This is a genomic window from Methanolobus psychrotolerans, from assembly GCF_002243045.1.
Classification (GTDB): domain Archaea; phylum Halobacteriota; class Methanosarcinia; order Methanosarcinales; family Methanosarcinaceae; genus Methanolobus; species Methanolobus psychrotolerans.
Genome location: NZ_MBKP01000010.1, coordinates 57,672 through 115,342, shown reverse-complemented (window position 1 = coordinate 115,342; position 57,671 = coordinate 57,672). Strand labels below are relative to the sequence as shown.

Genomic DNA, 57,671 nt, shown 5'->3' with positions numbered 1-57,671 from the left:
AGAATACAAAATGTTAAAAAATATAGGCTATCGTGGGATGGATATCGGTGCCACTGGTTCTAAGGACCCGCTGATGACAAAGCCTTATGAGAATATAATAAAGAATTTCATCCCCGAAACCGAGGCAGATCTCACTGCACAGGAAGAAAGACCTAAAGAAAAGGCTACCGATAAACCCACCCATGCACTGGATAATAACTGGAGAGTGCTTGGAAGTTACAAATATGATGAGTGGGACACCTTCATAAATGACTACAGGTCTGACTGGAGCACAGTCAATGAAATAGAACCTGTAGGAGGCTCCACATCCTACTATAATAAGGCGATGGAACGCTACGGCAATGAAATATCGCTCCTGAAACACACTTTCAGCCTTATGAAACCTGAAGCCTTCCGCCGAATGAAAGAACAGAACGATGGAACGGAAATTGACATCGATGCTTTCATAGACTCACTTATCGCTAAAAGATGCGGCATCAACCCCGATGAAGGACTGTATCTCAGATGGGATAAACACGATAGAGATGTTGCAACGCTTTTCCTCATGGATGTCAGTGCCTCCACACGCAAGATACTTGGAACTGATGGCAGAAGCATACTGGATGTAGAAAAAGATGCACTGATCATAATGAGCCAGGCGCTTGAGAGCATCGGGGACAAGTACGCCATATACGCATTTTCAGGAAAGAGCCGCGAAGACGTGGAGTATTTTGTAATAAAAGAATTCGATGAAAAACTCTCAGATAATGTGGCACGCAGGATAAGTATTCTTGAGCCTGCATCAAATACTCGCCTGGGACCTGCTATCCGTCATTCCATAAAGAAGCTGGAGCAAGCAGGTGCAAGGACAAAGCTATTGGTGCTGCTCTCCGATGGAGAGCCTTATGACAGGTCTAAAGGAGAAGATTCCTATCAGGGTGACCTCGCACAGGAAGATACAAAAGTGGCCATCGGCGAGGGAAAAAAACGTGGGATGCATTTCTTCTGTATAACTGTTGACAGGAATCCGGGAGAGTACCTTGAGAATATATTTTCCGACGTTGGATACACGATAATAGATGATGCGCTTATGCTACCTGAGACATTGCCATTGTTGTATAAAAGACTGACAACATGAGAAAGGATTGATGAGTGCAGTTGCCAAGCAGATAAAAAAGAAAGGAAATAGGGGATGTGAGGCGCATATCCTAATAGGTAACACGTATATTAGCGGCCAATGTTGTATCTTTGGATTCACTCCATGTTGCATCCAGGGAAAGGTTCACTGAAAAACCTGTCTTGTATATGATATCGATCCTCTGTCCTTTCTTTACGCCAGTCTGGCTCAAGATAGTGTTGTTGCCATCCTTTACGATAACATTCCATGTTCCTTCATCAGGAGATGTTATTTCAAAATAACCTGATATGCTGATCCATGCGGTCGTCTGCGAAGCGGAAGCGTGGCCCTTTCCATTTTTAACAGCCATTTTGAAAGTAATATCTTTGCTTGCACCAAGAAGGACCTCTTCCTGAGACAACTTCACTAATTTCCCAAACTGGGCTTCATTTATCCCCATATGCCCCATAAATCCATTATGCACAGAGTTCATCATTTGTTCCAGATCGTTCTTTTCTACTTGTCCTGTCATTGTATCTCTCCCAGTTCTATCCGGCAACAATACTGTACCGGAAATACCACACAACATTATTATTAAAATTAAAAATTCAATCTAAAAACAACGTATATGAAGTCACACTTTATGAATATGTAGATAAGAATATAAAAAGATAGAGATATATACAGATACGTACAAAATGAACAGCAAATACGTGCAGTAACACAAATATACTAATTGGTAGCATACGAACTCATAACTCTTATATAAAGAGACTGCAATAAAGTATTACTAAGTAGCACAAGTAGAAACTTAGCAATATAGATAAGAGTGTGAGACATATGGAACTACTGGCAGATACTGTCAATTTGACCTCAAATATGAACCTAATATTTATTCTATCGGCATTCTTTCTGGGAGCACTACACGCCCTGGAACCCGGACATGGAAAATCGGTGATGGCAGTTTTTGTAATGGGAACAGATGCGAATCTCAAGGATGCACTGACACTCGGACTTACAGTGGTGTTTTCCCACATTATTGTCGTAATAAGCCTTGGAATTGCATCCATATATCTCATCGATGCACTGGACGTTGACCTTACGCATGATATTATGAGTGTTGTTGGTGGGTTGATACTGATAACCGTAGGGCTGTGGATCCTCCGGAGATTCTACCATCCACACCGCCATGAACACAAAATAGATTCTACAAAAGGAGTCATAGCCATAGGACTTTCTACAGGACTTATTCCCTGCCCTGCTGCCCTTGCAGTACTGCTGGTAAGTATCTCAAACAACCAGGTTTACAACGGCATTTGGTATATACTTGTATTCAGCGTTGGTCTTGCAGTATCCATTGTTTGCCTGTCAATCCTTATGGTAAAGGGAAGGGGCTTCATCCAGAGCTACATGGGAAACAAAAGAGTAAACAGCCTACCTCTTGTAAGCGGTACTCTAATCATAATTATAGGGATATTCACTCTCCTCCACCCATTGCTCGAACATTTGGGAGCAATGCACTGAACGAGGATATTCTAACAAAAAAGGAAATGTCAGGACCGGCTCAGAAGACAATGGTCCAACCGGACCTGACTTCCCTGCCAGTATATTTTACCTCGTGCATCAATGCACCCTTGTTATCATACAGGGTGATCTGTCCTCCACTATTGGAAAGTATTACACCTTTTCCGGAAAGTAATATTCGTGTGCCTGAACCTGTGCTGATCTCGCCTTTCAGTAAGGATTTTCTTCCCTGACCATCTTTAATGAACCAGCCATCTAGACCGATATCATTAGAAGAGGTGTTGAACAGAGTTATGGCCTCTTTGCCCATATCGACACCAATTGGATCTACAAGTGCTGCAATGATCCTGACAGAGCCCGCAGGAACTGGGCCCTGGGACTTTACATTCGTTTCATCACATGGCTCAGAAGTGATCTTCTTCCCGTCAGGCAGGCAATGGCCTGTTGAATTATCCGTATTGAAACACTGGGACTGGAATGCCAGGAAAATAGCCACCCACCTATTATCTTCCGTCAAATGGATCAGCAAGCCTCCGTCCTGATTAGGAGCATCGTCGCCTTGCCACTTTACGGAATTGCCCTGATTCATGTGGACATCATGGATACCGCTGCCAGGCCTGAAGCCAAAAAAACTGTCAGGCAGGAATGATTCCGGACCCCACCTCTCACCGAAGGCATATATCATACTGCCACTCATGCTGAGAGCTTGCTTTACGTATTTCTGTATGAGTTCATTGAGATCATTAGAAGGACCTGGAATATCGTACTTCAAAGGTACCATCTTTGACACATCAAAAAGTCCTCCACGAACATAATCGAGGCGTATATCCCATGAAGTGTTGTCAAGCCTTTTATACCCCATTTCGAGGTTTTGAAGTTTATCAGTTATTGGGTGACTGAAATTATCATCTACAAAATACAGCAACTCAGAAGGAGGAATCTGGGAATTAACATTTACAGCAACACGATGCTCATTTTTACCATCATGTACAAGTATATGATAATGGGCATTTTTGCCTTTTCCACCCTTATAATCCTTTGGTTTGCCTTTCAAGACTCCGTAGTTTTCAAGAGACATGATGAAACTTACTCCAAACCAGAATTAAAAGTTTTCTATTATGAACTGGGATGTGAGGCGAAATATGTAATATTACAAGTAATGTTCAATTAATATTCATTATAGATTTGAATGGACACAATGATTTCTAATAGTACTATTGCAACTACTGTAGTTATCCAATTTTTTAGTGTTGTTATAACTCTTCTAATGTTCCCTCATTAATTCAGTAAGTGCCGATTGGATGGAGTCTGATTTCACAGATGCTTTATCACAAACACTATCAATATCATCTTATCCTTCAACCGAAAGAACTTTGTCCTTTCTAATCATCGACTATCCATTATCGACGTTTAGACAATATAAAAAAGTATCAGTGTCATCATATCTTTTTCTTACTTTTTTGGAGATCGAGAGTAGATGTTTATTTCGGTGATTGGAAAATGTGAATTACGAAGTTTGTAACGGTTATGTTTTCCCATAAAAGAGCTTATAAAAAAATACAAACTCGAACATTATAATTATTAATAAAGTTCCCAAAAACACAATCTGCAATGTAGTGTATTCCCCAATAAAATCAGTAAGAAGTAAGAATACCATTAATAATAAGATTAGAAATCCAAACACTAATAAGGATCTGTTTACTTGTTCTAATGTCTATTCCATACCATTGTTATGTGCAGAAGGACTAGGAGCAGATTTGTAATAACCAATGTTATATGATTTATGCGAAATGTATCTAATTAAAGTTAACACAAATAGAATAAAACCTGCTATAGATGCTAAATAACTTAGTATATAACTTTCAATTGACATAAATAAAACAATACAACCAAACTATATACATTTTTTAAGTTAACCTGTAATACGTCTTTTCTAATGTATTAACAACGCCACCAGTCAGAATCTATCCTTACCTGAGAATAACAGTAGCTTCTATGTGTCATCAGTTAGGAAATGATCTGATACAATTACCCTATTCACAAATGCTCATTACCCTTAACATGAAACAATCCTACAAAGAAAGCATTAAATCGTTTCCTGCCGAATCTCTATTGATAAATATGTCAGAAGAAACAAATGATGCATTAGAAGTGAAAGGATTCCAGCCAAGATCTGTGGTTTATGCGAAGAAACTGGACGAAGGCTTCTCAGATGCTTTGGCAGGATTCTACACTGCTGTGTGGGCTGAAAGGGAGAACGGGCTTTCCAAGAAAGACAAGCATTTACTCGTTTTTACCATCGCCTGCTCTAATCTGAAGATCGAAAGCGCGGTAAAGATACTCCAGAGATTGAAGAAGTTTGGCGCAACTGCCCAGGAAGTCAAGGATGCTATGATGATTGCAGCATGGACCGGCGGGATACAGAACTTCACAGATTTTACACCAAAAGTACTTCAGGAAATGGAAAGGCTGGAGTTCTGAACTCCACCTCATATCAAAGCGTAAACAGGAAGCAGAAAACGAATACATATGTAGATCTGGACCAGAAGGATCAAAGGCATCCCTATCTGAAAACTGGGATGTCTGGTCTTGTGACGGAAAAAATACATCCCTGTTATCGAACCGACACTTCCGCCGGCAATTGCCCACATGAAAAGATTCTTTTCAGGAATCCTGTATTCATTTTTTCTGGCTTTTCTCTTATCTATCCCCATTAGTGAAAATGCCACTGCATTTACCAGCAACAAATACATAAAAAATATAAAGGATGTATCCATAGCCTTTATTTCACCATATGCCGTATAAATTTTTCCCGGAAAACACATAACGATCTAAATACAATGTTTTTCCGGAAAAAGAAGCATTTATAAGCTAAAGTAAAATTGGGTGGTATATATGACAAAGAAATGGCTGATATTAATAACAATCTTAATGATGGCATGCTTGCTGGTTAGCGGATGTGCTGACAAAGTAGAAGATACAGGCACAGAAGAACAAATAGAAGAAGCACCATCTGCCGAAGATGTTGAAGAATATCCTGAAACAATCATCGGCGATGGGAAAGATTTTGCCGTGAGGATGGAATATTTCGGCATGATGAAACCTTCTAAACTGGAGTTAAACAGAGGGGACAGCATAGCCTGGAGAAACTACAAGCCACAGGGCACCTATGTACTTGTTAGTGATGACGGGCTCTTTGAAGACCAGGAAATGGATTCCAACGACGCATATTCCTACATGTTCACTAAGAGCGGAACCTACACTTTCAGCGTAAAAGACGTTCCTGACATGACACTTACGGTCACAGTCAGATAAATTTGAGGCCCCTCAGCCTCATATCAATTTTTGATCATTCTGCTTTTTTAAATTCCAGTGATATGGAATTCATACAGAACCGTTCTCCTGTAGGAGCCGGTCCGTCATTGAAAACATGACCCAGATGACTTCCACACCTGCTGCAGAGAACCTCGGTTCGCTCCATTAAGTGACTGTTGTCCTCTTTGCGTGTGACCTTCTCTTCAGAGATGGGTTTGAAAAAACTTGGCCATCCTGTCCCGGAGTCGAATTTGGTGTCCGAACTGAATAACTCCTGCCTGCATGCTGCACATAAGTAAACACCTTTTTCCTTGTTCGCATGATATTTGCCGGTGAACGGTGCTTCCGTGCCCTTTTGACGCAGTACGATGAACTGGTCATTAGTAAGTAGCTTTTTCCATTCCCCTTCGGATTTCTTTAAAGTATCTTTCATTTTAGACTCCCCATGAAAAAGTGGCCATATTCACATAAATAGATAACGTGACCTGAAAAAGATTTTTGCATCATGCCACATATAATAAAATAAATAACTAAATATAAATATTAGTACAGGACAACTTATATTGTTTAACTGACAAACCTATACATGAGATTTATTTGATTTTCGGGCAATATCAAGGGGTAATAGAATGTCGGATTGGATCACATACTATGAAGACAACAAGCATAATGCATTGAATCGGATTAAGAACATGGCCCTTTCTGCAAGATACAGCCGGGAACTGATTTGCTGGGTTAATACATACCTTGACCCTTTTTCAGTTGCAAGGACCATATCACTAGAAAGACATGAAAATCCGGACCCATTTTCAAGAATACGTATGGAAGCCGAAAAAGACCTCGAGTTCACTTTGCTTACAGCAACAGAAAAAGACAGGAATAACAGTGATATCATATTTTTTGAGAGCAACCTCTTGCTTCTGTTCAACCTGATGCTCAGGCACATCAGGACAGCGTAATATAAAGAAAGCTGTGCCAGCATTTAAAGAATATAAAGATCCAGAGTTCAACAGTCGTTCCAAATGCAGATTCAATCACTTGTTTATAACAGTTGAACAGGAACCATAACCCAGGCTTGACAGTTTCACTTTTTGATTTTGTTTCTCATCGCTAAGTAAACTACCATCTTTAAACGTAATCACCCTGTCAACATAATCAGTATGCCACGGTTCATGTGTTACCATCACAATTGTCTGGCCGTATTTTTCATTCAGTTCTTTGAATACATCCAGAACTTGTGTTGAATTAATAGTGTCCAGATTGGCACATGGCTCATCGGCAAACAAAATGTCCGGTTTTTTTGCAATGGCCCTTGCAATTGCAACCCTTTGCTTCTCTCCACCTGACAATTCATCAGGGACTCTGTCATGTTTTCCTTTCAGGCCAACCTTATCCAGTGCTTCAAGAGCAGTGGCATAAGATTCCTTCTTTGATCTCCCCTCCATCATGGAAAGCATATACACATTTTCTGCGGCACTCATCTCATTAATAAGTGCATAATCCTGGAAGATATAACCGACCTGCGTTAACCTGTAATAACTTCTTTCGGATTCAGGCAAGCTTGAGACCTTTAATCCCCGAATGGTATATTCACCATCGGTTGCATCGTCCAATAGTGCCAGTATCCTTAACAAAGTTGTTTTTCCACTTCCGGATGCACCCATAATGGCTACAAATTCTCCCTTGTTTATTTCAAAAGAAACACCCTTAAGAGCTTTCACAGCCGTGCTTCCTGTGCCATAACACCTTTTCAGGTCCTTTACTATGATCATTTTTATCGACCCCATATGGCTTTGAGTATGCTCTCTTTTGATACACTCCATGCAGGGAGAATTCCCGCTATCACTGACAGTGTAAGCATAGTAGCTATGCTTTGGATAAGCAGTACGGGATCAATAGTAGGACTTATTTTCATGGTTTCATAGAAGACCACTGGATTCGCCTGGAAGTAGAACATAAGTGTAAAGTATAGTATCAATCCTGCGGATATGCCCAGGCAAACATAGAACGTGCTAAGGAATGCATAGGATAACACAATGGATCTTGGAGTAATACCCACTGCTTTTAGGATTCCGATCTCTTTTTTCCTATTTAGCACATTGATATAGATTATAATGAGAACCAGTGCTGCACCTACGATCAAACTCACGATCTTGGACATGGTATCTATAGCGCCCATGCTTTGCAATGCTTGTCTTATGAGAGATTCAGATTTGTCAGCCCATGTAAATATCTGCTCATTCACTCCTGCTTCCCTTATCTTATCCTTCATAAATGTTTCAGTTCCCTGCTCACTCACTCTTACAACTACACTGGTAGCTTCTTTTCCTTCCAGACCATATACATCTTCGATCTCTTTGTAATGGACCAGAGCATTAAGATCAACAACCTCAAACGTACCTTCCATAATGCCTTTGACCTTATAGGTTCTCTTTACACCATTGCTATACGTTACGTCAACAAGTGCTCCTGGCCTTACTTCACCCAGATTATCATATATTTCAGATCCAAAACCTGTTCCTGCGATCATAGCACCGATGATTATCTCGTCCCGGGAAAGATCACCTAAAAAATCTCCTTCGCTTATAATGTATGGATATCGTGAAATATCATACTCTTCAATGGGAAGCATTCCGGTTATCGTTACACCTACAACCTTCTGCTTATGGTTAATAGATGCTCCCACATCCACTCTTTTTGTTGCTGCTCTCACACCTTCAACAGCACGAACTTTCTTTAAAACGTTGTCAGCATTGTTAATGTATGTGTTGTCGCCCGTTGGTTCAATGACAATATCTCCGTATGGGTAGTCCTGCATGAATCCGGTAAATAGACCTGAAAGACCTCCTATCATTGATGGAAGAAATACTAAGTTCAAGAAAATGAGGGAGAGGACAAAAACGATGAATATTAGTGTTTTTTTGTTTCCTCTCTTTACACTGCAGTATGCAATGAGAGACCCCACACGGATATCATCGATCATATTGAACCCTCATTGTTCCTTGTTTTTCGCAGAGTTTTCGCTGCCTTCCATTAATTGCCTGATCACTGCATCTTTGGATTTTGTTGTCCTATAATTATAATAGATAAGGCCGCCAATAACTGCCAGGATAAGCAATACAATTATAGCTGTTCCTGCTCCACTACTCTTTTCCATGACAATCAGATTGATGTTCGTTTTGATCTGTTCTTCACCAAAATCATCACTATATGTTATGGTTACAGGCAGTTCGTATTCTCCTGCCTGATCAACTACAAAAGTAATCACTGCAGGTCCGTCTTCATCTGGGTCAAGCGTTCCTATGAAAGATTCTTTTAATCCTTTGAATGGGTGATCATAATAGACTCTTATTGAATTAATTGCTCTGCCACCGGAGTTTTCGATTCTCATTGTCAATTCTACAGTGTCTCCTTCGTAAGGAAGAACAGGATTGATCTTTACAGATGCAACATTCAAACGGCCTTTTCTGTCAAGAACGGTTATCTGGATGTTATATTCATCCTTTTGCTTGCCATAATCGTCTTCATAACGTATAATAACAGGAATAGCAAATGATCCGGACTCGTCTGCCTTGAACTTGAATAATGCGGTTTGTTTACCATCTGAGGCAAGGGAACCAATTGTAGAATTGGTTATTCCTTTAAAATCATGATCTAAGTTAACAACTATGGATTTTGCTATTGCTTCACCAAAATTCTCGATCTCCAGCTTTAAGTCAACCGTATCTCCCTCATATATATATTCGGGATCGGTTTTGACAGAAGAGATCCTTGGCTCTGCATGTTCACCTGTCACTATTATTTCAACTTCATAATATTTTGTTATTTTTATATCCTCATTTCCATATGTCAACTTCATTTTTATGATATGAGGACCGGGTTTTGCATCAGGGGTTGTTCTCATATGGTATTTCAGATGCCTTTCGCTGTACTGGTAAACAAATGTAGGAAAAGAGGCAACCAGATCTTCTGTAACTATGATATCCGGAGGGATGCTTATTATTTCAAAAGTTATCTGTTCAGGAACTCTGGTACCACAGTTCTCAAGACTTATCCCTACGGTGAATTCTTCATTGATACCTACTGAACTGGGGCTTATGTCCTCTACAACTGCCCTTAAGCACTCATCACCAGAAGCTCCTGCTTTAGCTGTAGATATTCCTGTTAAAACAATTATAAAGATTAATAGGAATAAACTTATTCGTTTAGTATTAGGATTCATTCTTTATTCCTCTTCTCTTGGATTTGGTCTGTCAATTCAACAACATTCGTTAATATGAGATCTAATGCGATCATTTCCCGATAATACTGTTCGATTATCCTGAGCGTTTTTTCCGATTCTTCTGATTTGCTCTTTTTGCATCTTTCAATTATTCCCGGAAGTTTTTTGATGGCGGGTGCAACCATTAACTCATTCGTATATTTTACTTGGTCAAGAGTCAGTTTCAACATGTCTTTTTGAATTGAAAAATATAACTTTTTAGAACCTGCTTTCTTTGTTTTTTCAACAAGGTGTAAATCTGCAAGCTTTTTCATTGCTGCACTAACAGCAGAAAAACTGTATCCTGTTTTTTCAGAAAGTTCTTCCAAGGTAAGCAAATCCGGATGAGAATAAAGTGTTGCAAACAGCTTTGAAGATAATTCGTCAAGCCCATGGGATTTAATTCCACGATATACCAGAGCTTCAAATTCTTTTCTGATCGTTCTCATATCATAGTCACATTTACATTATTTCTTGTTATTACAGTAATTTGTAGAAATTTGCATATATACGTTTTGATTTATGCCTAGTGAACTGATTATAATGGAATATTTATTTTAACGAGCTTTTAGTTCTTATTTACTCTCGTAATGGTACTCGTGGAGTTCAAGTCATTGACAATAAAGAGTAAGAAGAACATCACATACCCCCATTCTGAACTGTACAATACAACGCATTTAAAAACCATCAGGACAATTCTGAATCCATGTCATATGAAAAAGGACCGCTTTTGCTGATGATACTGGATGGTTGGGGATATACTCCTGAAGAGCAGGGGAATGCGATTATGGCTTCAAGGACCCCAGTACTTGACTCTTTGTTAGAAAAATATCCTTCCTGTTTACTTGTGGTTTCCGGTGAAGGAGTCGGACTTCCCGAAGGACAGATGGGAAATTCGGAAGTTGGTCACCTGAACATTGGCGCGGGCAGGATAGTTTATCAGGACCTGACACGTATTAACAGAGACATAAAAGATGGTTCTTTTTTTAAAAACCAGGTGCTTCTTGAAGCCATGGACCATGTAACGAGGAATGATTCTTCACTGCACCTTATGGGACTCTTCTCATATGGCGGAGTGCACAGCCACATGGACCACATGAGAGCCCTTGTCGAAATGGCAAAAAGTAAAGGGGTTGGAAAAGTCTACATCCACGCATTTCTTGATGGGAGGGACGTGCCGCCCCAAGCTGCTCTTGAGGACATGAAAAAACACGAGGAATTTTGCAGAAGTACAGCCATAGCAAAGACTGCAACGGTCTGTGGCAGATATTATGCAATGGACCGTGACAAACGATGGGAACGCACGGAACTGGCATACAATGCACTCACAAACGGAGAAGGGATCTTTGCAAAGGATGCAGTATCAGCAGTCACCCAGGCCTATGAAAGGGGGGATAATGATGAGTTTATTAAACCAACGGTCATTGTGGGCAAAGACGGTAAGCCTGTTGCAACAATAAAAGACAGAGATACTGTTATTTTCTTCAATTTCCGGCCTGACAGGGCAAGGCAGATGACATACGCCTTTGTTGACAGGGATTTCGATGCTTTTGAGAGGAAGGTAAGACCGGAAGTACATTACGTATGCATGGCAGAGTATGATAAAAAACTCGATGTACCTATAGCATTCCCTCCTGAGAGCTTTGAAAATACACTGGGAGAGGTCCTTAGCAGACATAATAAGAAACAACTTCGCATAGCTGAGACTGAAAAATATGCTCATGTGACTTTTTTCTTCAACGGTGGTGTGGAAGAGAAGAACGAAGGGGAGGACAGGTGCCTCATACCATCTCCCAATGTTGCCACTTACGACCTTAAACCTGAAATGAGTGCATATGAGGTCACCGATGAACTCGTGAAGAGAATAGTTTCAGGTAATTACGATGTGATAATACTCAATTTTGCCAACATGGATATGATTGGACATACCGGCATCATCAAAGCAGCCATCAAAGCCATTGAAACTGTGGATGAATGTGTTGGAAAGATAGTCACTGTAATTCTGGAAAAATGCGGAAATGCCATCATAACTGCAGACCACGGCAACGCCGAGAAAATGATAGATTACAACACAGGAAAGCCACATACCGCACATACATCCAACCCTGTGAGGTGCATTCTGGTAAGTGGTGAGAATGGACTTGAGCTACGGGATGGGAAACTTTCAGATATAGCTCCTACAATGCTTGATATCCTTGGAATCGAGAAACCTGAGCAGATGACAGGTAAATCACTTATTGTAAAGAACTAGAACCACTTGTCAAGAGTGCTCTGGCCACCGCCTGATGAAGCTTCAAGGCGTTCCAGAGCCTTTGTGACCCGGTCTTCTGAAAAATCATGCTCATTGCAGAGGAAAGAGATAACCTGTGCAGTATCAGGTTTTTTCCATTTTAAAAGATAATCATCGGTCACAGGAGGGGATTTGAAGAATTCCTTGATATCTTCCATGTCGGGAATCTCCAGTCCCTTTGATGCCAGCATATTTTCTATGTTCCCGTGTTCCTTGATAAGTTTGAGAGCAGTTTTCGGACCGATCCCCTCAAGACCCTCATTAAAATCAGTACCTATACAAAGAGCAATATCGATAAGTTGAGAATGACTTATTCCAAGCTCATTAAGATTATCCTTAAGGCTGATTATTTCGGGTTTCACGTCCACGTAGATGTTCTTTTTTTGCAGTTTTCTCTTACCTGAAACCGTGAGGTTCCTTACAACCAGAGGTGAGCCGAAAAGCAGGGAATCATAATCCTGTGATGCAATCTTGTCCGCATCACCTTTTTTTACCATATAGGCAGCCTGTGCCTCGCCTTCCGAAGGAGCATCCACAAACGGAATGCCCATTGCAGTGAGCAGTTTTTTGGAATCTTCAACAATTGAGGCATCAACCTTTGAAGATGCCTGTGCATACTTATATGCCTCTTCTGCAAGTCCCTGTTCCTTTGCTTCTTCCCATTTAGCCTTTGCATTCTCGCGGGCTTCTGTGCGTTTATGGATGGTGACTGATTTCCACTCCGGAGGTTTGCCATCAAATACAAAAACAGGCTTCACTCCTGCTTCGACAAGGTTAGCCATCCTGTAAAGGATTCCGGACAGATGCGACGTGATATTGCCCTGCGAATCCTTGAGCGGAGTGCCATCCCTCTGCCGGATAATACTTAAGAATTGATAAAGTGTGTTAAAAGCGTCTATAGCTACAACGTTTAAAGAAAGATCAGATACCTCAATTGTGCTCCTCTTAAGGAGATCCCCTATATCAACACCCATATAAAATCATGTTTGAGTCAGTGCAAGCCCCTATTCAGACTTCACCTGTTATAAGTCCATTGCATTCAAGTCTTACATCAATGACAGAGTCGTCGTTTGCATCTATCTTTCCTACTCTGAGGATATTGCCCACCCGGTCTATGAGATGCGTTTTAGTAACCCTCACCTGGTGGAGGTCATTTAGATCTTTATTTTTATGAATTATCACGAGACTGTGCTGATCATTATCATTCTTGCTTAACTTTGACATCATGTTCTTTACAAGCTGCTCAAAGTCAGAGTAGATGAGAATTTCAGAACATTTCCCGGCTTTCTTTATGATACCAATCGGTTCTAAATTAATGCGCATATACGCACCTCTTATAGATAAAAATACTACCCTACCTCCTACTACTACCTAGTTAATATGGTTTTCGGGATTTAGAACGGTATAACTAGCGTAATTATCACCTATATCTGGTTCTGTCCATTGAAGTTATTATGTCATCCATCCTCAAAAGAACCTCATTGATCCTGCCATCCAAGTTGTTTTCAACACTCTGCACATTTATCCTTAAAGAGCGTTCTTTTGCTTCTAGCATGTTGTCTATCTTGCGAAGACGCATGTCAACTGATAGGATCATAGCAGCCAGTGCACCCACCATAACCATAGCAGACAGTACGATCAAGGCATTTGCCGGACTGTATGCGAACCTTCCAAGCCATTCATATGTTAATACAAATGAAGATACAACCATTACAACTGAGAATATTATGTCCCGGGTTTCCATTCTGTTCCCTCATAAAACTGATATGGCTTTTTTGCTATTTATATTATTTAACTCTATTTTTTAAAAGAGAATATCTTAAATAGTCAATCAACACTTAATATAGATATATAATATTTACTTATTTATATATTAGGAGTTGCATTAGTGAGTTCAGAAAAGACGGGAATTAAGGATTATATACCGATGCTTGTGATGGCAGGTATCATATTGGTAGTACAGATTACAGCATTGCTTCTGGCAACACCCATGAATGCAAATGATATGAAAGCCTTCGAGGATCCGGATTCAACTGCAAACAGCATCTACTACATAGTAATAATATTCATATTCACATTCCTGTTGTTGATGGCCATAAAAAGACAAATGCAGTGGATAATACAGCTCACCATATTGCTTGCTGTGGGATCTACAATGTACTATGTATTCTATGCTTTGCTGTCACTTGCTGATATATCGGTAATGGCAAATAATGTCATATCCATCCTTGTAGCAGCGCTCCTCACAATACTGCTTTACAAGTTCCCTGAATGGTATGTGATAAACACTATCGGACTCATAATAGGAGCAGGTGCTAGTGCCATCTTTGGCATTTCACTATCCATTCTTCCTGTGCTGGTGCTTCTTGCATTACTTGCAATATACGACGCAATATCCGTTTACAAGACAAAACATATGATAGACCTTGCGGAAGGAGTAATGGACCTTCGTCTACCAATACTATTCGTGATTCCAAAACACATGAAGTACTCATTCATCAAGGACTCATTCAAAAAGGAAGACGGAAAAGAAAGAGAAGCTTTCTTCATGGGACTTGGGGATGCTATTATGCCAACAATATTGGTTGTGTCTGCAAATGTATTCTTGGTACAGAAGGATGCAACACTGAACTTTATAGGATTCATATCCTACCCTGCCATTGGAGCAATGATAGGAACAATTGTAGGATTTATGGCATTGAGTGTGCTGGTAATGAAAGGAAAGCCACAGGCAGGATTACCATTCCTGAACAGTGGTGTAATACTTGGATATATTGCAGGAGTTCTTGCTTCCGGGGCAGGAACGCCCTTTTACTAATTTCTTTTTTCACTCTCCATCGGGAAGTTCGGTATTTATATTACATATAGCACAGTTAGAATTAGCGACTTCTGCATTGGATCCACTGAACTCTGCATCCACAGAACGAGTACCTTCTGCAAGGACAGCAGCTGTTGAAATGGTACCTGCTATCAGAATCGAATCGAATATTTCTTCCCTGGATATCCCGAGTCTTTTAGCAACCCTGACATGGGTCTTAAGACAATGTTCGCATCTCAGGGCTGAAGCCACAGCTATGCAGATAAGCTCCACAGTAGTAGGATCCATGCGTTTGAACTCGCGCATGACACTGTTCTCATAGATCATGCGTGATATGAAAAGTTCCGGCATATCTTTCATGAAGTTAATTATGTAAGGAATCTCACCATAGCGCTTCTCAACATCTGCCAGAATGTCGTCAACAGCCTCTTCAGGCTCTTTGTCAAGAATCTCTTTTATTTTATCCAGATCCATAGTAACCTCATGAATCAATTATTATATCCACATCAGGCGGTAAATCCAACCTCAGATTCACGTTTGATCTTGACCAATATATAATTTTTCATTTTAGAAGGAGTGATGACCGCCATATCAGACAGCTTTAATCCCTCATCGAACTCAAGATTCTCAACCTTTTTATGGAACTCTCCGTATGGGAGCTTTACACGCAATCCATCAAGCTGAAGTGTGACGGGAGCAGGCGAAAGCACATTGAAGATATCCGGTATCTGCTCGTGGATCTCTTTCATGACCCTTGCAGGCAGTACAGCAAGGGGATCCTTTGCAATATCTTCACGCATCTTCTCAACTACCTCCACGACCTTCTCCAACAGGACATCAAGTGCACCGAGTTCATCACTTTTCCTCAGACGATGGGCAACCCTTCCAATATTACCAACATACAGGTCAGCATTTGCAACATCCTCGGTTTTAAGGTTGCAAGGTCCACCTGTCACGATCTTAGGAATAGTTATGCCCTCAAGCAGTTTTGGCTTCTTGTTCTTGATGCAATCACTGAAGGTACCAAAGGAAAATAATGCGAAATCATGTTCATTGATAAGCTTCCTTTCGTAGTTGTCAGAAAGGGAAACTCTTCTGCCCATACCTCTTGCAAGGCCTATCATATTTGTATTCGCACCCCCCCTGCGCATAAATTCTGCGATATCGCAGGCAGAATGCGGAAGATGGTGAGAAGCAAGTGTGGGAGAAACAACGGCAATCTCGGTACCAGTAAGCGGAGCACGGGTGAGTTTACCAAGGAGTTTTTTTCCCAGCTCTTCGATAAGATGAACATCATCCCGGGGGATCAGCATGACAAGTGTGACTTCTGTTGCAGCAGGTACTTTCTGTATAAGGTATCCACCAAGGTCCTCCAGGAGTTCTGTAATAAGAGAATGTTTGTGAATACCACCCTCGTAGATGTATGGCTCCAATATCGCTGCCATTATTTCTCCTCCATGAGTTCTGTAACCATCTGGTGTGCTTCCTGTATCCATTCCGGTTTAAGAGGATCCTCACTTGCTACGAAGACGAACTTATGGCTATCCATTGAATGGTAGCGCACCCTGAACCCTTCGGGTGTGGCCCTTATAGCCATTTCCACCAGTCTTGACTGAAGGGTTCTGCGAGGGTCTGCAACCACCATATCCTTAAGGAACTTGATATCACTATCTGTATCTTCAGCATTGATGATCAGTGTATTTCTCTCAGGCTGGAAGACCTTTGTGCGCCCATATCTTGCCCAGAGCAGTTCAAGAAGCTCTGAAAGATATTTTTCCTCCGTTATCGAGATCTTTACTTCTTTTTTAACTATATTGCCGGTCTCAACACTGCCAATATCGGACAGTTTCACCATTGGCTGGCTGCCTCTTAGAATAATTGCCATCTGGAAAAGGGAATCTTCCGGCCTTACTACAACTTTTATCCGTCCGATAGCACCACCAAGTATCAGCTCGGTAATGATGTCAGAGACTATGCTTCTGTATGCCTCACCTTCCTCCTGAACAGTGGACTCTACAATGAAAGTCTCAAGAGCTTCCATAAGATTTACTCCTCCACAAATCCTGATGCCAACAAAGCACTTCCAACAGCACCTATCAAATGAGAGTTGGGAGGAACAAGGACATTTATCTTAAGCAATTCGCCAAGGGCCTTTGGAACACCTTCGATCAGAGAGGAACCGCCTACAAGGATCAATGGTTCCTTTACATCAACTTCCTGGAGCTGCTGTTCGAATATCTGCTCCACCACACTGTGACATGCAGCTGCAGCAACATCCTCAGGCGTTGAACCCTTGGCAAGGGAGTTTACAAGTGACTGGATACCGAAAACGATACAATAACTGTTCATATCAACTTTTTCCTGCATACCCTTCACCGCAAGGGCACCAAGTTCAGTGATATCCACACCAAGCCTTTTTGCAGTCATATCGAGGAAACGACCTGAAGCACCTGCACAAATACCACCCATGGTGAACATTCCCGGAATACCGTCTTCCACAGATATAGCCTTGTTATCCATTCCACCTATATCAATAACTGTTGCAGATCCTTTCTGTTTACCCGCAAGATAGACTGCACCCTTTGAATTTACAGTGATCTCTTCCTGGATGAGTTTGGCTTTGAAATGTTCCCCTACAAGGAAACGACCATATCCTGTGGTACCTATCGCCTGGATGTCTTCCTGTTTGACACCAGCTTCTTCAAGCGCTTGATTGAAAGCTTCTGTTGCACTGTCAATAACCTTTATCGTAGGCACCCAACCAGAACCTAATATCTTGTTGTCCTTCATGATGACTGCCTTTGTGGTTGTGGAGCCGGAGTCAATGCCTGCAGTAAGTCCGCTTTGCTTCTCCCTTGCAAGAAGATGTCTGCGCCTTGCGATAGTAGTTAGAGCTTCCATACGCGTCAATAGGGTTGCCGCCGTTGTACGCTCCGTAAAAGAATAACTTATAACTGGAAGATCAGAGTGCTTGTTTATGTAGCGACGAACTTCGTTCCTGACTATAGCCGCCTCAGCACATCTGAAACATGAAGTTATGAATACACCATCCACATCCGAAATACCTGCCACAACAGCCATGGCCCTTGCCATCATAAGGCGAAGATCAGGACTTGCGGCCTCTATGCCAAAATCCTTTCCGATTGTGTCAAGGACATTGACATCTATCTCAGGGTATATGAGTTTAGCATTGACGCTAGCTGCAACTGAATCAAGTTCACCGTGAACACCTGCATACTCGGAACCACATGACACCAGTGCCACTTTTACGACAGCTTCATCATTCATTCTGTTGCCTCCTCACTCTTCTGCGGCAATGATTTCAAAAACTCAGCTATCCGGTACACAAATTCCTGTCCCTCATCATCTGCTTTCGGAAAATCAAGTTCAAGGAGAGGTATATCACGGTTCCTTATGAGAAACTTTGTAAGCTCGTTGGTGCGGGCACATCCCATACAACCAAATGCAAGAGGGGACTCACCAACAATTATACCCGCATCTGCCTGTTCTATCATGGGCCCTACGATCGCCATCCTGCCCCTGACACCTGCCGGAACCTCCACAGCCGCATACTTCAGTCCATGCTTTGGTTCTTCTGCGGTGATGTTAAGTGGCGGGGAATCTACACCAACAGTTGATATCTTTTCCTTGATCTTTTCCATCATTGCAAGGGGTGTGTGGCCAAACCTCTGGACCAGGTCAGAAAGGATTAGGCTGTTTGTAGGGTATATGATAACTTTTGCCATTGTATTGCCTCATAAGGTGGATTCGATTATATCCTGAAGATCTTTTACTTCAAGCCTTTTCTTATGTTCTGTTTCTTTGAGAGGGACTTTCCGATCATATTTGTCAAGTGCTTTGCCGATCATAGGGAGCATCATTGACTCTTCCTTGAGAAAATAAAATCCAGGCCTTGCCCCGCCACCACGGGAGGCACGGCAGCGTCTTTCATCTCCCGGAGGGAAACCTCTCTCTTTTACAAATATGTGATTCTTATCAAGGTCCACAACCTCTTTTACCACTTTGTCCACAGCATCCCTGGGACCTGTGACCATGGTGCCAAAACAAGTTTCTTTTATGACGATATTAGTATTAGATTCATATATCTTCATAGCAGCATCAATGGGCAACACACTATCCGAACTTGTAACTACAAGTTTTGTTATGACATCTTCAGTTCCTTCAGCCATATTCATTCCTCCCTGCTGCCCTCTAAGATATATATGACATCTCCATCCTTGAAATGTTTGAGTTTATCAATTTCGAGTATTTTACCGACAATATTAGTGTTCGCAAACCTTTCCCCGGTTGGCCCGAAAAGATCGTCATCTGTTGTCTTGACACCTATCATACCAGCTCTCTTTGCAGCCTGGTTCGTGACACCGATCTCACCGGCAAAGGTCTTTATCGGAGTGTTTTCCGGGAAGATCTCCTTATATTTTTCAGCCGGCTTCTCTGCCTTGAAAATATATGTATTCTCATAAGTCATCATTATAGGGAGTACACCAACCGGATTATACTGGAGGCCTACGGCATGCCTGAAGAAGTCAAGTGTCTTGGGAGCAAGATCATTATAAAGCTTGATAGTCACAAGCTTCTCCGGGTCTACCCCTTGAACGGTGACTTTCCCTTCATGTATGATTTCAATTGTTGTTGCAGGCGTTTGCTTGACTATAAAACCGTCATCTTCAGTATGGCCTTCCCTGATGACTTCAATACCAAGAGCTTCCATTTCCTTTTGGGCATCTGCATTGGCCATGCCTAGCAACATGATAGGATCGGGAATGGATTCTACCATTATCTTCTGGCCACTCTCTGCCATTCTAGAAAGTTCAATGCCTTTTATGACATGACCTATAACAGAGTGCATGATAGAGGAGGTGCGGTCATCTGTGGAAATATATAGCTTTCCTGCACCGTACCCTACAGTCCGGACAAAAACAGCACCTTTTGATCTGGATTCAAAATTCTCGTACGTTACCAGCTCACCCTGGAAACGATGATCAGATATAAAAGAACTTGAAACAAAATCAATGTTGAAAGTGCCATCTCTGGTAACAGCAAAGAAGAACTCTGCACCTTCAGGAGCCAGAGGGTCTATCTCAATTTCAACATATGTGAATATCTTTGAACCATCCTCAAGTTTGACCGAAAGGTCAGTAGTACAAATGTGTTCTCCTGTCTTTTCCCATTCAACTACAGGTTCTACTGACAAGATCCTGTCACTCCTGACAAGATCCGGGAGAACATGCTTGCCGCTTATGACCCGTGCGAATACACCCTCTTCAGGTGCACCATATTCTGAAGCATGTTTAGTCTTACTGAGAATGATATGGGTATTTGCGGCATCACCACCACCTGCACCGAAAAGCAAAGTAAACCTGTCCATATCAGTGCTGCCGCGTACAGGCTCCAGATCAGTGTTGAACGGGCCAAACGCAAGAGCATCTTTACTGGTCCAGCGGACAGGTATATCAGTAAAGTCTTTAAAAATAGATATCCATTTTTTTGAAGAAGGGGAAGAGTCATTCAGAAGTTCTATCTTGAACTCACCTTTGGATGTTTTCACAAGGTATTCAACAAAGGCCTGTGACTTCAGGTCACTTTTTTCAATGAGAATCCCAATTGATGTCCCTTTCCTGTAAGGTGCGTTTGACACCCTGATGGCGTCCTCAAGGGTTGAACTTTCTGGTAATTTCAGTTCCTGTCCGTTGACCTCTACTGTTATTTCGCCACTCGTGTCAAACTCCTCCGTAACCTTTTTAGAATATTATGGTTCCGCCGCTTCCATGCGTTCTTCTTCAGTAAGTTGTGACAGGACAGCAGCAGGAGCCCCTATACTAACTATTTTACCGTTTCTCATAAGAGCTACGCGATCACATATCTCTTCTAGGAAGTCCATGTCATGTGATACGATGACAAAAGTGTCACCCATCTTCTCACGTGCTTCCAGAATAGACTTTGTGACCTCTTTCTTAGTGAATGGGTCCATTGTTCCCGTTGGTTCATCCATTATAATGATATTTGGTTCCTTTATCAATATCTGAGCCAATGCAACCCTGTGCCTTTCACCTTCACTAATCTCATCTGACATCTTTGATAATATAGATTTTGCCTTTTCTTCAGTGAATCCGGTGGCCATCAAGGTATTGATTGCCTTTCTCACAGCAAGCTCATAAGGAAGATCAATTCCTATTGATTCGGTAAGATTGTCAATGATCGTCCTGTGAGTATATAGTCCATATTCCTGATGCAGTATGCCCATGTACTTGACTGCACGTCCCCTGCATTCTGGACCTGGTTTTTTCATGTCTACCCATTCATCTCCGACACGCACCTGTATCTCACCGCTTGTTGGCTGTACAATACCCATGAGAGCTTCAGAAGTTGTGGTCTTTCCTGCACCGCTGGTACCTGCAAGACCGAAGATCTCACCTTCCTTTACGTCAAATGAAACATCATTTACAGCGTAAACGACACCTCGGCTCACTGATATGTACTTTTTTACAAGGTTATCTACCTTGATCAATGGGTCACCGACAACGACATCACATTTCTTTTCCACAGAACAGATAAGCTGCATGAATTCTTTTGCAACTTCTGATGGGGAACCTTCCTTTACAATTGCCCCGTCTTCAAGAATGATAGCCTTATCAGCAAGGTCTTCAACTACCTCAGACCAGTGTGAAGTAATGACCATTGTCATATTGTAGTCTTTGACTGCCTTTGCAATAACATCGTGGACTACATCTGCAGTCCTGGGGTCAAGCGTACCGGTTGGTTCATCGGCAATAAGAAGCATTGGATCCCTTACAAGTTGCCTGGCAAGAACCACCCTCTGTTTCTCACCGCCACTTAGGTCACGGGCAACGTGCATCATACGATGCGAGAGCTGTACCTTTTCCAGGAGCTCCACAGCACGGGGCAGGGCAGCCTCGTTATTTACACCAATCTCTGTGAGAGAGTTTACGACATTTGTAATGACCCTGTCATCACCATATAGAGCAAATGTACGCTGGAGCATGATAGCGATCCTTTTGGTTATCTCGCGTCTTGCAGGGTCATGAAGCGGAAGCTTTATGAAATCTGCTTCAAAGGACTTGAGGGTATCCTTACCACAGGCAGAGCATTCGTTCCCTACCTTGCATGGAGGTTCTATATGCCCGCATTTTTCGCATCTTGCGAGGTGATAGATAACCTCTCCACTAATACCTTCATACTCTTCAACACCACGCAGGACGTGCATCAATACTGTTTTACCGGAACCGCTTCTTCCAAGGATACCAAGAACTTCTCCTTCGTTGATTGTCAGGTTTATATCTTTGAGAACTTTGACACCATCAAATTCAAGTGTCAGGTTTTTGACTTCAATGAATAATGCCATTTGATTTCCTCCGCCCAGGGGTGCATAGGAGTTCTTTCTCACTACTAATGATATGCATATCTACTCAAATTACTTAACGGTTTTGTAGATTACATACAAAACTAGCGTTCTTGAACCCATGCAGACCTGATAACAAGTTTTTAGCGCTCTTTTTTAAAGAATTACTGTTGGATTATTGAACTCAATACATAAACGTAACGCATCTGTTTCGCACTGTTAACTTCTATAAAATGGAGATTGATATCGATTTTATGAAGTCGCACTGCTATTTATGTTTTTTACAATGTCCACTACTTCGATTATATTGCCTATTATAATGTCTGCTGCATCCACGAGGATCTGCGGCCTTTCGGCCCCCTGCTGGTACAGGAGAATACCCACATCAGCTGCCCTTAAAGCAAGGATATCATTCATTCCATCCCCTACCATAACGACAGAATCATAGTATTTCTTGAGATCTTTGACTATGTGCTCTTTATCACTAGTTGTGGCAACTGAAAAAACGTCATTCATGGAGATATTCAGAAATGCGGCAAGATTTTGAAGGTTCTGAGAATCATCCCCTGAAGCTATGTAGATATCTGTACCAAGCTCCCTCAGAAACTTAATTGCCGCAGATGTTTTAGAATACACCTGACCACCTGTGCTCAGGACATATGGCACAACATTATCCTGCGAGTCCACAACAAGACCTGCCGCAAGGTAAAAGACATTGGGACAACGACCTTTTACAAGAGATATCACATCATTAAGATCGCTCACCTTTGTTGAGTTCTGCCTTATGATTCCGTAGACATCGTCCAGTTGAAAAGGACTGCTGGAGCAACTTATACCAAGATCGATATTATACCTGTCAATAAATTCATGCAATTCCATGTCAGGATCACACAGCATAAGCTCTTCAAACCGTGCTCTTAAAACTACAAGAGCCCTGTTGGCCTTCTCTGCAACAAGAAGCGTAGTCTGTATATCTTCAAGGATAGAACCGGTGCTCATCTCCTTTGCAACACGATACATGTGTAACAGTGTCCCGGCACTGTCAAAGACGACAGCAACACGTTTTTCCATAAATCCTGATTGCATTTATCAAATATACAGTTAATCATAGACAACTAAATCCAAACATGTAAAACTGTGCCAAATGACTAATATGCAAGCAACTACAATTTTCAAGCTAAAGTAATTGTGACCAGAATGAAACGAATAATAATTGCCATGATAATCCTCATTGCAATAGCATTTGCATCAGAGAGCCAGAGGCATTCAGATAGCGAGGAAAGTATATTAAATCCCAAACCCTGGGACCACAGTCCAATTACTGTTTATATTGACGACACGAATGTTCCTGAGCATTACAGCCCAAGCTACAGGACCGATGTAGAGAATGCACTCAAATATTGGGAAACCGGCGGAAACGGACAGTTAGGGTACCAGGCAATTTTTGAGATTGTAGATGTTGATTATGCTGACATCCTGGTCATGTGGGTAGATAACCTGGAAAAAGATGCAGGTGTTGAGAATGGTGTTGCCGGATTTGCCAGGCCATACGAGGTGAATGGTCGCTTTGAGCGTGTTGATATCGTGCTGGAAACCGGGAATTTCAAAGGATACTCGTGGGTGCAATACGGAGATAACACCATGCAGAACATAGCCACACATGAGTTGGGACACGCACTGGGACTTGGGCACAGTAATAACAGAAATGATATTATGTACCCCACCTATGACCGCAAGGAAGAAATCAACCCCCTCCTGCTCCAGTCCACCTGGCCACTGCTTCTATTGATAGCAATTGCTGCATTAATTGTTATTTCATACCACGGCACCGGCTGGCTTCACTACAAGAAAAAAAGAAAGGATCTTGAGAAGGAAGTTTTCAGCGATGACAAAGATGAAAGATGAAAACGTCTTCCAGGCCATATTAAGATATTTTGCCGGCGAAATGATCGATTTCTCAGATTACGAACCTGACCTCTGCAGCCTTACGGATTTCCAGCGCAGAGTTCTTTATGAGGTTAGAAAGATCCCTTACGGAGAGACCATTACCTACCAGGAACTTGCCTGTCGTATTGGAAACCATGGCGCTGCAAGAGCTGTAGGCAGTGCAGTTGCGAAAAACCCATATCCTGTAATCATACCCTGCCACCGCATAGTCTCATCTTCAGGGATAGGAGGCTTTTGCGGGGAAACCTGTGGTGAGAAGGTTGAGCTTAAAAGGAAGATGCTGGAGATGGAAGCCAATTCTAGAGGAACAGACAGATAGTACAGTAGTAGACGTTTTTACAGGATGGAAATATGTTTGGATGGACAGGAAGAACGATAATCGTAAATATATGGGATAATTCGGTCACAGAGTTAAGGACAAAGAAAGCATATGCTCAAGAGTTCATAGGTGGCCGTGGGCTTGGATGCAGGCTTATGGAAGAGTTCACAGAACCTGTGATTGAACCCCTTAGCCCTGAAAACCCACTTATTTTCACTACAGGACCACTTACCGGGACTTCGGCTCCAATGTCCGGACACTTCTCCGTTACCTGCAAATCCCCCCTTACGTCCACAATTTTCAGTTCAAATGCAGGCGGATACTTCGGAGCAGAACTGAAATTTGCAGGCATTGATGCCCTTGTTATAACAGGTAAGGCTGAAAGACCTGTATATCTCAATATTTCCGATGAGGATGTGGAAATACTGCCTGCAGGACATCTCTGGGGAAAGAGTACCGCAGAAACCACCGCATTGCTTGAAACAAAAGGAAAAGTTGCCTGCATAGGAAAAGCAGGAGAAAAGCTTGTCAGCATGGCAAACATCATAAATGATCGGATATATTCCAGCGGCCGCGGCGGACATGGTGCAGTTGCAGGCTCAAAGAACCTCAAGGCAATTGTTGTGAAAGGAACCAACATCGTTGAAGTTGCGGAGCCTGATGCCTTTGGGAAAGCTGCTGAGAAGACTAACAAACTGCTTGTGGCAAATCCATCGGTATCCAAAGGACTGGCAAAATATGGAAGCTCCGTATTTACTGACCTTCTTGATTACATAGGAGTACTGCCTGCACGCAATTTCATGGAAAGGAAATTCTCCGGGGCAGATAACCTTTCAGGAGAGAACATCAGTAGAAAATACAAAGTACAGCAAGCACCCTGTTACGGATGTCCCATTGGGTGCAGGAGAACTGCAGAAGATGGCAGACCTGTGCCTGATTTTGATTCCATTTGGGCTTTCGGGCCGAATATCGGCAACAACGATCTGGAACTGATAAGGGAAATGGACAAACTCTGTTTTGATTACGGACTGGACCCGCTGTCATGTGGCGCTTCCATTGCGGCATATATGGAGGCAAATCCGTGGATGGAAATGGACGAGGTAAAAGGAATCATCCTGGAAATAGGGAATGGAAAGCATGATGTCTGCAAGGGATCACATGCATACCTCTGTTCGGTGGAAAAAGATGAATACAGCACTGCGGTCAAAGGTCTGGAACTGCCGGGATATGACCCTCGAGAAATGGCGGGCATGGCCATAGCCTATGCAACATCCAATACAGGAGGATCTCATCTTAGCGCTTTTATGGCTGCTCCTGAGTTGATGGGAAAGCCTGTACTGCTTGACAGGAAATCATTTAATGGGAAAGCTGCCCTTGTCCAGTATTTCCAGAACCTTACAGCGGCAATCGATTCACTTGTGATGTGTCCTTATTCTATACTGGCCATAGGGGAAGTTGAACTTGCGGCACTACTCAGCCATGCGACAGGCAGGAAATATTCTGCAGAGGAAATGTTGGTCGCGGGAGAAAGAATATACAATCTTGAGAGGCTTTTCAACATCAAATCAGGATTTACTTCAAAGGATGACACACTGCCAGATAAATTCTTTGGAGAGGAAGGAATCAACCGGAACGAATTTGAGAAAGCGATTTCAGATTATTACCACTTCAGAGGATGGGATGCTGATGGCATACCTGCCGGAGGAAAACTAAGAGAGTTAAATATCACAAAAGCACAAAGATGAATGATACCCCATATGTACTGAAAAGTGGATATAGGTGAAATACATTTATATTTAATAATTTGCTATTAGTATTCCCAATAATGCGGAATCAAAGGTTAAATTCATATATAGCATCCGGGATTATACCCTTATACTTTTTAAACTCATACAGAATTATTGCGATTATGGAGGATTTTAAATGAAAATACAAGTTGAAGTTAAAGAACTCAAAGAGGGCAAATACGCCATCGTTGACGATGAGCCCTGTATCATTAAGAGCATTTCCAAGTCAAAACCAGGAAAACACGGTTCCGCAAAAGCGAGGATCGATGTCGTTGGGCTTTTTGACAACCAGAAAAGATCAATTGTAGGTCCTGTTTCCGATAAGATATACGTTCCAGTTGTTGAGAGAAAGAACGCACAGGTACTTTCAATTTCCGGCAATATCGCACAGCTAATGGACATGGGCGACTTCACTACATTTGAAATGACAATTCCCGAGGAATACAAGGAAAGGATAAAGGAAGGAGAAGAAGTTTCCTACCTGACAGCAATGGGTAAGATGAAGTTCGACCTGAGATAATCACATCTCAGATCTTTTACTCTTCTTTTATTATTACAGTCATGTTCTACAAACCTGATATGATGGATGCCGTTGCAGATTATGATTCTGCAAGGTATGTTATATTCGGCGTTCCTTTTGACGCGACTTCTTCATACAGGTCTGGAAGCCGCTGGGCTCCGGATGCCATGAGAAAGGCTTCAGCGAATTTTGAAACCTATAATGCTCATTTTGATATTGATTTTGAGGAACTGCTGATTCATGATGCAGGAAACCTTGAGCATTACTCATCTGTGGATGAGATGCTTGAAGAGCTGTATCTTGCTGTTAAACCAATTACCAGAGATGGAAAAGTACCCATTATGCTTGGTGGTGAACACTCACTCACATACCCATGCGTGAAGGCATGTGCCGAAGAAGCAGGAGAAGACATTGGTTTTGTAGTAATGGATGCCCACTTTGACCTTCGGGAAGAATACGGAGGCATCCGGAACAGCCATGCATGCGTTTCCAGACACATACTGGACGATATTACTGATACCTATGTGACCATAGGAGTCCGCAGTGGTCCTAAAGAAGAGTGGGTATTTGCAAAGGAGAACGGTATAAAGTACTATACTTCAGATGATGTCCGGGAAATGGGAATCAAAAATGTCATTTCAGAGGTTAAGGACTATCTTGGATGCAAAAAGATCTATCTTTCTCTTGATATGGACGCCATCGACCCGGCATACGCACCTGGTCTTGGAACCCCTGAACCATTCGGGCTTACTGACATAGATGTACGTGAGATTATCCGTGCATTCGCACCTGTTTCAGTTGGTTTTGATGTTGTAGAAATAGCCCCTGAATATGATAACGGGATAAGTGCACTGCTTGGAACCAAACTGCTCAGGGAATTCATTGCGTCACACGCTGCAAGTAAAAGATAGTTATATTTTTGAACTGCGTACCTGTTTATACTTATACATATACTCTACAGCGATCTTTGTTGTCTGTTTTTCGGTGGCGGTGGCCTTTGAAAATATCCATAAGGAATGCGGAAAAGAATGATATCGAAGGAATAATGCTCATAGAGTATGAGTCGTTCCACAAAAACATTACAGAAAGCAGGGATGCATTCCTTGAAAGAATCAATGTATTTTCTGATGGTTTTCTTATTCTGGAAATTGATGATGATGTTGCCGGTTATATTTCATCGGAGATGTGGGATTTTTCAGAAATTATTGACATGGAAAGATTCAACCTGAACCACTCCATCAGGGATGTTCACAAACCATCTGGTTCGCAACTCTATATATCATCTATCGGAATCCTGAAAACTCATCATGGAAAAGGCTATGGTAACATGCTGTATTCAGAGCTTGAAAAAAGAATAACTGGCAAATACAGTATAATTAGCATGATCCTTATAGTTTCTGAGAACTGGAACGCTGCGAGGAAATTATATGAAAACAATGGTTTCAAGGAAATCAGCAGAATATCCAGCTTTTTTGAGGATGAAAATAATTCCGATGCCATTGTGATGAGAAAACATATATCAAAAATGGCTTTTGAATAATCGACCAATGATGAAAGAATATTGAGATACATGAAAAAAACGGACTTTTTTTTACATTATCCCCTATAAACTAACCCGAAACCAACATACTACGCAGTTAATTATTTACATTCTCCAGACAATGACATGATTGAGAATATGAACGATGAAGTGGAAGTAGTATGTCCGTCATGCTCACCCAAAATGAGTGTGCTGCACGATGTTTTAAAATCCGGTCAAAATATAGTTGTCCAGTGTCAGGAATGCGGGAATATTCACCCGGCAAAAATTGAAAAACCAAAGTTATTCAACATAAAGGTAATAATCAGCAAGGGTGAAGCATCTTTTACTCAGATGACACGAATGACATCCGAGGAAAATGTAAGTGTCGGCGATGAGATAATTGTTGATGATGGAGAATCTGATGAAGTATTCCCTATTCTGGTGACTGCTATTGAATCAGGGGATAAGAGACCAGAAAAGGCAAACCCTGCAGAAATAAATACGATCTGGGGCAGGGCTATCGATGAAGTCGTTGTTAAAATTGCCGTCCATCGGGGAAAACTTACAGAAGCCCTTCAGAAAAGAGTTCCCGGAGGATATGAATTCACAGTTGGAAAAGATGAAACTGTGGACAGGACAACTGTCAGAATTAAGAAGATAAAAGTAAGGGATGGCAGTCTTGAATCACGCACTGGCACAACAATCGAAGCAAAATTCATTAAAAGGATATTTGCAGAAGAATCAGTCAAAAGAAGCTGGGGAGAAGGAAGAACTCAATGGAGTATGAGAGGGAAAGGTCGCACCTGGTAAAGTCTCTCAAAGAACAGGGAATCAGTGAAAGAACTCTAAAGGCAATGAAGAAGGTACAAAGACACCTTTTCGTACCTTCCATACATACATCACGTGCCTATGTTGACAGTCCTTTGCCTATCGGGCATGCACAAACAATATCCGCACCTCACATGGTTGCTATCATGTGTGACCTTCTTGACCTTCAGGATGGACAGAGAATACTTGAGATCGGTACCGGGTCAGGATACAATGCAGCAGTTATGGCAGAGATAATTGGCAAAAAAGGACATATATATTCGATAGAACGTCTTGAACCACTTGCGAATTTTGCAAGAAGGAATCTGGAAAAAACCGGCTACTCCAATGTGGAAGTTATACTAGCAGATGGTTCTGGAGGTTATCCCGAACATGGACCTTATGACAGGATATGCGTGACCGCATCAGCACCCGAAACACCAAAACCGCTTTTGGAGCAGCTAAAACCTGGAGGTATTATGATCCTGCCTGAGGGCGAGGCATTCCAGAACCTGTTCATTGTCAGGAAATCCATGAGTGGTGAGATCACAAAGGAAAACAGAGGTGGGGTGATATTCGTACCACTAGTGGGAGATTATGGTTTCAATATGTTCACAGGTCACAGGTAATTTCATATTACCCTAAAAATACTTTTAAGCCTTTGTACCCATTTAGCGTAGCATCTATAAAAATCTGTTTTGATAGGAAAGAACGATGTCCTCTAAAAAAGAAAACTGGCATTTCTGGATAGACAAAGGAGGCACATTCACAGATATTATTGCCCGCAAACCTGGTGGGCAATTGCTTGCCCACAAACTCCTGTCCATTGACCCTGAACATTATACTGATGCAGCAATGCATGGAATAAGAACCATACTTGGAATTGAACCGCATTCTGCGCTGCCCACAGAGATGATAGCTTCTATCAAGATGGGAACAACTGTTGGGACAAATGCATTACTTGAACGTAAAGGAGAGCCTGTTGCGCTCTTGATCACAGAAGGCTTCCGGGATGCACTGAAAATTGGGCACCAGAACAGGCCAGATATTTTTGCATTGAGAATTGAGCTGCCGGATCTACTCTATGATGAAGTCATTGAAATAAGGGAGCGTTACAGCGCGTCCGGTGAAGAACTGATCGCTCTTGATATCTGGAATGCACGCAAAGAGCTTGAGAGGATTTTCTCTTTGGGAATACGTTCGATAGCCATAGTGCTGATACATGCATACCGTTATCCGGAACATGAACTGAAGCTTCGGTATATTGCAGAGGAGATCGGATTTACCCAGATATCCCTTTCACATGAAGTAAGCCCTCTGATGAAACTTATAAGCAGTGGAGAAACAACTGTTGTGGATGCTTATCTTTCCCCGGTGCTGCGAAGATATATTGATATGATAGCCAGCACCCTTGAAGCCGGTGGAAATTATACAAAACTTATGTTCATGCAATCCAACGGAGGACTGGTAGAAGCTACTCAGTTCAGAGGTAGAGACTGTATTCTTTCAGGACCTGCAGGAGGAATTGTGGGAGCTGTTGAAACATCTGGGATGGCAGGTTTTGATAAAGTTGTCACTTTTGATATGGGTGGAACCTCCACGGATGTAGCTCATTACAGTGGCGAATATGAGAGAAGGTTTGAAACTGAGGTTGCGGGTATCCATCTGCGCTCACCTATGCTTTATATTCATACAGTAGCAGCAGGCGGAGGATCTATACTTCATTTTGATACAGGAAGATTTCAAGTTGGACCTGATTCTGCAGGCTCAGATCCCGGACCTGCATGTTATCGCAAGGGCGGACCGGCCACAATCACGGACTGCAACCTGATGCTTGGCAAAATAAAACCGCAATACTTCCCACATGTATTCGGCCACAACGCCGACATGCCACTTGATGATTATGTTGTTAAGGAAATGTTTGCAGCTCTTGCAGAAGAGGTAAGTGTATTTACAGGAGAGGAGCACAGTACTGAACAAGTTGCTGAAGGCTTCCTGAAAATAGCCATTGAGAACATGGCAAACGCTATCAAGAAGATATCCATCCAGCGCGGGTATGACATAAAGGATTACGTCCTTTGCTGTTTTGGAGGAGCAGGGGCCCAGCATGCCTGTGGTGTTGCTGATGCGCTGAATATTAAAAAAATACTGATACACCCGCTTGCAGGAGTTCTTTCTGCATACGGGATGGGACTTGCGGACCAGCGCATCATGAAAGAGCATGCTGTGGAAAAGAAACTTGGAAGAGAACTTGTAGCAGAACTCCGTGGTATTGCCTGTGAAATGGAAATGAGCTGCAGAGAAGAGATGATTATGCAGGGTGTCGCTAATGAAAAGATCACCGCTCTTCATAAGGTTCATGTTAAGTACCGTGATACAGGTACTTCTATTATTGTTGACTTCGCAGACACTGAAGAGATCAAAAGACTGTTTGAAAATGAGCATAAGAGCCGTTTTGGCTTTACCATGGAAAACAAGGAACTGATGATAGAAGCTGTTTCCACAGAAGTTATTGGTGCAGGGGAAGCTATGCAGAGATTCATAATACAGGATGCGGCCTCAGAAAAAAAGGAACAGCTGCCTGATACAACGATGTACACCTGCGGAGTATTACATAGAACACCTGTTTACAGAAGGGAAAACATCATGCCTGGAGAAAAAATAACTGGGCCTGCAATGATTGTGGAAACGAATACTACAGTCATAATTGAACCTGGATGGGAGGCCCAGCTTACGGAGAATCAGGAACTTATACTTGAAAGAGAGTTACCTTTGTCAAAACGGGAATCTGTTGGTACGGAAGCTGATCCTGTGATGCTTGAGATATTCAATAACAGATTCATGTCCATTGCACAGCAGATGGGTTACACACTCCAGAATACTGCATATTCTGTGAACATTAAGGAAAGACTTGACTTCTCGTGCGCACTTTTTGATGGAGACGGGAATCTTATAGCCAATGCGCCTCATATTCCTGTGCATCTTGGTTCCATGGGCGAAAGTGTAAAAGCAATTATCATGAAGTTCCCCTATATGGAAGCAGGAGATGTTTTTATGCTCAATTCCCCATTTGAGGGTGGGACACACCTGCCTGATATAACGGTTATTACCCCTGTTTTCCATGAAGACAAGGTTGCATTCTATGTGGCATCCAGGGGACATCACGCAGACATTGGAGGAATTACACCCGGATCAATACCTCCTGAGAGCAGACACATAGAAGAGGAGGGCGTCCTGACACGAGGACAGAGGATTGTATACCGGGGGAAGTTCCTTGAGAATGAGGTTGAAGAGTGGCTGCTCTCGGGTAAGTATCCGGCGCGTAATCCATTCCAGAATATTGCAGACCTGAAGGCCCAGGTGGCTGCCAATGAGAAGGGTGGCAGAGAACTGGAAAAGCTTGTGGAGTATTTTTCCATGGAAACAGTTCAGGCATACATGAAACATGTTATGGACAATGCTGAGGAGTCGGTGCGAAGGGTTATTGAGGTACTTAAGGACGGGGAATACTCACTTCCATTTGATGACGGAACGGTTATACACGTGAAGGTAAACATCGACCATGAGAAAAGAACAGCATACATCGACTTTGCGGGAACTTCGGGGCAGCACGCGGGGAACCTGAATGCTCCTGTGGCTGTGTGCAAGGCTGCGGTACTTTATGTATTCAGGACACTTGTCAGAGAGGAAATCCCACTCAACGAGGGGTGCCTGCGACCACTTGAGATAAGCATTCCAGAGAAGAGCATACTGAACCCTGAATATCCTGCGGCTGTGGTTGCAGGGAATGTTGAGACTTCACAGTACATAGTTGACGCACTTTTCGGGGCACTGGGAGTAATGGCAGGGTCACAGGGCACCATGAACAATTTTACTTTTGGGGATGCTGAGTTCCAGTATTATGAGACAATTTGCGGTGGTTCTGGAGCAGGGGATGGTTTTGATGGTACCGATGCTGTGCAGACCCATATGACCAATTCCAGGATTACGGATCCTGAAGTACTGGAATGGAGATTCCCGGTAAGGCTTGAGGAATTCTCTATCAGGAATAACAGCGGCGGTGAAGGAGAATACAGCGGAGGGTGCGGAGTTGTACGGAAGATCCGGTTCCTCAGACCCATGAGGGCGGCAATCATTTCAAGCCACAGGAAGTTTCCTCCGGCTGGTTTGAATGGTGGAAAGGATGGCATAGTCGGACACAATTATGTTGTCAGGATGAATGGAAACGGAGATGTGGGTAGAGATATTGAGGAACTTGGTGGAAAAGCCCTGGTTGATATGAGAGAAGGAGACCTGTTTGTAGTGGAAACTCCCGGAGCAGGTGGGTTTGGTACAAAAAGAAAGAGTTAAGTAATGATACTGATAAAGCAACAGTGCATTTTATTGAATTAAGGAAATAATGGAAAGGCCATTGTCAATGAACTCTGCAAATAAGACCAAGAAAGTTACTGTGAAAGGAGTGTTTATGATCAACATCTTCGGGAAAGCTGTGCCGGCTGTGATGCTTGAAGATGAAGAGGGGCTCCTTATGCCTATACACATAGGTCAATCAGAGGCGCTGTCCATTAATTCGGTGCTGAGGAATGAGACTATGCCACGACCTATGACACATGATCTTATTGTATCCATGCTTGTGCGCCTGGGGGCAGAGATTGAGAGGGTGCTGATAGATGAGAAGATAGATAATATATACTATGCCCGGATCACGCTGAAAAAAGACGGCACTACCATGGAGTTCGATGCCCGTCCAAGCGATTGTATTGCTATTGCCCTGAGGAACAATACATCTATTATGATCAATGAGGAAATTTTCAACAGCGATGCCATAAGCAAGGATAATTTCCTGGGTTCCAGGGCAATTACTGGATTTGTATAATCTGTTGTGCTGTGTGACCCAAATAAGTATATAGTGTTAACAAGGACAATATGCTATGAGGCATCGGATATTTTATAATCCTTTTACATTTGTTTTTACGCTGATACTCACTTTTATCCTTGCATTGAGCATATCGATTCTTTTCTTCGGTTTTGTGAGCAGTGCGTTTGCAAAGATAGGTTTCTCATGGAACGATGCTCTTGTCCTGCTTCTTGCCTCGCTTATCGGAAGCAGTATAAACATACCCCTGAAGACCATCGAGTCTGAAACTCCCATCGTGAACCACAGGTACGTTAAGGTATTCGGAGTCTCATACAGGGTTCCTTTCAAGCAGACCTACAAGACCAGGACCACCTTAGCCATAAACGTAGGCGGAGCTCTGATTCCCACGTTCGTCTCCCTCTACCTGCTAAGCCTTTTCCCTGATGCTGCGGTCTACGCCTTCTATGCCACTGTTATCGTTGCCCTGATAACAAAGGCAATTGCAAGACCAGTAAAAGGAGTGGGCATAGTCTCCCCCGCACTGCTCCCTCCGATAGCTGCAGCCCTGATCTCCATCCTCATTGTCTACACAACCCCGGTACAGCATGAACTCATCTTCGCCGTAGCCTACATCAGCGGCACCCTGGGCACCCTGATAGGCGCTGACTTGCTGAACATGGGAGCTATTACCAAACTGGGCGCCCCTGTTGTGAGCATTGGAGGTGCGGGGACTTTTGATGGGGTGTTTTTGGCAGGGGTTATTGCAGTGTTGTTGGTTTGATGATGAACATAATCAAAATATTGTAACCAACTGTTACAGTCCGTATTAATATATAAAGAATGATATAAAAGCCGATTTGTTTATATATAAATCAAATTTTTCGGGTTTAAGTATTATAATGGAAAATAGTTATATTTCGGTTCCATAATCGGAAACAAAAACAAGGTTTTCCCATCCACAAAATGAGTTCTCGATCTATCACTGGCTTTACAGAAAAATCATGAATAAACATCACATTTCCGACAGCTTCCCCTAAAAAACTACTTTCCCGCACCCTGACCAAGCACCATCTCAAGATACGAAGTCCTGATGGAATCTTTTTCCCCAATACCGAACCTATCAAGAAAGTCAAATATCTGCTTCCGATGCAACTCGATATCTGATTCGGCAGTAATCTCAACTTCAATAAATTCCCCGAGACTTCCCACATTGTCAAGGCAGATGGTCATATTTCTATATATGAAGACTCTCCTTGTCTTCCTGACAACACCTGATTCATAGAATCCGAGTGCAAGAAGAATGCTACGCGCATTTCCTCCGTCTACTTCGGTCTCAAATTCCTCACGGGTCTTGGATAATGTGTCCAGTTTTTTCCCTTTATAGGTCATAACAGACCTGCCATCTACGGAGCGTATCCTGAGTGCTTCATCAGTATTCGCAAAATCCCTGTGAGGGGCATTAAAGTAGGTGTCACAGTGATGCTGGACACCTATAAAATCAGCACCTATACCTGACAGCACTTCTTTTACATGCTGGTGACCGGCACGGGCTTTTACTTCAATTTCTAACATTTTTCGGGGACAAATTTGGTACCGTAGTATATCATACCCTGTTCGCCGTCCTGTCCCAGTTTCCTGAATACAGGCTTTACTTTCATGCCTATATATATGGATTGAATATCACATATTATCTGGCTTGTAAGACTTGGGCCTTCTTCCAGCTTAATAATTCCGAGAACATAAGGGGTCTGGTCCTCAAAACCTTCAGCAGCAGTGCGGATAACAGTGAATGTTACAACCTCGCCTTTTCCGCTGAACTTGAAATCCTCGATCTCCCCTTCACGCCTGCAGGCAGGACACATGTTGCGTGGAGGATAGAAATATTCCCCGCATTTTTTACAGTGTGTACCTACAAGGTTGTACCTGGCTATCTGTTTTCTCCAAAATCGTGGTACTGACATGATAATCACCTGTTCCTCGAGAATATGTGTACAACAGCAGTAGCTCCGGATCCTCCAACATTGTGGGTCATTCCAATCTCTGCCCCGTCAACCTGACGCTTTCCGGCTTCACCGCGAAGCTGCTCTACGATCTCAACAGCCTGTTTCACGCCGGTGGCTCCTACAGGGTGTCCGCACGATTTTAGTCCGCCTGAAGTGTTTACAGGTATCCTTCCGCCAATTGCGGTCTCACCGTTCTGTGTTACTATTCCGCCTTCACCCTTCTTTGCAAAGCCAAGGTCTTCAATGGCACATATCTCGGCAATGGTGAAGCAATCATGGACTTCTACAAGCTGGATGTCCCTTGGCTCCATCTTTGCCATCTGGTATGCTCTTTTTCCTGCTGATACAGTTGCATCAAGGGTAGTTATATCCCTGCGGTCATGCAATGCAATGGTATCTGAAGCCTGTGCCGTAGCTCTGACATAAATAGGTGTGTCTGTAAACTCATGGGCAATATCCGCAGGTGCAAGCACCACAGCAGATGCGCCATCAGTGATAGGTGAACAGTCAAATATATGCAATGGATCTGCCACCATTATTGATTTCAGTACAGACTCAATTGTAATAGGACTCTTGTACTGGGCTATCGGGTTGAACTGTCCATTGTAGTGGTTCTTCACAGCGACCGCCGCTAGCTGTTCACTTGTAGTGCCGTATTTGTGCATGTGCATCTTAGCTATCATTGCATACAATCCGGGGAAAGTTGCCCCCATGATGCCTTCCCATTCCCTGTCAGCTGCCGCTGCCAGGGCAGATGATGCTCTTGCAGAAGGTACATCTGTCATCTTTTCTGCTCCGGCAGCGATAACAATATCATCCAATCCTGAAGCTACAGCATATATTCCCTGCCGCAGTGCCAGTCCGCCGGAAGCGCAGGCTGCCTCAACACGTGTTGAGGGTACATGCATATCCTTTGCAAGACCTGAATAATCCGCGATAAGTGCTCCGATGTGTTCCTGCTCAACAAATTGTCCACCGCTCATGTTCCCGACAAACATTGAGTCTATTCTCTCTCCGACAACGCCAGCATCGTCAACTGCACCGACTCCTGCCTCAACAACGAGATCCCTGAAGGAACGATCCCACTGTTCACCAAAACATGTGTTCTTGACACCTATGATTGCTACATCTCTCATTTTTCATACCTCACGCTACCTTTATCTTTCCTTTATGCCTGGCATACTTGGCGTAGTCTATGTAGATAGGATTTGCAAGGAGTTCCTCGACCTTTGGTGCTTTGTCACGTATTTCTTCTATCCGGTCGGTCACGGTTATGCTAAAAGCATCTCCACCGGCTCCTGATCCGAATGCGGTTGCAAATATGCGGTCTCCGGGTTTTGCCTGGTCAAGTGTTGCTGCAATTCCCATCATGCATGAGCCTGAATATGTGTTCCCAAGCCTTGGAACAACAAGTCCTGGTTTGATCTGTTCTTTAGTAAAACCAAGCATTGAAGCTGCACGGGTTGGGAATTTTCCATTTGGCTGGTGGAATACTGCATAATCATAGTCTGCAGGTTTTGTGCCTATCTTTGTCATAAGTCCTTTTGCAGCGTTTGTAACATGTTTGAAGTAACCTGGCTCTCCTGTGAATCTGCCTCCATGTTCAGGATATGGCATGCCTTCACGTCTCCAGAAGTCAGGAGTATCAGTTGTGAAGGAATATGTGTCTTCGATAATGGCTACAAGTTCTGACTCCTTCTTGCCGATAAGATAGGCAACACCACCTGCTGCAGCAGTATATTCAAGAGCATCTCCGGGAGCACCCTGGGCAACATCTGAGCCTATAGCAAGTCCTAGATCTATCATCCCTGAGGAAACAAGTCCCATACATGCCTGAACTGCGGCAGTCCCTGCCTTACATGCAAATTCAAAATCCGCTGCAGTAAGTACAGGTGTTGCACCGGTTGCTTCTGCAACTATAGTACTTGTGGGTTTAACAGCATAAGGATGACTTTCAGAACCTGTGTACACGGCACCTATTCTCTGAGGATCTATACCTGATCTTAAAACTGCAGCCCTTGCAGCCTCTACTGCAATAGTCGCTGCATCTTCATCAACATCAGGAACTGATTTTTCAAAGACCATCAGTCCTGATTTGAGTATCTCTGCATCTTCTCCCCATACACGAGCGATTTCATCGATCTTTATTCTGTATTTAGGTACATAGGCACCATACGAAACTATCCCTACACTCATCTTAACACCGTTTAAATGTGCATTTAAATATAATCCTACTCTATAACGTGGTATTCACTGTACTTTTTCAGTGCTTCTACCATCTCATCAATGTCCATTGTCGTTGCAAGAAGGGGAATCCTGTCAATTTCAGCCATCTTCTTTGCCATCAGATGAACCTCATTTCCACGCAGCCCGTGTATCACAACAGCCCCAGGTTTCAGATTTGTGACCCTTATGGCTACCATTGGTGATTTGCCGGTTGTGACCTTGGTGAATATCATTGCACGTTCGGTACTCCACCCATAGAGTTTCTGGAACTCATGGGATGAAAGTTCGAGAATAGCTTTTTTACTGTCCACAACAGTAAAACCATAAAGTGGTTTTTCTATTCCCTTGTTAACGATATCTGCCTGAATGATATTGGCAAGCTTTGCAACCTGCATGGGAAATGTGTATTCGTAAGTGGCGTAAATGGCCTTTGACGTTTTATCCGCAAAAAGTATCCCCTCATAAGCATGAATTTTCTGTCCTCCTCGCTGCGAATCGATTTCAAGGAGAGCTCCAACTATCCTGCTGACAATAAGTGTGCCCGGTGATTTTCTCCTGCCACTTTCATAGTCACTGATGACCGAAGGAGAAACACTCAGGTAGCCTGAAAGATCAGTCTGTGCGATCTCAAAATTCAATCGCCACTTTTTCAGGGCCTCGCCAGGCTTCTCAGACAGTGTAATCTCGCCTGCCATCTTTTCTGCAAGACGCTGGCGAACCATTCCATGCGATTCGTCTTCATTCATGCTTTATATTCCTAAGGGTAGATTAACATATATATTTAACGAATATAAGTTCGTTTATTGTCGATGCACTCAGATTCAAACCGTTTATTTATTTATACTATGCTATATATCAACTATAAAAATATGTTTCTCAAAAATGAAAAAATAAAAATAACGGTCTCCGAGTTAGCCATTTATCTTTCCTGCGCAAGGAAATTATATTACTCATGCCGCAGCCACGAACCAGTATCCTCTTCTTCCCTATCTTATATAGAACACCTTGTATTAAAGGAAATGGCTATGTCATTTCCTCATATGTTGAATAGCTCTTCGTCAAAAGACGATGTTTCTTATGAGGATCTTGAAATATTGCTTTCAGAGGTACTGGAAAATATAAGCCTGATATACCCAGTTGAAATGGACGGGGTTACCGCGGAAATAATCGATGAGGCATCGGAAGTCATAAGAGCGAACTTTGATGAAATTCGCCAGAACCTTTCTGAACAGGCAAAGGTTCCGGAAACATCAAAACTGGCCGGGATGCTTTCTTTTATGGACGAAGAGCCATTCCTCCATTCTGATAAACTCAATATGACAGGCATTCCCTACAGGCTGGTCGAATTAGAAGGTTCCTTTGCACCGGTTATTATCAAAACAGGCAGTGTTCCGGAAAATGGCGTATGGACCAATGACCGGTTACATCTCGCATCTTTTGCAATGCTTGCCGAGGAGATGCATGGCAGTCCGGTAAAGTCCGGTTTTGTCCTGTATGCAAGGTCAGGACTTTTCAGGAAGATTAACATCCATTCGACAGACCGCAGGCAGGTCTTACAGACCATCGGCCGTGTAAGAAAGATAAAAGAAGGGACCATGCCTGATAAAAAAGAAAGTGCTTTGTGTGCCAGCTGCAGTTATTCTGAGATGTGCAACGTGAAAGCATCTTTTGCATCGAAATTCTTTTAAGTCTGGATTTGCCAAAAAGTATTTAAAACTTCAATATTGAGGATGCACAATGTCAAAACCTCTTTATCTTGGTGAACTGCTCCTTCACTGGTGCCCTTCATGTAATGTTCCTGTCCTTGGGAAAGAATGTTCCTGTGGAACTGCTACCAGGCAGGTGACTGTAACTCCTCCGGGAGATATCCGCCCTGCTTTTCAGTATGAAATAGACCTGATCAATAAACTCTCAACCGAACAGTTCAATGCACCGCTGATAACTGATGAGAGAGTAGTTGTCCTTAACAAATCTCCCTACGATGACCGTATGGACGAGATCATCGCTGACGGTGAGGTCATAGGCAGCATCCGGTTTGAGCTTGAACAGCTGAAGTGGGTCCTGCTCCTGAGAATAAGTGGTGCACGCCGGATATTTGATAATGCTGATCATAAGATCCTGAAAAGCTGGGTCTGTATAGATGAGGGTGCTGAAAAGTTCATTCTCGATGGTTCAAGTGTACTTGCTCCTGGAGTAAATGACGCGGATCCCTCCATAAAGGAGATGGAAGAAACAGTAGTTCTGACCCATGACGGTAAAGTGCTCGCTACAGGTCGCTCCCGCATGAGCGGGGAAAAGATGCTTGAAAGGGGAAAAGGTGCTGCTGTAAAGGTCAGGCTTAAGGAAGAGCCTACGGATATCTCAATTCCTTGGGGTGGACAAACCTGGGATGATGCTGTAAAAGCAAATGAGACTTACATGAATGATTTTGTTGATCGTTCCCACAAATTCATCAAAAATGTCGCCTCTTCAGTAGACCGTCCGGTGACAGTGTCCTATTCCGGCGGGAAGGACAGTCTTGCAGTGCTTCACCTTGTCAGTGAATGCCTTGATGATTACGACTTGCTTTTTGCAGACACCGGTATCGAATTCCCGGAAACCGTAAAGAATGCACACGATGTTGCACAATTCTATGGCAGACCTCTTAAAATGATAAGTTCGGGCAATGCTTTCTGGGATTCAGTAGACAGTTTCGGCCCTCCCAGTGTGGAAGTTCGCTGGTGCTGCAAGGTATGTAAACTTGGCCCTATCACTCAGATCATCAACGATAATTATGAAACCGGTTGTCTTACTTTCATAGGGCAGAGGAAATATGAGTCAGATGCCAGGGCAAAAAGCGAGCATGTATGGAAGAACCCATGGGTAGGAAACCAGGTAGCTGCAGCACCGATACAGAACTGGACCGCGATGCATGTCTGGCTCTATATCTTCAGGAACAACCTTCTTTTCAATCCTATGTATGCGAGCGGTTTTGACAGGATAGGGTGCTGGCTGTGTCCTTCCTGTTCACTGGCTGACCTTGTAAGGCTTAAGGAAACCCATCCTGAAATGGAAAAGAAACTTAACGATTACCTGCTTTCGTATGCTGAGCGCATGGGCCTGTCAGAAGAATGGGTTAAGCACGGTTTCTGGAGATGGAAAGAACTGCCTCCCCAGTTGAAGGAAATTGCAAAGAAAAAGGGAATAGATATCATTCCAAAAGGCACCAACCAAAATAGCCTGAACTTTGCCATGACTTCCGGCTATCGTCCGTGCAAGCAGGGTGGTATATCCGCAGAAGGTGGATTTGACGGTCCTGTTGATCTTGGAAGGCTTGAACACACAGGGATGCTGGAAGCAGTAGGCAAGGCTTCTTACATGGAAGGTGTGGCACTGGTATCCCGTGGTGAGGAGGATCGTGCACAGGTTTTTGCTTCAGGTAGTGTCACTGCAAGAAGTGATTCTGACAGGGATGCAAGGAAACTGATGAAAAAGGTGGAACTCTCTGTGAGAAGAGCCCTGCTTTGCAGCGGTTGCGGTGTATGTGTAGGTAAGTGCCCGAATGGTTTTATCAGGATGAAAAAAGGACTGGCTATTATCAATGAAGGATGTGTCCATTGTGGGAAATGCATCGATGTCTGCCCTGTTGTCAAATTCAATTCCTGATTCTGACCAGAAGCCTTATAGTATATATCTGCCAATTTCATACGGTGATTTTTTGGTAAAAAGAGCACTGCTCAGCGTTTCTGATAAGACCGGAATTGTAGATTTTGCTCGTGGACTCGAAAAACTGGATATACAGATTATTTCTACCGGTGGAACTGCCCGCATGCTCCGTGACTCAGGTATTGAGGTCACAGATGTAGCGGATGTCACAGGGTTCCCGGAAATGATGGGCGGCAGGGTTAAGACTCTTCATCCTAAGATCCATGGAGGTATCCTGTGCATACGGGATGACCATGATCATATGGGAGAGGCCCAAAAAGCAGATGTGGAAATGATAGACCTTGTAGTGGTCAACCTTTATCCGTTTGAGATCACGGTTTCAAAAGAAGGCGTATTGCTTGAAGAAGCCATTGAAAATATTGATATTGGCGGGCCTGCCATGCTTCGTTCGGCTGCCAAGAACTATCGCTCAGTAAGCGTTGTATGTGACCCGGAAGATTATGGTCATGTTCTGAAAGAGATCCGTTCAACTGGAGTCGTTTCCCAGATATCCAGGGAGCAACTGGCAGTTAAGGCTTTCAGGCACACCGCAGATTATGATGCTGCAATTGACACGTATCTTAGCAAGGAATTGCTTGGGCAGGATGTCCTGCGCCTGAACTATACCGATGGTGTAACGCTCAGGTATGGCGAAAACTGGCATCAGGAAGCAAAGTTCTATAAAGAGGCTGAAGTAGCCGGTCCAACCCTTGCAAATGCAAAACAACTACATGGGAAAGAATTGTCATACAATAACTATATTGATGCCGACAATGCACTACAGACCGTCAAAGAACTGTCTCTTTCCAAACCTGCTGTGACGATTGTAAAGCACAACAATCCATGTGGCCTTTCCACCGGTAACACGTTGTTACAGGCACTTCAGGCGGCATGGAACGGGGACCCAATATCAGCATATGGAAGCATTATCTGTACTAACACTGTTTTTGATCTCCAGTCAGCAGAATTCCTTAACGGAAAGTTTGTGGAAATTATCCTTGCTCCGGGTTTTGAACACGATGCCCTCGAATACCTGAAGAATAAAAGTGCAAATCTTCGACTTCTTGAACTTCCGCAGTTCAATGAACCGTTCAGTGTGGATAACACCTACAAGTATGTTATCGGTGGGATCCTGAAACAGTCCCGCAACATTGGCATCTATGATAAGTGGGAATGTGTAACTGATATTGAATATCCTGAAGGGATACGTGGTGTTTCAGAGTTTTCACTGCATGCTTGCAAATGCGTGAAGTCAAATGCAGTAAGTCTTGCATATGAATATGAGGATGGTTGTTATATGATGCTTTCAATGGGAGCAGGGCAGCCAAACCGGGTTGACTCTATCAGAAAGCTTGCGGTAACAAAAGCGCGTGAGAACCTTCGGGTAATATACGAGCGTGAGAATCCAGATATGTCCTTTGATGACTACTGCAGCAATGTATTCTCAAAATGCGTGATGGCGTCTGATGCTTTCTTTCCTTTTGATGATAGTGTAGTACATGCAGCTGAACACGGTATTAAGTTTATTCTCTCCCCTGGTGGATCTATCAGGGATAAGGAAGTCATTGACACTGCCAACAGGTTAGGTGTATCCATGGTATTTACCGGAATGCGGCACTTCTTGCATTGAAGTGCTTTGTTTTTTATTAAAATCTCTTTTAAAGGCTTCTAAGGAAAGTTTGCTTTACTTGGTATGAACTTTTAGCACAATTGCATAAATTTTATCTTCTACTGCACTTGATTAGAAAAAACTTATAAATCATTACCTCACTTTTATATAATTAGCAAGGCTTTATTCATTAGTTGGTTGGATACATCTTACAAACATTCAGGTGGTCAATGTGAAATCAAAAGGGCTTTTAAGTATACTCACCTTTTCGGAGAAACGAAAGGACATATTATTTTTACTTGAGAAAAAGCCAAGCACGCTATCTGATATCAAAGACTATTTCAATGTATCCTCACCGGAAATCTCTCCCCGGATAAAAGAAATGCTTGCTTATAACCTTATAGAGAGGACTGACAAACATTACCATATCACTCCGATCGGCAGAGCTATAATTACTCATTTCAGACCATTTCTGGAAATAATTGAGACCATAGAGAAAAATGAATCGTTTTGGGAAGAGCATTATCTTGATGACATTCCTCAAAACCTGCTGGACAATCTTATGGACCTGAAGGGCTGTGAAGTAGTGTCGGATAGTATTGAAAACATATACGAATCCCATAAAAGTTTCACAGAGAACATTTCCAGATCTTCTTATCTTAAGGGAGTATCATCCATATTCATTCCAACATACCCGGATTTTGTAGTGGGGATGGCAAAAAGGAATGTGCCAACATCGCTAATCCTTACTGAGAAGGTGTTTTCCAAGGTAAGGGATGAACACCATGATAAGCTTGAATATTACTTAAGTTCCCCTCATACGGAATTATATGTTGTCGATGATGTCAAACTTGCATTTGTTGTCACTGATGTTTTCTTCTCAATGTCTCTTTTCTTTACTCCTGATACATATGACCCCCGGGACGATCTCGTAGGTTCTGGTGAATCTGCATTAAAATGGGGAAGTGAACTTTTTGATCATTACAAAGCAATATCCAGTCAGATAACTTCTATTTGATTGTAATCAGACTACGATCCCATTTACAATAGCTCTCAGACCGACAATTGAGGTTGATTCCCCGTCTATCATGAACAGCCTCTTTGCCAGCCTGTTCTTTGATTCTACTTCGACAGACTCCGCAAATTTTTTGATATACAGAATTCCGATGATAAAGCTGTAACCCAGTATAACCGGTTCAAAAGCAACAGCTTCTGTCAAAATGGATGCAAGCAGTATCGAGTGTGACAACAGGTGCAGGCTAAAAAGCAGTATCTTTGTTCTCTTTTTCCCCAGTACTACAGGTAATGTCTTTATGCCTGCCAGTGTATCTCCTTTTACGTCCTTGAAATCATAGATTGTGGTATTTACGAACAGTTTCAGGCTAAAATAGAGGAAAACGATTAGTGGTGCAACCATGTTACTGGCATATATACCGGCAATTCCTGCGATAAAAGCTCCCCAGGTAACTCCAACTACAAGGTTCTTTATCCCAAGCCCGCCTTTGAGCTTCAGACTGAATTTTCCTATCTGTATGCCTTTGCTGTAAAGGTAACCGGTAACAAGTGGGAGAAAAGCTATGACGATCAATCCGTTAATCGTAAGGATGGAAGCTCCGATTATAAAACAGAGAAGTGAAACAATTAAAGCGGTTTTCTTCGAAGCTCCTCTTAATTCTGGCCTGTTTGCCATGTCTTCTTCTGAATCCATGGCTCTATCCAACGTATAAACTGAGTAAATTATCAATCCTCCTGCAAGGCAGTTGAAAAATACAGAGTGGATGTGCATCAGGAGGAATGCTATGTGTATCCTGAGTGCTCCTGAAAAAGAAACGAGTACAGAACTTTTTAAGAGGTTAATTGTTGGTCTAAGGTCGGTACCAGATTCAGTGAATCTAAATTCGTGTTTCTTTGCTAGAATACCCGGAAGGCTAACTGTGCAATTCGAGCTCATAAGGTAAAAGGTATCGGACTATCTAATATTATTTTCTGAGTATAACATTATACCAATGAACTAATATCGAATTACAGATTCCTCTGTTCAGGCCTTTTATTCAAAAAAAGAATCTAAAGCCTGCTTCCAATTTATTCTTATTTATGTCCATTTCTGGACACAATGATTATAGGTAGATTAACTTCTTTAATTATATTGCACTATTATTATTTATCCATATATAATTTTTGTTGGCTACTATTCTATTGTTAGGTGAAATTATACTATTGAAACATATTTAGTTGAAAGGTAATATATATACGGTTAAATTCATTGAACAATGCGAATCAGGAACTACGCATATCCTTTCCCTGTAAAAATAAAAAAAATAATATCTTTCAAAAAGGATGTATATACCAAATATAAATTGCTTATTATTATTGGGAATTAAGAATTATGATATATTATTGTGGGAGGAATTTGAGCACGGCTAACCGTTTCCCCGGAAAAGATGTTTTCTTGATGTGCGGTCTATTTGATTCGCATAAGCAGTGCAAATATCCGCATTTTTGGGCAAATGCATGTGGCCTGAACTTCCGTTTTCGGCTCATAGAAGAGTTAAATGACATTTTCATTGCAGACATGTGCAAATTCTTTTCAGGTGAATTCAGGTCCGTGTATCCGTTCGAAGACATGTTTGCATCCTGCTTTTCCAGAAAACTATTCTCGGTCATTAAAGATCAGCATGAGGCGGATTCTGGACTCATTGTCGATATTTTGATCGAATGGAAATCTGTTGCAATGCTGATCATGTCTTCAAAAACATCCATTCCTGCAGATCTGAAGGTCTGCATAAATTCAAAGGAGTATACTATTCTCTTCTAACACTATCTCACGTTTTGGTATCTGATAATTGTTCTCCCTTATCCGTCTGAATAAACAGGTATCCAAACACTGCAAAGAAGAAAGGGGCTATAGGCAAAGTCTTGAAATCAACATTCCAGACTGCAATTGAACTGATAAGTGTCAGGATCCCACAGCAAATAAGCAAGTATCCGCTCGTTTTTATCCCATAGTCTATTTCTATATTTTCCTTTAGAATTTCGTAGAACATTAATGCAATACAAAGTATGGCACCAAAAAACCAGGCTAGTGTCCTTATCGAGGGGGAAAGTCCTCCGTAAGAAAGCAAGGTTATTTGCCTGAGGATGCTGACAAAAAGTGTCCCATACTCAATATCAAAATTTGCATAAAATACAGAGAACTTAATTCCCCACCCGCTTGAATAAAAATAAACTTCCCATGGAATGCTCAGGCATATCAGCGGCAATAATTTTCTTAGCAGATAGGTATCATTGTGGTCAATTTTGAGTTGTTGCATACTCTCTGGTTAAATAGCTTTAGTTATATATTTTTTCATGTGAAGAAGTACTTATATATATACCTTTTATGTTCTATATATTTTAATATTACTTAAACATAAATGAGGGATTTTAATAGAAACCAGAAAAGTTCAGCAGACAGGTGGTTCAACTTACATAATATCACTTCCGAAAACCTGGGCAGACAAGGTTGGAATCAAGACTGGAAGCAGGGTAACCTTACAACCTCAGCCTGATGGAAAATTGATCATCGATCCGATACATGATGCTCCTGCGGTGAGGAGAATCCAGATAGATGTCACCGGAAGGATGGGTGATGCTCTTACAAGAGACATGATAGCTGCTTACCTTGCGGGTTCAGATATAATAGAGGTAAAGGCTGACAGGATACTTGCTGAACAAAAGACAATCATTCGTGGTATGTGTTACAAGCTGATAGGTCCTGAAATCATAGAGGAAACTGCAAAGAAAGTCGTTATCCAGGATCTTTTGAATCCGGATGAAGTTTCTATCAAAAAGAGTGTAAGAAGAATGTACTTGATCTCTAATTCCATGCATATGGATGCAATAAAGGCCATTAAGACCCTGGATACAGATCTTGCTCTTGATGTTGACCAGAGGGACGATGATGTCGACAGGCTGTTCCTGCTAATATCGAAACAGTTCCGTTCCATATTGCGCGGGGCAAGGTTGCCCGACGCGGCTGAAACATCTATAGATGAGTACCATGACCTGAGAATGGCGGCAGGTCCGATCGAGCGTATCGCAGACCATGCGCGCAAGATTGCAAGGATCACAGCTTCTTTGAATGGTCCAATACCAGATGACATAATGGAGATGATAGAAGCCACATCTGAAATGTCAAGGAAGGTGGTGGAAGATGCAATCGATGCGCTCTATAATTTCGATGTAGATCTTGCTAACCAGGTAATTGACAGGGTTACCAAAATGTCTCCCATGATCAATAAGCTCAATGGTGCTATCCTGAAAATGAATTCTTATGGATCAATCGTTGCCCTTGGTACAGTAGTGGACAGCATTGACCGAACGGGTGATTATGGTTCCAATATTGCAGAAATTGCAATAAATTCCGCAATGTCAAGGATTATATAATCGTAGGAATAAGCGAGTTGCAGATTCGGATAATAAAAATTATATGTTAATGCGTGTTTATACTACTAAAATTATCCTTACTTAAATATAATGATACTTCATGGAGGGAATGAATGGGCGTAATTAGGAATTTCAAGAGGAATTTTTCAGATATTTTCAAAAAACTGTTTAAAAAACAGAATGCCAGAATCGGGATATACGGACCGCCAAACGCAGGAAAGACAACTCTGGCTAACCGGATACTAAGGGACTGGACCGGGGATGCCATGGGTTCTGTTTCACATATTGCTCATGAAACAAGGCGTGCAAGGCGCAGGGAAGGAGTAACCATCAAGACCAATGGAAGCTCCATTACTCTTGATATTATCGACACTCCAGGACTTGCCACAAAAATAGATTTCCACGAGTTCATGGCGCAGGGTATGGATGAGGCTGAATCCAAAAGGCGTGCAAAAGAAGCTACTGAAGGTGTTATTGAAGCCGTAAAGTGGCTTGAGAACCTGGATGGAGTCATTCTTGTGATGGATGCCACAGAGGATCCTTTTACTCAAGTCAACGTAACTGTCATAGGTAACATGGAAGCTCGAAGCCTTCCCCTTCTTATTGTTGCCAACAAAGTTGATCTTCCCGAGGCTTCTCCTGCAACCATAAGGGACGCTTTCCCGCAGCATCCGATGGTTTCCATTTCAGCCCTGGAAGGAAAGAACATAGATACCTTTTATGAAGAGCTTGCAAAGAGGTTTGGGTGATGTCAATGCAAGGATTCCAGATGGATCTTGTATCAGAACACAGGCTCTCTGAAATGACTCCTGTGGAAAAGGTCAGGTTTATTATTGATGAGGTTAAAAGCGGAAAGATACTGGTCCTTGAAAAAGGCCTGAGCCCTGAAGAGGAAGCAAGCCTTATAGAGATGACCATGAGACTTATCGAACCTGATGGTTTCTCTGGTATAGAAATGCAAAGCTACCCTTCAGAAGTGGACACTTCATTTATAGGCAAGCTTCTTAAAAAGAACACTCTTAAGACAAGGCTCACTGTTATCGGATCTGCGGACCAGTTAAAGACCCTTAAGAAAGATCGCAACATGATAAGTGCTCTGATTTCCATAAACAAATAATTTGCGTGAAGCAAATGGATCAAAAAGAAAATAGAGAGAATCTTATTTCGCCTGATCTCTCCCTGTCCTCTTTTGAGATGGGTAGGGATGATGTGAATGTAGTCTGTACATACGGCAAAATATCTGTGTGGTTTGGAAGACAGGTGCCGGATATTGTAATAGGGCAAATACTTCTGGGTATTTCCAATATAGATAATTCTGCAGTCCATGAACTGGAGATCATATGTGACTTTGAGGAGATCACGGAATATGAAAGTCATGGTTATGTCCTGGTATCCTATGCAAAATCAAAGGATGGATACCGGACAACTTTCAATGTTCCTTTTTTCAGCAAAAAAGCTCTTTTCTATCTCGCAGGTTCCATAACCGAAGAACTTAAAGACAAGGACACTATCTTAGACTGCTACTGGACCGGAGACGACTCTGACATCATGCGCTTGTATGAGGAATTGAGCTGTATCACCGGCTGGAAGCTAAAAGGCATCAATTATAAGGATGATGCAAGAGAAAAACATAATGAACCTATCATTTTTGATTGATCTTTAAGAGGAGATCCAATGAAAGAAATCCATTTATCCGAGTGTAAATTTTTAGCATCTTCTATTAAATTAATGGCTGAACATCTTGAAAATGTAGCTGAGAAGCTTGACAAGGATTCTGTCAGGCAAATGCTGCAAGACATAATGGACGCAAAAAGAATCTTTGTGATGGGGGCTGGTCGCTCCGGACTTGTTGGAAGGGCATTTGCTATGAGACTTATGCATCTTGGATTCGCATCCCATGTTGTGGGTGAGACAACTACTCCTGCTGTAAGTAAAGATGATATTGTGATTGCTATTTCAGGTTCTGGGCAGACACTTTCAATTGCAAATCTTGGCAGGGTTACTAAAGAGATCGGTGCCAAACTTATTACAATTACGTCCAATAAAGAATCCACATTGGGAGAACTATCTGATACTGTAATTGTTCTCCCGGGAAGGACAAAGGATGATGTAGGTGGCTATGTTGAGCGTCACATGCGCGGCGAATATACATACCTGACTCCTCTGGGTACATCCTTTGAAACTTCTGCAAGCGTTTTCCTTGATGCGGTAATTGCCGAACTAATTTACATCACAGGTGCTTCAGAAGAGGATCTTAAATCAAGACACACAAATATTGAATAAAGTGATACTATGCCTGGATCGAAGTTCGCACAGAGGGTTTTGGATATAGACATTTCCGGAATCAGGAAGATGTTTGAAGGGGCAGGCCCAAACTCCATTAATCTTGGCCTTGGGCAGCCGGATTTTGATACTCCGCAGCATATCAAGCAGGCTGCAATAGATGCTATTAACGAAGGTTTCACAGGATATACGGCCGGTCCGGGTATTCCTGAACTTCGCCAGGCTTTAAGTTCCAAATTCAAAGCAGAGAATAATTTTGATGCTTCTCCTGAGGAGATCATTGTCACTTCCGGTGCATCAGAAGCACTTGAACTTGCAATTGCTTCCCTGGTAGATCCAGGGAATGAAGTGCTGATCGCAAATCCTGGTTTTGTCTCCTACAACTCACTTGTGAGCCTGATGGGGGGGCGTGTTGCTTCACTTCCCCTTGCAGATGACCTTACAATAAGTCCTGAGATAGTCCTGGAGAAAATATCTCCAAAGACTAAAGCCATGATCATAAACTCTCCTGCCAATCCTACAGGTGCAGTCCAAAGCAAGAGTGACATGAAGGCATTTGCCCAGATTGCAGATGACTATGGAATTACCCTGATATCCGATGAAGTTTATGAGCATTTCATCTATGAAGGAGAGCATGTGAGCCCTGCACAGTTTTCTGATAACGTCATCACGATAAATGCAGTATCCAAAACATTTTCTATGACTGGATGGAGAATCGGATATGTTGCTGCAAAAAAGGAATATACAGAGCAGATGATCAAGGTTCACCAGTATGTGCAGGCATGTGCTAATTCCATTGCGCAGAAAGCTGCATTTGCAGCTCTTGCAGGTCCTATGGATTCAGTATTTACCATGCGTGATGAGTTCAAGGCCCGCAGGGACATGCTAGTAGAAGGCCTGAATTCAATAGGCTTGAATTGTGCATCCCCAAAAGGTGCATTCTATGCTTTTCCTGAAGTACCCGAAGGTTCAACATCAGGGGAAGTAGCATCAAAATTAGTATCCAATGGTGTTATAGTTGTGCCGGGAACTGCCTTTGGTGACCGTGGTGAAGGCCATATACGTCTTTCCTATGCTTCATCAAAGGATAAACTGAAAAGTGCACTGGATATAATGGAAAAAGTATTGTGATGATGACCTTAAAGGTCATCTGTTTCCATCTCTTCTTTTTCTTTAATTAACTCTTTTTCCTGAATCGCTTTTTTTACCATCTCGATCAGTATTGAAGTTACTTCACTGACTCCTTCATTGGTTGCGGTGGACATTTTCATATCCACAAAATCGAGATCTTTAAATTCGGGAAGGTCTGCCTTGTTTCCAACAACAAGCACTGGTAATTTGAACTCGCGACGTACTTCTTCAAGCATGCGCTTCTGGTCTTCTATCTCGTAACCACATGTTTCACTTGCATCAATTATGAAAAGGACTACAGCATCCAGGTTCTTTAAGGCTGTTATTGCCTGCAATTCAATTTCATTGCGCTCTGACATTGGCCTGTCAAGAAGTCCGGGAGTATCCATTACCTGATACCTTTCATTTTCAACGAAGAAATGCCCGATTGAAACTCCTTTTGTGGTAAATGGATAAGGTGCGATCTCAGGTGTTGCACCTGTGACCTTTGTAACGAAACTGGATTTTCCTATGTTCGGGTACCCCGCAACCACAATGGTTGGCTCATCACTTACTGTCGGAAGCTTCCGGAGTTTATTTCGGGCCTGGTTAAGGAAAAGCAGATCTTTATCAATTGAATATATGATCGATGAAATACGTCCGAAACATTGTTTCCTTACAGGGAGGGGGTCATTGCTCTTTCTGACTCTTCCCACATATTCCCTTGCAATCTCATGTATCTTTACACTGGCCCAGTCAAGCCTGCTCAGGGATTTTCTCATGTCGTCTACGCCTACTATTACGTCTGCCAGTTCATAGTAAAAAGGGGGCAGATTTTCAAAAGTAGGAAACCTTCTGACTATATTCTTGAGATTATCGGTAAGTATGTTAGCGGCTGTCAGCATCATAGACTCGTTTGCTTCAAGAGCAGTTCTCCTTCCTGTGATGTTTTTACCTGACATTGCCCTGGTTGCCCTTCTGAATGACTTGTTCAGTAATTCTTCAGATGTGGGGACTGTATTTATTTTTTCAAAAATCATGTTCCTTCCTGTCGTGGATTCAAATCACTCTAATCTATAAATTCTTGTTCCTTATAAATATTATCTCCTCTAATATCCTTTAGCTTACATACTACAATTTATATATCTCCTTTGAGTATGTATAAACTATATTCGAGTTTATGGACCGGTGATTTTGTGGAACTGACTCCCATACAGAAAGATATTCTTATCGCATTGATTAATCTCCAGAGAGAAAAAGACCGTGCTGTCAAAGGTGAAGAAATTGCAGAGCTTATTAGCCGTAACCCAGGCACTGTCCGTAATCAGATGCAATCTTTGAAAGTCCTTGGTCTTGTTGAAGGAGTTCCAGGTCCTAAAGGAGGATATAAAGCGACAGGCGAGGCTTATGAAGCTTTAAGCATCACTGTAATGGATCACGAGGCTGCTGTACCTATTTATAAAAATGACAAGCTTGTTGAGGGTGCCACTGTAGCAGAAATTAGTTTCACCACAGTAAGGCATCCGGATCTTTGTCATGGCATGATTAAGGTTCTTGGTAATATCAAGGGTTTCGAGCAGGGTGACCTTGTTCAGATGGGTCCAACTCCTGTGAACAAATTGATAGTTCGTGGTGAGATCGTTGGAAGGGATGATACCCAGAACACACTTGTATTCTCTATAAATGAAATGATTTCCCTGCCAAAGAAGCCTGTGAAGAATTACGCCCGGATGAATATGATCTCTATCAGTGGAAATGCCTCCATTCAGGAAACAGCACGCATGCTTGTAGAACATAGTATCCACGGTGCTCCGGTTATAGACAATGGTGAGATACTTGGTGTTGTAACCTTCACAGATATAGGCGATGCTGTTGCAAGCGGAAAAATGACTGCTAAAGTCAAGGACATTATGACCCGTGACCTTATAACTGTGGATTCGGAAACATCCCTTTATGATGCTGTAAAGGTTTTTGATAAGCATAACATCGGCTTTTTGCTGGTTGCGTTTGATGGAGTGCCAAAAGGAATCCTATCTAAAAAGGATGTGTTCCACGAACTGATAGTTTACTAAACTTATTTTCTTCTTGTAGTAAGTTCAGTGGCAATCTCTTCAAGGGTTATTCCCTTAGCCACAAACATTACCATGAGGTGAAAAAGCAGATCCGATGACTCGTAGATAATCTCTTCTTTTTTCTCACTTTTAACAGCAAGTATGGTTTCAATTGCTTCTTCTCCTACCTTTTCCAGTATTTTATCAATACCTTTGCGGTGGTCGAGTAAAGAGCATACATATGAATTCTCAACAGGATTTTCTTTCCTGCTTTTTATAATTTCATATAATTCATCAAGTATTGATAGGTCAGTATCTGGCATGATTTATCCTTTCCAGTTATATGATAACCACATGTGAAAATCACATTACATCTTTTGATGGTGCAAAACCAATATTAAAATCAAAACGCAAAATATTCATAGTGACGTTGGTTGTAATCCGCACACAATATGACGGGATAGTGTTGGTTATACCAACGTCTGGAATTATCATACAAATTTGTTTAATATATCTTTTTTGGTCTAACTCCGTAAAAAATAAATAAATCAGATTTTTCTCGGATCTGTGATCTCCCCGGTAAGTGCAGATGCCGCCGCTGTTGCAGGTGAGCTAAGGTACACAAAGGATTGAGGACTTCCTTCACGTCCCTTGAAGTTACGGTTGGATGTTGCAAGTCCTACTTCCCCGTCACCAAGCAGTCCGAAAGAACCGCCCATGCATGGGCCACAACATGGTGATTCAACCATTGCCCCTGCTTCCATGAACTGTTCGATGTAGCCTGCCCTGAGCACTTTCATGTATTCGGTCCTGGATGCAGGGATGATAAGAAGTCTTACGCCCTTTGCAACAGGCTCGTCTCCCATCATCTTGGCAACAATTTCAATATCCTCGAATCTTCCGTTGGTACAGGAGCCTACGAATATCTGATCTACCTTTGTTCCTTCAACTTCCGTGACCGGCTTGACATTGTCTACATTGTGAGGGCATGCTACCTGTGGTTCCAGGTTGCTGACGTCGTACTTATGAAGTTCGCATTTTGCATCTTTCTCAGATGCCCAGTAAGGATCGAACTTATAGTCAGGTATGCGTTCCTTGAGGTATTTCTCAGTAACCTCGTCCGCCTCTATGATGCCTGCCTTACCTCCCATTTCGATAGCCATATTGGAAATGGTCATACGTTCAGACATTGACATTGAACGTATGGTTGATCCTGCATATTCTGCTGCCTTGTATCTTGCACCTTCTGCTCCAACATCTCCGATGAGATGGAGAATAACGTCCTTGGAATATACATGCTTTGGAAGTTTTCCATTGACCTCAAACCTGATTGTTTCAGGTACCCTGAACCATAGTTTTCCTGATGCAAAGACCGCTGCCATATCAGTTGAGCCGATACCTGTTGAGAATGCACCAAGTGCGCCGTATGCACAAGTGTGGGAGTCAGAACCTACTACAAGATCCCCGGGCTTTACATGTCCCTTCTCAGGCATTACCTGATGACAAACACCCTCGTAAACATCATAATTGATAATTCCCTGCTCCTTTGCAAATTTCCTGAGCATTATGTGATTTGCTGCAGCATTAAGTGAATCTGCAGGAACCTGGTGGTCAAAAAGGATCACTATCTTGCTTGGATCCCATACCTTCTTCTCTTCTTTATCCCTCATTATCTCGTAGAATCCTTCTACAGCGAGAGGGCCTGTGATGTCGTGGGTCATTGCCCGGTCTATGTTTGCCAGTACGAATTCTCCGGCCCTTACCGTCTTTCCGGCAGCCTTTGAAAAGATCTTCTCAGAGATCGTCATTGGTTGGTCATTGTTAGTGGACATATTTATCACGCATAGAATGTTTATTTATTATAAATCAATCGATAAACTGGAATAATTATATCTTTTTTGTGATCCTGCAAATTCCTTCACTATTATGGACGATGTAATTTAAGTATCCTTGCTTCAGGCCAGACTGTGCAATTACCTGCCCTTTGTCGCCTTTTATGAAGGCATCATAGTTCTTATACGTAAGGATAATATCCTTAAGTTCGCACAGGTATCGTTCAAGTACCCTGCCAGCAAGCTCCCTGCTTTTCTGCAGTCTGATATTCTTTCCCAATCCTTCACATTCAGATGTTCTAAGCTTGAGTCCTTCCATGTAGAATGGGTAAGTACTGCACAAGAGAGGACGCATTCCATATATGCTGCATCGGTTGTTCGTTCTATCATCAGGAATGAATATACAATCATTGTTCTTTTTTCGTCGAAGCATCCAGCCGAAGGTATGGATGTACCCTTTTTCATCAACCATGCCGGATTCTTCATGAAACAAACATTTTTCTTCGAATGTTTCCGCTTCTATATTAAATGGCTCTGCTATATCATCCAATGTGAGCTTACTGCCTTTCTGTATGTTGCGGATTTCCTGCGGCATCACAGCAACACGATTATCACCAAATTCCCGGCGGCAGCACTTTCCACACATGAGGCAATTGAATCCTTTCCGATGTATTTCTTCTGCAAGTTCCTCTACATCTATCTTTTTTGCAGCGTCAAGTTCATTTTCCAGCTGGTGAACAAGCATTTCACTGAATATGATATTCATTTTTTATAGCTTTGCAGGTCTAGTATATGGAATTATCTGTTGCTTTTTAAAATGCAAAGAGAATAACAAATATTTACAGTGGCCAGAAAAGCAATATAAGAGGAATGGCAACAAGTACGATAAGTATGCTCAAAGGTAATCCCATCCTAAGATAATCACTGAAATTATATCCCCCAGGCCCCATTACAAGTGTGTTCGATTGGTGGCCGATGGGTGTAAGGAACGCACATGAAGCACCAATGGCAATTGTCATGAGGAACGGATCCATCGATACATTCAGTCCGTTTGCGATTCCTATTCCTACAGGAGCCATCAGAACTACAGTTGCAGCATTATTAATAACTCCTGAAAGGACCATTGTAATCACTATCAGGACAGTAAGTGTGGCCCAGATGGGTAATGTACCGCCGGCCATAAGTATCTGATCGGCCATCAATTCTGCGCCTCCTGTTGTTTCAAGTGCTGCACCCACGGGTAACATGGCACCCAGAAGAACGATTACCGGCCAGTCTATACTTGTATAGATGTCACGCACGGATAAGACTCCTGTGATAACCATTAGTATTGCAGCGAGGGTAAAAGCTATCTGGACCGGGAGCAATCCTGCAACGATCATGGCAATTGAAAATCCAAAAATACCAAGAGCAAGCGCTATGTTCTTTGGTTTACCTATGGAAAAACCACGGTCTGCCAGGGGGAGGCATCCCATAATGCTAATTGTGTCATCAAGCATGTCAGCATGTCCCTGAAGCAGCAGGACATCGCCTGCATTGAATCGCACATGATCTATACGCTGCATGATCTGTTTATCCTTGCGTGCGATGGCAAGTAAATTCACTTCATAGCTTGAACGCATTTTCATTCTGGACGCAGTTTTATTTATGATGGGTGAATTGGGCATAACGACAACTTCAGCTATGGATATGTCCTCAGAACTGACCTCTTCTTTGAGCAACTCATCTTCACCTACTAATTCAGTTCTAGTCTGATCAATGAATTCTTTCAGATTATCAGAATTCGCCTCAATTATCAGGATATCATCTTCTTTTAATATCTTTTTCCAATTCGGAGCATGTATACGCTGGTTGTTACGGATAAATCCAAGAATTCTTATGTCAGTCCCCATAATCTCGTTCAAGTCTCGGATGCTTGTATCTTTTATTTTTGAATTCTCAGTAATAAGGACTTCTGTAATGTAATCCTTGATGTGGAATCGTTCCTCTGCCGAACTTTCACA

Annotated in this window: 62 protein-coding genes (2 of these 62 cut by a window edge); 30 read left to right on the top strand and 32 right to left on the bottom strand. The window is 42.4% G+C overall.

Annotation, left to right across the window (positions count from 1 at the left end; translation table 11 throughout):
- Window positions 1-1,117: the final stretch of a nitric oxide reductase activation protein NorD gene (locus BB781_RS15635; RefSeq protein WP_242492546.1), read on the top strand. 2,246 nt of this gene lie to the left of the window's left edge; only the last 1,117 of its 3,363 coding nucleotides appear in the window; the start codon falls outside the window, past its left edge; its stop codon occupies window positions 1,115-1,117.
- Window positions 1,118-1,187: 70 nt separating this feature from the next.
- Here the strand turns inward: BB781_RS15635 and BB781_RS05660 are convergent, their stop codons facing one another.
- On the bottom strand, window positions 1,188-1,628 hold the full coding sequence (locus BB781_RS05660) for a hypothetical protein (protein ID WP_242492544.1): 441 nt from the start codon (window positions 1,626-1,628) through the stop codon (window positions 1,188-1,190).
- Between the two features lie 308 nt (window positions 1,629-1,936).
- On the opposite strand from BB781_RS05660, the gene BB781_RS05655 reads away from it, so the two are divergent.
- A complete protein-coding gene (locus BB781_RS05655) occupies window positions 1,937-2,620 on the top strand; it encodes a HoxN/HupN/NixA family nickel/cobalt transporter (RefSeq protein WP_094227521.1) in 684 nt (227 codons plus the stop codon).
- A gap of 40 nt (window positions 2,621-2,660) precedes the next feature.
- Here BB781_RS05655 and BB781_RS05650 read toward each other — a convergent pair whose 3' ends face one another.
- Complete coding sequence (locus tag BB781_RS05650; protein ID WP_094227520.1) at window positions 2,661-3,698, bottom strand: DUF2278 family protein; 1,038 nt, start codon at window positions 3,696-3,698, stop codon at window positions 2,661-2,663.
- A 1,043-nt stretch (window positions 3,699-4,741) separates the two neighbouring features.
- Between BB781_RS05650 and BB781_RS05645 the strand changes: the two genes are divergently transcribed.
- Entirely contained in the window at window positions 4,742-5,101 is a 360-nt protein-coding gene (locus tag BB781_RS05645) for a carboxymuconolactone decarboxylase family protein (RefSeq protein ID WP_094227546.1), read from the top strand.
- An 8-nt stretch (window positions 5,102-5,109) separates the two neighbouring features.
- Here BB781_RS05645 and BB781_RS05640 read toward each other — a convergent pair whose 3' ends face one another.
- Window positions 5,110-5,397 (bottom strand): DUF1294 domain-containing protein, encoded by a 288-nt coding sequence (locus BB781_RS05640; RefSeq protein ID WP_094227545.1) that lies wholly within the window; start codon window positions 5,395-5,397, stop codon window positions 5,110-5,112.
- A gap of 118 nt (window positions 5,398-5,515) precedes the next feature.
- Here BB781_RS05640 and BB781_RS05635 point away from each other — a divergent pair, with 118 nt between their 5' ends.
- Complete coding sequence (locus BB781_RS05635; RefSeq protein ID WP_094227519.1) at window positions 5,516-5,935, top strand: hypothetical protein; 420 nt, start codon at window positions 5,516-5,518, stop codon at window positions 5,933-5,935.
- A gap of 34 nt (window positions 5,936-5,969) precedes the next feature.
- Here the strand turns inward: BB781_RS05635 and msrB are convergent, their stop codons facing one another.
- Window positions 5,970-6,368 (bottom strand): peptide-methionine (R)-S-oxide reductase MsrB, encoded by a 399-nt coding sequence (gene msrB, locus BB781_RS05630; protein ID WP_094227518.1) that lies wholly within the window; start codon window positions 6,366-6,368, stop codon window positions 5,970-5,972.
- A gap of 196 nt (window positions 6,369-6,564) precedes the next feature.
- On the opposite strand from msrB, the gene BB781_RS05625 reads away from it, so the two are divergent.
- Complete coding sequence (locus BB781_RS05625; RefSeq protein ID WP_094227517.1) at window positions 6,565-6,894, top strand: hypothetical protein; 330 nt, start codon at window positions 6,565-6,567, stop codon at window positions 6,892-6,894.
- A 75-nt stretch (window positions 6,895-6,969) separates the two neighbouring features.
- Here the strand turns inward: BB781_RS05625 and BB781_RS05620 are convergent, their stop codons facing one another.
- From BB781_RS05620 to BB781_RS05605, 4 genes are read right to left on the bottom strand one after another with little or no spacing between them, the layout of a single operon-like run.
- The gene (locus BB781_RS05620; RefSeq protein ID WP_094227516.1) at window positions 6,970-7,707 is read right to left on the bottom strand and encodes an ABC transporter ATP-binding protein; all 738 of its coding nucleotides are present in this window, start codon (window positions 7,705-7,707) and stop codon (window positions 6,970-6,972) included.
- Window positions 7,708-7,709: 2 nt separating this feature from the next.
- Window positions 7,710-8,918, bottom strand: coding sequence for an ABC transporter permease (locus BB781_RS05615; protein ID WP_094227515.1), 1,209 nt, complete (start codon window positions 8,916-8,918; stop codon window positions 7,710-7,712).
- 9 nt (window positions 8,919-8,927) lie between these two features.
- Window positions 8,928-10,157: a COG1361 S-layer family protein gene (locus tag BB781_RS05610; RefSeq protein ID WP_094227514.1), complete on the bottom strand. Its 1,230-nt coding sequence runs from the start codon at window positions 10,155-10,157 to the stop codon at window positions 8,928-8,930.
- Complete coding sequence (locus tag BB781_RS05605) at window positions 10,154-10,645, bottom strand: GbsR/MarR family transcriptional regulator (protein ID WP_094227513.1); 492 nt, start codon at window positions 10,643-10,645, stop codon at window positions 10,154-10,156. Before BB781_RS05605 ends, BB781_RS05610 begins: the two co-directional genes overlap by 4 nt.
- 257 nt (window positions 10,646-10,902) lie before the next feature.
- Here BB781_RS05605 and gpmI point away from each other — a divergent pair, with 257 nt between their 5' ends.
- Complete coding sequence (gene gpmI, locus BB781_RS05600; RefSeq protein WP_094227512.1) at window positions 10,903-12,447, top strand: 2,3-bisphosphoglycerate-independent phosphoglycerate mutase; 1,545 nt, start codon at window positions 10,903-10,905, stop codon at window positions 12,445-12,447.
- Here gpmI and fen read toward each other — a convergent pair.
- The 3 genes from fen to BB781_RS05585 form a co-directional block, all read right to left on the bottom strand.
- Window positions 12,444-13,460: a flap endonuclease-1 gene (gene fen / locus BB781_RS05595; RefSeq protein ID WP_094227511.1), complete on the bottom strand. Its 1,017-nt coding sequence runs from the start codon at window positions 13,458-13,460 to the stop codon at window positions 12,444-12,446. The two genes, gpmI and fen, sit on opposite strands and share 4 nt — an antisense overlap.
- 34 nt (window positions 13,461-13,494) lie before the next feature.
- Complete coding sequence (locus BB781_RS05590) at window positions 13,495-13,809, bottom strand: hypothetical protein (RefSeq protein ID WP_094227510.1); 315 nt, start codon at window positions 13,807-13,809, stop codon at window positions 13,495-13,497.
- A gap of 97 nt (window positions 13,810-13,906) precedes the next feature.
- A complete protein-coding gene (locus BB781_RS05585; protein ID WP_094227509.1) occupies window positions 13,907-14,230 on the bottom strand; it encodes a hypothetical protein in 324 nt (107 codons plus the stop codon).
- Window positions 14,231-14,374: 144 nt separating this feature from the next.
- On the opposite strand from BB781_RS05585, the gene BB781_RS05580 reads away from it, so the two are divergent.
- A complete protein-coding gene (locus BB781_RS05580) occupies window positions 14,375-15,304 on the top strand; it encodes a presenilin family intramembrane aspartyl protease PSH (protein ID WP_094227508.1) in 930 nt (309 codons plus the stop codon).
- Window positions 15,305-15,313: 9 nt separating this feature from the next.
- On the opposite strand, the gene BB781_RS05575 is transcribed toward BB781_RS05580, so the two are convergent.
- The 9 genes from BB781_RS05575 to BB781_RS05535 form a co-directional block, all read right to left on the bottom strand.
- A complete protein-coding gene (locus BB781_RS05575) occupies window positions 15,314-15,778 on the bottom strand; it encodes a carboxymuconolactone decarboxylase family protein (protein ID WP_094227507.1) in 465 nt (154 codons plus the stop codon).
- Window positions 15,779-15,810: 32 nt separating this feature from the next.
- A complete protein-coding gene (locus BB781_RS05570; protein ID WP_094227506.1) occupies window positions 15,811-16,749 on the bottom strand; it encodes a methanogenesis marker 7 protein in 939 nt (312 codons plus the stop codon).
- On the bottom strand, window positions 16,749-17,345 hold the full coding sequence (locus BB781_RS05565) for a methanogenesis marker 17 protein (RefSeq protein WP_094227505.1): 597 nt from the start codon (window positions 17,343-17,345) through the stop codon (window positions 16,749-16,751). Before BB781_RS05565 ends, BB781_RS05570 begins: the two co-directional genes overlap by 1 nt.
- A 5-nt stretch (window positions 17,346-17,350) precedes the next feature.
- On the bottom strand, window positions 17,351-18,592 hold the full coding sequence (locus tag BB781_RS05560) for a methanogenesis marker 15 protein (RefSeq protein WP_094227504.1): 1,242 nt from the start codon (window positions 18,590-18,592) through the stop codon (window positions 17,351-17,353).
- A complete protein-coding gene (locus BB781_RS05555; protein ID WP_094227503.1) occupies window positions 18,589-19,050 on the bottom strand; it encodes a methanogenesis marker 5 protein in 462 nt (153 codons plus the stop codon). The genes BB781_RS05560 and BB781_RS05555 overlap by 4 nt, the downstream gene beginning before the upstream one ends.
- 9 nt (window positions 19,051-19,059) lie before the next feature.
- Window positions 19,060-19,494 (bottom strand): methanogenesis marker 6 protein, encoded by a 435-nt coding sequence (locus BB781_RS05550; protein WP_094227502.1) that lies wholly within the window; start codon window positions 19,492-19,494, stop codon window positions 19,060-19,062.
- A gap of 2 nt (window positions 19,495-19,496) precedes the next feature.
- A complete protein-coding gene (mmp3, locus tag BB781_RS05545) occupies window positions 19,497-21,032 on the bottom strand; it encodes a methyl-coenzyme M reductase-associated protein Mmp3 (protein WP_094227501.1) in 1,536 nt (511 codons plus the stop codon).
- Window positions 21,033-21,074: 42 nt separating this feature from the next.
- Window positions 21,075-22,688, bottom strand: coding sequence for a methyl coenzyme M reductase system, component A2 (gene atwA / locus BB781_RS05540; RefSeq protein ID WP_094227500.1), 1,614 nt, complete (start codon window positions 22,686-22,688; stop codon window positions 21,075-21,077).
- 249 nt (window positions 22,689-22,937) lie between these two features.
- Complete coding sequence (locus BB781_RS05535) at window positions 22,938-23,756, bottom strand: HAD family hydrolase (RefSeq protein ID WP_094227499.1); 819 nt, start codon at window positions 23,754-23,756, stop codon at window positions 22,938-22,940.
- Between the two features lie 126 nt (window positions 23,757-23,882).
- Between BB781_RS05535 and BB781_RS05530 the strand changes: the two genes are divergently transcribed.
- The 11 genes from BB781_RS05530 to BB781_RS05480 all read left to right on the top strand — a co-directional run bounded on the left by BB781_RS05530 (window position 23,883) and on the right by BB781_RS05480 (window position 35,226).
- On the top strand, window positions 23,883-24,590 hold the full coding sequence (locus BB781_RS05530; RefSeq protein ID WP_094227498.1) for a matrixin family metalloprotease: 708 nt from the start codon (window positions 23,883-23,885) through the stop codon (window positions 24,588-24,590).
- A complete protein-coding gene (locus BB781_RS05525) occupies window positions 24,571-24,951 on the top strand; it encodes a methylated-DNA--[protein]-cysteine S-methyltransferase (protein WP_242492543.1) in 381 nt (126 codons plus the stop codon). Before BB781_RS05530 ends, BB781_RS05525 begins: the two co-directional genes overlap by 20 nt.
- A gap of 32 nt (window positions 24,952-24,983) precedes the next feature.
- Window positions 24,984-26,696: an aldehyde ferredoxin oxidoreductase family protein gene (locus BB781_RS05520; RefSeq protein ID WP_094227497.1), complete on the top strand. Its 1,713-nt coding sequence runs from the start codon at window positions 24,984-24,986 to the stop codon at window positions 26,694-26,696.
- 178 nt (window positions 26,697-26,874) lie between these two features.
- Window positions 26,875-27,258, top strand: coding sequence for a translation initiation factor IF-5A (locus BB781_RS05515; RefSeq protein ID WP_094227496.1), 384 nt, complete (start codon window positions 26,875-26,877; stop codon window positions 27,256-27,258).
- Window positions 27,259-27,299: 41 nt separating this feature from the next.
- On the top strand, window positions 27,300-28,169 hold the full coding sequence (speB, locus tag BB781_RS05510; RefSeq protein WP_094227495.1) for an agmatinase: 870 nt from the start codon (window positions 27,300-27,302) through the stop codon (window positions 28,167-28,169).
- Between the two features lie 86 nt (window positions 28,170-28,255).
- Window positions 28,256-28,798, top strand: coding sequence for a GNAT family N-acetyltransferase (locus BB781_RS05505; RefSeq protein ID WP_242492542.1), 543 nt, complete (start codon window positions 28,256-28,258; stop codon window positions 28,796-28,798).
- A gap of 126 nt (window positions 28,799-28,924) precedes the next feature.
- A complete protein-coding gene (locus tag BB781_RS05500; protein WP_242492541.1) occupies window positions 28,925-29,590 on the top strand; it encodes an HVO_0476 family zinc finger protein in 666 nt (221 codons plus the stop codon).
- Window positions 29,557-30,216, top strand: coding sequence for a protein-L-isoaspartate O-methyltransferase (locus BB781_RS05495; protein WP_094227494.1), 660 nt, complete (start codon window positions 29,557-29,559; stop codon window positions 30,214-30,216). Before BB781_RS05500 ends, BB781_RS05495 begins: the two co-directional genes overlap by 34 nt.
- A gap of 85 nt (window positions 30,217-30,301) precedes the next feature.
- Window positions 30,302-33,937: a hydantoinase B/oxoprolinase family protein gene (locus BB781_RS05490; RefSeq protein ID WP_094227493.1), complete on the top strand. Its 3,636-nt coding sequence runs from the start codon at window positions 30,302-30,304 to the stop codon at window positions 33,935-33,937.
- Between the two features lie 115 nt (window positions 33,938-34,052).
- A complete protein-coding gene (locus BB781_RS05485; protein WP_242492540.1) occupies window positions 34,053-34,463 on the top strand; it encodes a bifunctional nuclease family protein in 411 nt (136 codons plus the stop codon).
- Between the two features lie 55 nt (window positions 34,464-34,518).
- Complete coding sequence (locus BB781_RS05480) at window positions 34,519-35,226, top strand: DUF1614 domain-containing protein (RefSeq protein WP_094227492.1); 708 nt, start codon at window positions 34,519-34,521, stop codon at window positions 35,224-35,226.
- Between the two features lie 260 nt (window positions 35,227-35,486).
- On the opposite strand, the gene cyaB is transcribed toward BB781_RS05480, so the two are convergent.
- From cyaB to BB781_RS05455, 5 genes are read right to left on the bottom strand one after another with little or no spacing between them, the layout of a single operon-like run.
- Window positions 35,487-36,017 (bottom strand): class IV adenylate cyclase, encoded by a 531-nt coding sequence (gene cyaB / locus BB781_RS05475; RefSeq protein WP_094227491.1) that lies wholly within the window; start codon window positions 36,015-36,017, stop codon window positions 35,487-35,489.
- A complete protein-coding gene (locus tag BB781_RS05470; RefSeq protein WP_207205245.1) occupies window positions 36,011-36,406 on the bottom strand; it encodes a Zn-ribbon domain-containing OB-fold protein in 396 nt (131 codons plus the stop codon). The genes cyaB and BB781_RS05470 overlap by 7 nt, the downstream gene beginning before the upstream one ends.
- A gap of 5 nt (window positions 36,407-36,411) precedes the next feature.
- Window positions 36,412-37,584, bottom strand: a complete 1,173-nt coding sequence (locus BB781_RS05465; protein WP_094227490.1) for a thiolase domain-containing protein — start codon at window positions 37,582-37,584, stop codon at window positions 36,412-36,414.
- A gap of 10 nt (window positions 37,585-37,594) precedes the next feature.
- Window positions 37,595-38,644, bottom strand: coding sequence for a hydroxymethylglutaryl-CoA synthase (locus BB781_RS05460; RefSeq protein WP_094227489.1), 1,050 nt, complete (start codon window positions 38,642-38,644; stop codon window positions 37,595-37,597).
- A gap of 35 nt (window positions 38,645-38,679) precedes the next feature.
- Entirely contained in the window at window positions 38,680-39,420 is a 741-nt protein-coding gene (locus tag BB781_RS05455; RefSeq protein WP_094227488.1) for a helix-turn-helix domain-containing protein, read from the bottom strand.
- A gap of 123 nt (window positions 39,421-39,543) precedes the next feature.
- Between BB781_RS05455 and BB781_RS05450 the strand changes: the two genes are divergently transcribed.
- The 4 genes from BB781_RS05450 to BB781_RS05435 all read left to right on the top strand — a co-directional run bounded on the left by BB781_RS05450 (window position 39,544) and on the right by BB781_RS05435 (window position 44,985).
- Window positions 39,544-40,362 (top strand): Dna2/Cas4 domain-containing protein, encoded by an 819-nt coding sequence (locus BB781_RS05450; RefSeq protein WP_164997788.1) that lies wholly within the window; start codon window positions 39,544-39,546, stop codon window positions 40,360-40,362.
- 49 nt (window positions 40,363-40,411) lie between these two features.
- Window positions 40,412-42,319: a phosphoadenosine phosphosulfate reductase domain-containing protein gene (locus tag BB781_RS05445; protein WP_094227486.1), complete on the top strand. Its 1,908-nt coding sequence runs from the start codon at window positions 40,412-40,414 to the stop codon at window positions 42,317-42,319.
- Window positions 42,320-42,371: 52 nt separating this feature from the next.
- The gene (purH, locus tag BB781_RS05440; RefSeq protein ID WP_094227539.1) at window positions 42,372-43,988 is read left to right on the top strand and encodes a bifunctional phosphoribosylaminoimidazolecarboxamide formyltransferase/IMP cyclohydrolase; all 1,617 of its coding nucleotides are present in this window, start codon (window positions 42,372-42,374) and stop codon (window positions 43,986-43,988) included.
- Window positions 43,989-44,199: 211 nt separating this feature from the next.
- Window positions 44,200-44,985 carry a helix-turn-helix transcriptional regulator gene (locus tag BB781_RS05435; RefSeq protein ID WP_164997787.1) on the top strand — a complete coding sequence of 262 codons (786 nt, stop codon included), beginning with the start codon at window positions 44,200-44,202 and terminating at the stop codon, window positions 44,983-44,985.
- Between the two features lie 6 nt (window positions 44,986-44,991).
- Here the strand turns inward: BB781_RS05435 and BB781_RS05430 are convergent, their stop codons facing one another.
- Window positions 44,992-45,918 carry a UbiA family prenyltransferase gene (locus BB781_RS05430; RefSeq protein WP_094227484.1) on the bottom strand — a complete coding sequence of 309 codons (927 nt, stop codon included), beginning with the start codon at window positions 45,916-45,918 and terminating at the stop codon, window positions 44,992-44,994.
- Window positions 45,919-46,377: 459 nt separating this feature from the next.
- On the opposite strand from BB781_RS05430, the gene BB781_RS05425 reads away from it, so the two are divergent.
- A complete protein-coding gene (locus BB781_RS05425) occupies window positions 46,378-46,782 on the top strand; it encodes a hypothetical protein (RefSeq protein WP_094227483.1) in 405 nt (134 codons plus the stop codon).
- Window positions 46,783-46,789: 7 nt separating this feature from the next.
- On the opposite strand, the gene BB781_RS05420 is transcribed toward BB781_RS05425, so the two are convergent.
- Window positions 46,790-47,278 (bottom strand): hypothetical protein, encoded by a 489-nt coding sequence (locus BB781_RS05420; RefSeq protein WP_094227482.1) that lies wholly within the window; start codon window positions 47,276-47,278, stop codon window positions 46,790-46,792.
- A 115-nt stretch (window positions 47,279-47,393) separates the two neighbouring features.
- Between BB781_RS05420 and BB781_RS05415 the strand changes: the two genes are divergently transcribed.
- The 6 genes from BB781_RS05415 to BB781_RS05390 all read left to right on the top strand — a co-directional run bounded on the left by BB781_RS05415 (window position 47,394) and on the right by BB781_RS05390 (window position 51,806).
- Entirely contained in the window at window positions 47,394-48,392 is a 999-nt protein-coding gene (locus BB781_RS05415) for a PhoU domain-containing protein (RefSeq protein ID WP_094227481.1), read from the top strand.
- 113 nt (window positions 48,393-48,505) lie between these two features.
- Complete coding sequence (locus BB781_RS05410; RefSeq protein ID WP_094227480.1) at window positions 48,506-49,141, top strand: Era-like GTP-binding protein; 636 nt, start codon at window positions 48,506-48,508, stop codon at window positions 49,139-49,141.
- A 5-nt stretch (window positions 49,142-49,146) separates the two neighbouring features.
- Window positions 49,147-49,509, top strand: a complete 363-nt coding sequence (locus BB781_RS05405) for a DUF2073 domain-containing protein (RefSeq protein WP_094227538.1) — start codon at window positions 49,147-49,149, stop codon at window positions 49,507-49,509.
- 14 nt (window positions 49,510-49,523) lie between these two features.
- Window positions 49,524-50,048, top strand: a complete 525-nt coding sequence (locus tag BB781_RS05400) for a hypothetical protein (protein ID WP_094227479.1) — start codon at window positions 49,524-49,526, stop codon at window positions 50,046-50,048.
- An 18-nt stretch (window positions 50,049-50,066) separates the two neighbouring features.
- Window positions 50,067-50,675 carry a 6-phospho-3-hexuloisomerase gene (gene hxlB, locus BB781_RS05395; RefSeq protein ID WP_094227478.1) on the top strand — a complete coding sequence of 203 codons (609 nt, stop codon included), beginning with the start codon at window positions 50,067-50,069 and terminating at the stop codon, window positions 50,673-50,675.
- Window positions 50,676-50,684: 9 nt separating this feature from the next.
- Window positions 50,685-51,806, top strand: coding sequence for a pyridoxal phosphate-dependent aminotransferase (locus BB781_RS05390; protein WP_094227477.1), 1,122 nt, complete (start codon window positions 50,685-50,687; stop codon window positions 51,804-51,806).
- 8 nt (window positions 51,807-51,814) lie between these two features.
- Here BB781_RS05390 and BB781_RS05385 read toward each other — a convergent pair whose 3' ends face one another.
- Window positions 51,815-52,825: an NOG1 family protein gene (locus tag BB781_RS05385; protein ID WP_094227476.1), complete on the bottom strand. Its 1,011-nt coding sequence runs from the start codon at window positions 52,823-52,825 to the stop codon at window positions 51,815-51,817.
- Window positions 52,826-52,981: 156 nt separating this feature from the next.
- On the opposite strand from BB781_RS05385, the gene BB781_RS05380 reads away from it, so the two are divergent.
- On the top strand, window positions 52,982-53,857 hold the full coding sequence (locus BB781_RS05380) for a CBS domain-containing protein (RefSeq protein ID WP_094227475.1): 876 nt from the start codon (window positions 52,982-52,984) through the stop codon (window positions 53,855-53,857).
- 2 nt (window positions 53,858-53,859) lie between these two features.
- Here the strand turns inward: BB781_RS05380 and hisE are convergent, their stop codons facing one another.
- From hisE to BB781_RS05360, 4 genes are all read right to left on the bottom strand, one after another.
- The gene (gene hisE / locus BB781_RS05375; RefSeq protein WP_094227474.1) at window positions 53,860-54,159 is read right to left on the bottom strand and encodes a phosphoribosyl-ATP diphosphatase; all 300 of its coding nucleotides are present in this window, start codon (window positions 54,157-54,159) and stop codon (window positions 53,860-53,862) included.
- 225 nt (window positions 54,160-54,384) lie between these two features.
- Window positions 54,385-55,668, bottom strand: a complete 1,284-nt coding sequence (locus BB781_RS05370; RefSeq protein ID WP_207205244.1) for a 3-isopropylmalate dehydratase large subunit — start codon at window positions 55,666-55,668, stop codon at window positions 54,385-54,387.
- A 55-nt stretch (window positions 55,669-55,723) separates the two neighbouring features.
- Window positions 55,724-56,434, bottom strand: a complete 711-nt coding sequence (locus tag BB781_RS05365; protein WP_094227473.1) for a YkgJ family cysteine cluster protein — start codon at window positions 56,432-56,434, stop codon at window positions 55,724-55,726.
- 73 nt (window positions 56,435-56,507) lie between these two features.
- Window positions 56,508-57,671, bottom strand: partial view of an SLC13 family permease gene (locus tag BB781_RS05360; RefSeq protein ID WP_094227472.1) — the 3' portion only. 606 nt of this gene lie beyond the right edge of the window; only the last 1,164 of its 1,770 coding nucleotides appear in the window; the start codon falls outside the window, past its right edge — the gene reads right to left on this strand; it ends in the stop codon at window positions 56,508-56,510.

Bases quoted from the DNA above. Each gene is read 5' to 3' on its own strand.
- BB781_RS05660 (WP_242492544.1), bottom strand. From the start codon at position 1,628: ATGACAGGACAAGTAGAAAAGAACGATCTGGAACAAATGATGAACTCT.
- BB781_RS05655 (WP_094227521.1), top strand. From the start codon at position 1,937: ATGGAACTACTGGCAGATACTGTCAATTTGACCTCAAATATGAACCTA.
- BB781_RS05650 (WP_094227520.1), bottom strand. From the start codon at position 3,698: ATGTCTCTTGAAAACTACGGAGTCTTGAAAGGCAAACCAAAGGATTAT.
- BB781_RS05645 (WP_094227546.1), top strand. From the start codon at position 4,742: ATGTCAGAAGAAACAAATGATGCATTAGAAGTGAAAGGATTCCAGCCA.
- BB781_RS05640 (WP_094227545.1), bottom strand. From the start codon at position 5,397: ATGGATACATCCTTTATATTTTTTATGTATTTGTTGCTGGTAAATGCA.
- BB781_RS05635 (WP_094227519.1), top strand. From the start codon at position 5,516: ATGACAAAGAAATGGCTGATATTAATAACAATCTTAATGATGGCATGC.
- msrB (WP_094227518.1), bottom strand. From the start codon at position 6,368: ATGAAAGATACTTTAAAGAAATCCGAAGGGGAATGGAAAAAGCTACTT.
- BB781_RS05625 (WP_094227517.1), top strand. From the start codon at position 6,565: ATGTCGGATTGGATCACATACTATGAAGACAACAAGCATAATGCATTG.
- BB781_RS05620 (WP_094227516.1), bottom strand. From the start codon at position 7,707: ATGATCATAGTAAAGGACCTGAAAAGGTGTTATGGCACAGGAAGCACG.
- BB781_RS05615 (WP_094227515.1), bottom strand. From the start codon at position 8,918: ATGATCGATGATATCCGTGTGGGGTCTCTCATTGCATACTGCAGTGTA.
- BB781_RS05610 (WP_094227514.1), bottom strand. From the start codon at position 10,157: ATGAATCCTAATACTAAACGAATAAGTTTATTCCTATTAATCTTTATA.
- BB781_RS05605 (WP_094227513.1), bottom strand. From the start codon at position 10,645: ATGAGAACGATCAGAAAAGAATTTGAAGCTCTGGTATATCGTGGAATT.
- gpmI (WP_094227512.1), top strand. From the start codon at position 10,903: ATGTCATATGAAAAAGGACCGCTTTTGCTGATGATACTGGATGGTTGG.
- fen (WP_094227511.1), bottom strand. From the start codon at position 13,460: ATGGGTGTTGATATAGGGGATCTCCTTAAGAGGAGCACAATTGAGGTA.
- BB781_RS05590 (WP_094227510.1), bottom strand. From the start codon at position 13,809: ATGCGCATTAATTTAGAACCGATTGGTATCATAAAGAAAGCCGGGAAA.
- BB781_RS05585 (WP_094227509.1), bottom strand. From the start codon at position 14,230: ATGGAAACCCGGGACATAATATTCTCAGTTGTAATGGTTGTATCTTCA.
- BB781_RS05575 (WP_094227507.1), bottom strand. From the start codon at position 15,778: ATGGATCTGGATAAAATAAAAGAGATTCTTGACAAAGAGCCTGAAGAG.
- BB781_RS05570 (WP_094227506.1), bottom strand. From the start codon at position 16,749: ATGGCAGCGATATTGGAGCCATACATCTACGAGGGTGGTATTCACAAA.
- BB781_RS05565 (WP_094227505.1), bottom strand. From the start codon at position 17,345: ATGGAAGCTCTTGAGACTTTCATTGTAGAGTCCACTGTTCAGGAGGAA.
- BB781_RS05560 (WP_094227504.1), bottom strand. From the start codon at position 18,592: ATGAATGATGAAGCTGTCGTAAAAGTGGCACTGGTGTCATGTGGTTCC.
- BB781_RS05555 (WP_094227503.1), bottom strand. From the start codon at position 19,050: ATGGCAAAAGTTATCATATACCCTACAAACAGCCTAATCCTTTCTGAC.
- BB781_RS05550 (WP_094227502.1), bottom strand. From the start codon at position 19,494: ATGGCTGAAGGAACTGAAGATGTCATAACAAAACTTGTAGTTACAAGT.
- atwA (WP_094227500.1), bottom strand. From the start codon at position 22,688: ATGGCATTATTCATTGAAGTCAAAAACCTGACACTTGAATTTGATGGT.
- BB781_RS05535 (WP_094227499.1), bottom strand. From the start codon at position 23,756: ATGGAAAAACGTGTTGCTGTCGTCTTTGACAGTGCCGGGACACTGTTA.
- BB781_RS05530 (WP_094227498.1), top strand. From the start codon at position 23,883: ATGAAACGAATAATAATTGCCATGATAATCCTCATTGCAATAGCATTT.
- BB781_RS05525 (WP_242492543.1), top strand. From the start codon at position 24,571: ATGACAAAGATGAAAGATGAAAACGTCTTCCAGGCCATATTAAGATAT.
- BB781_RS05520 (WP_094227497.1), top strand. From the start codon at position 24,984: ATGTTTGGATGGACAGGAAGAACGATAATCGTAAATATATGGGATAAT.
- BB781_RS05515 (WP_094227496.1), top strand. From the start codon at position 26,875: ATGAAAATACAAGTTGAAGTTAAAGAACTCAAAGAGGGCAAATACGCC.
- speB (WP_094227495.1), top strand. From the start codon at position 27,300: ATGTTCTACAAACCTGATATGATGGATGCCGTTGCAGATTATGATTCT.
- BB781_RS05500 (WP_242492541.1), top strand. From the start codon at position 28,925: ATGATTGAGAATATGAACGATGAAGTGGAAGTAGTATGTCCGTCATGC.
- BB781_RS05495 (WP_094227494.1), top strand. From the start codon at position 29,557: ATGGAGTATGAGAGGGAAAGGTCGCACCTGGTAAAGTCTCTCAAAGAA.
- BB781_RS05490 (WP_094227493.1), top strand. From the start codon at position 30,302: ATGTCCTCTAAAAAAGAAAACTGGCATTTCTGGATAGACAAAGGAGGC.
- BB781_RS05485 (WP_242492540.1), top strand. From the start codon at position 34,053: ATGATCAACATCTTCGGGAAAGCTGTGCCGGCTGTGATGCTTGAAGAT.
- BB781_RS05480 (WP_094227492.1), top strand. From the start codon at position 34,519: ATGAGGCATCGGATATTTTATAATCCTTTTACATTTGTTTTTACGCTG.
- cyaB (WP_094227491.1), bottom strand. From the start codon at position 36,017: ATGTTAGAAATTGAAGTAAAAGCCCGTGCCGGTCACCAGCATGTAAAA.
- BB781_RS05470 (WP_207205245.1), bottom strand. From the start codon at position 36,406: ATGTCAGTACCACGATTTTGGAGAAAACAGATAGCCAGGTACAACCTT.
- BB781_RS05465 (WP_094227490.1), bottom strand. From the start codon at position 37,584: ATGAGAGATGTAGCAATCATAGGTGTCAAGAACACATGTTTTGGTGAA.
- BB781_RS05460 (WP_094227489.1), bottom strand. From the start codon at position 38,644: ATGAGTGTAGGGATAGTTTCGTATGGTGCCTATGTACCTAAATACAGA.
- BB781_RS05455 (WP_094227488.1), bottom strand. From the start codon at position 39,420: ATGAATGAAGACGAATCGCATGGAATGGTTCGCCAGCGTCTTGCAGAA.
- BB781_RS05450 (WP_164997788.1), top strand. From the start codon at position 39,544: ATGTTTCTCAAAAATGAAAAAATAAAAATAACGGTCTCCGAGTTAGCC.
- BB781_RS05445 (WP_094227486.1), top strand. From the start codon at position 40,412: ATGTCAAAACCTCTTTATCTTGGTGAACTGCTCCTTCACTGGTGCCCT.
- BB781_RS05430 (WP_094227484.1), bottom strand. From the start codon at position 45,918: ATGAGCTCGAATTGCACAGTTAGCCTTCCGGGTATTCTAGCAAAGAAA.
- BB781_RS05420 (WP_094227482.1), bottom strand. From the start codon at position 47,278: ATGCAACAACTCAAAATTGACCACAATGATACCTATCTGCTAAGAAAA.
- BB781_RS05410 (WP_094227480.1), top strand. From the start codon at position 48,506: ATGGGCGTAATTAGGAATTTCAAGAGGAATTTTTCAGATATTTTCAAA.
- BB781_RS05405 (WP_094227538.1), top strand. From the start codon at position 49,147: ATGCAAGGATTCCAGATGGATCTTGTATCAGAACACAGGCTCTCTGAA.
- BB781_RS05400 (WP_094227479.1), top strand. From the start codon at position 49,524: ATGGATCAAAAAGAAAATAGAGAGAATCTTATTTCGCCTGATCTCTCC.
- hxlB (WP_094227478.1), top strand. From the start codon at position 50,067: ATGAAAGAAATCCATTTATCCGAGTGTAAATTTTTAGCATCTTCTATT.
- BB781_RS05390 (WP_094227477.1), top strand. From the start codon at position 50,685: ATGCCTGGATCGAAGTTCGCACAGAGGGTTTTGGATATAGACATTTCC.
- BB781_RS05385 (WP_094227476.1), bottom strand. From the start codon at position 52,825: ATGATTTTTGAAAAAATAAATACAGTCCCCACATCTGAAGAATTACTG.
- hisE (WP_094227474.1), bottom strand. From the start codon at position 54,159: ATGCCAGATACTGACCTATCAATACTTGATGAATTATATGAAATTATA.
- BB781_RS05370 (WP_207205244.1), bottom strand. From the start codon at position 55,668: ATGTCCACTAACAATGACCAACCAATGACGATCTCTGAGAAGATCTTT.
- BB781_RS05365 (WP_094227473.1), bottom strand. From the start codon at position 56,434: ATGAATATCATATTCAGTGAAATGCTTGTTCACCAGCTGGAAAATGAA.